The 56,037-nt window shown below is 75.1% G+C and carries 50 protein-coding genes and 1 pseudogene (1 of these 51 only partly in view); 24 read left to right on the top strand and 27 right to left on the bottom strand.

Annotated elements, in window-relative coordinates:
• Positions 1–1,016, top strand: the 3' portion of a protein-coding gene (locus tag GA0070613_RS21405) for a LacI family DNA-binding transcriptional regulator (RefSeq protein ID WP_089013922.1). Its footprint begins 40 nt before the window's first position; 1,016 of the gene's 1,056 nt are visible here — the last part of the coding sequence; the start codon falls outside the window, past its left edge; it ends in the stop codon at positions 1,014–1,016.
• Positions 1,017–1,459: 443 nt separating this feature from the next.
• Here GA0070613_RS21405 and GA0070613_RS21400 read toward each other — a convergent pair.
• Both GA0070613_RS21400 and GA0070613_RS21395 read right to left on the bottom strand, forming a co-directional pair.
• Positions 1,460–2,200, bottom strand: a pseudogene (locus tag GA0070613_RS21400) (IS701 family transposase); the annotation flags it as partial.
• 143 nt (positions 2,201–2,343) lie between these two features.
• Positions 2,344–2,922 (bottom strand): dihydrofolate reductase family protein, encoded by a 579-nt coding sequence (locus tag GA0070613_RS21395; RefSeq protein WP_089013920.1) that lies wholly within the window; start codon positions 2,920–2,922, stop codon positions 2,344–2,346.
• Between the two features lie 51 nt (positions 2,923–2,973).
• On the opposite strand from GA0070613_RS21395, the gene GA0070613_RS21390 reads away from it, so the two are divergent.
• Positions 2,974–3,453, top strand: coding sequence for a nucleotidyltransferase domain-containing protein (locus GA0070613_RS21390; protein ID WP_089013919.1), 480 nt, complete (start codon positions 2,974–2,976; stop codon positions 3,451–3,453).
• A gap of 2 nt (positions 3,454–3,455) precedes the next feature.
• Here GA0070613_RS21390 and GA0070613_RS21385 read toward each other — a convergent pair whose 3' ends face one another.
• A complete protein-coding gene (locus GA0070613_RS21385; RefSeq protein WP_089013918.1) occupies positions 3,456–3,767 on the bottom strand; it encodes a nucleoside triphosphate pyrophosphohydrolase family protein in 312 nt (103 codons plus the stop codon).
• Between the two features lie 52 nt (positions 3,768–3,819).
• Here GA0070613_RS21385 and GA0070613_RS21380 point away from each other — a divergent pair, with 52 nt between their 5' ends.
• Both GA0070613_RS21380 and GA0070613_RS21375 read left to right on the top strand, forming a co-directional pair.
• Positions 3,820–4,209 (top strand): MmcQ/YjbR family DNA-binding protein, encoded by a 390-nt coding sequence (locus GA0070613_RS21380; RefSeq protein WP_089013917.1) that lies wholly within the window; start codon positions 3,820–3,822, stop codon positions 4,207–4,209.
• Between the two features lie 54 nt (positions 4,210–4,263).
• The gene (locus tag GA0070613_RS21375) at positions 4,264–4,905 is read left to right on the top strand and encodes an HAD family hydrolase (RefSeq protein ID WP_089013916.1); all 642 of its coding nucleotides are present in this window, start codon (positions 4,264–4,266) and stop codon (positions 4,903–4,905) included.
• Between the two features lie 7 nt (positions 4,906–4,912).
• On the opposite strand, the gene GA0070613_RS21370 is transcribed toward GA0070613_RS21375, so the two are convergent.
• Positions 4,913–5,383, bottom strand: coding sequence for a TIGR00725 family protein (locus GA0070613_RS21370; protein ID WP_231929352.1), 471 nt, complete (start codon positions 5,381–5,383; stop codon positions 4,913–4,915).
• 204 nt (positions 5,384–5,587) lie between these two features.
• Between GA0070613_RS21370 and GA0070613_RS21365 the strand changes: the two genes are divergently transcribed.
• A complete protein-coding gene (locus GA0070613_RS21365; RefSeq protein WP_089013915.1) occupies positions 5,588–6,040 on the top strand; it encodes a hypothetical protein in 453 nt (150 codons plus the stop codon).
• Positions 6,041–6,133: 93 nt separating this feature from the next.
• On the opposite strand, the gene GA0070613_RS21360 is transcribed toward GA0070613_RS21365, so the two are convergent.
• Genes GA0070613_RS21360 through GA0070613_RS21325 form a run of 8 tightly spaced genes read right to left on the bottom strand, consistent with a single transcriptional unit; the run spans position 6,134 to position 13,793 of the window.
• On the bottom strand, positions 6,134–7,387 hold the full coding sequence (locus tag GA0070613_RS21360) for a beta-ketoacyl synthase N-terminal-like domain-containing protein (protein ID WP_089013914.1): 1,254 nt from the start codon (positions 7,385–7,387) through the stop codon (positions 6,134–6,136).
• A gap of 43 nt (positions 7,388–7,430) precedes the next feature.
• Entirely contained in the window at positions 7,431–8,699 is a 1,269-nt protein-coding gene (locus tag GA0070613_RS21355) for a beta-ketoacyl-[acyl-carrier-protein] synthase family protein (RefSeq protein WP_089013913.1), read from the bottom strand.
• Positions 8,696–9,100: a cupin domain-containing protein gene (locus GA0070613_RS21350; RefSeq protein WP_089013912.1), complete on the bottom strand. Its 405-nt coding sequence runs from the start codon at positions 9,098–9,100 to the stop codon at positions 8,696–8,698. The genes GA0070613_RS21355 and GA0070613_RS21350 overlap by 4 nt, the downstream gene beginning before the upstream one ends.
• Complete coding sequence (locus GA0070613_RS21345) at positions 9,097–9,804, bottom strand: SRPBCC family protein (protein ID WP_089013911.1); 708 nt, start codon at positions 9,802–9,804, stop codon at positions 9,097–9,099. The genes GA0070613_RS21350 and GA0070613_RS21345 overlap by 4 nt, the downstream gene beginning before the upstream one ends.
• The gene (locus tag GA0070613_RS21340) at positions 9,801–11,219 is read right to left on the bottom strand and encodes an acetyl-CoA carboxylase biotin carboxylase subunit (protein WP_089013910.1); all 1,419 of its coding nucleotides are present in this window, start codon (positions 11,217–11,219) and stop codon (positions 9,801–9,803) included. Before GA0070613_RS21340 ends, GA0070613_RS21345 begins: the two co-directional genes overlap by 4 nt.
• Positions 11,219–11,692 (bottom strand): acetyl-CoA carboxylase biotin carboxyl carrier protein, encoded by a 474-nt coding sequence (accB, locus tag GA0070613_RS21335; RefSeq protein ID WP_089013909.1) that lies wholly within the window; start codon positions 11,690–11,692, stop codon positions 11,219–11,221. Before accB ends, GA0070613_RS21340 begins: the two co-directional genes overlap by 1 nt.
• Entirely contained in the window at positions 11,689–13,464 is a 1,776-nt protein-coding gene (locus GA0070613_RS21330) for an acetyl-CoA carboxylase carboxyltransferase subunit alpha (RefSeq protein WP_089013908.1), read from the bottom strand. Before GA0070613_RS21330 ends, accB begins: the two co-directional genes overlap by 4 nt.
• On the bottom strand, positions 13,461–13,793 hold the full coding sequence (locus GA0070613_RS21325; RefSeq protein ID WP_089013907.1) for a TcmI family type II polyketide cyclase: 333 nt from the start codon (positions 13,791–13,793) through the stop codon (positions 13,461–13,463). The genes GA0070613_RS21330 and GA0070613_RS21325 overlap by 4 nt, the downstream gene beginning before the upstream one ends.
• A gap of 414 nt (positions 13,794–14,207) precedes the next feature.
• Between GA0070613_RS21325 and GA0070613_RS21320 the strand changes: the two genes are divergently transcribed.
• From GA0070613_RS21320 to GA0070613_RS21310, 3 genes are all read left to right on the top strand, one after another.
• Positions 14,208–15,008, top strand: a complete 801-nt coding sequence (locus tag GA0070613_RS21320; RefSeq protein WP_408630960.1) for an AfsR/SARP family transcriptional regulator — start codon at positions 14,208–14,210, stop codon at positions 15,006–15,008.
• Between the two features lie 80 nt (positions 15,009–15,088).
• Positions 15,089–15,436, top strand: a complete 348-nt coding sequence (locus GA0070613_RS21315; RefSeq protein ID WP_089013905.1) for a TcmI family type II polyketide cyclase — start codon at positions 15,089–15,091, stop codon at positions 15,434–15,436.
• 217 nt (positions 15,437–15,653) lie between these two features.
• Entirely contained in the window at positions 15,654–16,502 is an 849-nt protein-coding gene (locus GA0070613_RS21310) for a hypothetical protein (RefSeq protein ID WP_089013904.1), read from the top strand.
• Positions 16,503–16,553: 51 nt separating this feature from the next.
• Here the strand turns inward: GA0070613_RS21310 and GA0070613_RS21305 are convergent, their stop codons facing one another.
• Entirely contained in the window at positions 16,554–17,468 is a 915-nt protein-coding gene (locus tag GA0070613_RS21305; protein ID WP_089013903.1) for an aminoglycoside phosphotransferase family protein, read from the bottom strand.
• Between the two features lie 181 nt (positions 17,469–17,649).
• Between GA0070613_RS21305 and GA0070613_RS21300 the strand changes: the two genes are divergently transcribed.
• The 3 genes from GA0070613_RS21300 to GA0070613_RS21290 all read left to right on the top strand — a co-directional run bounded on the left by GA0070613_RS21300 (position 17,650) and on the right by GA0070613_RS21290 (position 19,674).
• On the top strand, positions 17,650–18,855 hold the full coding sequence (locus tag GA0070613_RS21300; protein WP_089013902.1) for a low temperature requirement protein A: 1,206 nt from the start codon (positions 17,650–17,652) through the stop codon (positions 18,853–18,855).
• A gap of 124 nt (positions 18,856–18,979) precedes the next feature.
• The gene (locus GA0070613_RS21295; protein ID WP_073836253.1) at positions 18,980–19,186 is read left to right on the top strand and encodes a hypothetical protein; all 207 of its coding nucleotides are present in this window, start codon (positions 18,980–18,982) and stop codon (positions 19,184–19,186) included.
• A 164-nt stretch (positions 19,187–19,350) separates the two neighbouring features.
• Complete coding sequence (locus tag GA0070613_RS21290; protein WP_231929349.1) at positions 19,351–19,674, top strand: LLM class oxidoreductase; 324 nt, start codon at positions 19,351–19,353, stop codon at positions 19,672–19,674.
• 29 nt (positions 19,675–19,703) lie between these two features.
• Here the strand turns inward: GA0070613_RS21290 and GA0070613_RS21285 are convergent, their stop codons facing one another.
• From GA0070613_RS21285 to GA0070613_RS21275, 3 genes are all read right to left on the bottom strand, one after another.
• A complete protein-coding gene (locus GA0070613_RS21285; RefSeq protein ID WP_231929347.1) occupies positions 19,704–21,788 on the bottom strand; it encodes an APC family permease in 2,085 nt (694 codons plus the stop codon).
• A 124-nt stretch (positions 21,789–21,912) separates the two neighbouring features.
• On the bottom strand, positions 21,913–22,359 hold the full coding sequence (locus tag GA0070613_RS21280) for a hypothetical protein (RefSeq protein ID WP_089013901.1): 447 nt from the start codon (positions 22,357–22,359) through the stop codon (positions 21,913–21,915).
• Positions 22,360–22,533: 174 nt separating this feature from the next.
• Positions 22,534–23,397: an alpha/beta hydrolase family protein gene (locus GA0070613_RS21275; protein WP_089013900.1), complete on the bottom strand. Its 864-nt coding sequence runs from the start codon at positions 23,395–23,397 to the stop codon at positions 22,534–22,536.
• A 124-nt stretch (positions 23,398–23,521) separates the two neighbouring features.
• On the opposite strand from GA0070613_RS21275, the gene GA0070613_RS21270 reads away from it, so the two are divergent.
• Positions 23,522–24,070 carry a CGNR zinc finger domain-containing protein gene (locus GA0070613_RS21270; protein WP_089013899.1) on the top strand — a complete coding sequence of 183 codons (549 nt, stop codon included), beginning with the start codon at positions 23,522–23,524 and terminating at the stop codon, positions 24,068–24,070.
• A 74-nt stretch (positions 24,071–24,144) separates the two neighbouring features.
• Here GA0070613_RS21270 and GA0070613_RS21265 read toward each other — a convergent pair whose 3' ends face one another.
• Positions 24,145–24,915: a DUF5995 family protein gene (locus tag GA0070613_RS21265; protein ID WP_089013898.1), complete on the bottom strand. Its 771-nt coding sequence runs from the start codon at positions 24,913–24,915 to the stop codon at positions 24,145–24,147.
• Positions 24,916–25,015: 100 nt separating this feature from the next.
• On the bottom strand, positions 25,016–27,991 hold the full coding sequence (locus GA0070613_RS21260) for a helix-turn-helix transcriptional regulator (RefSeq protein WP_089013897.1): 2,976 nt from the start codon (positions 27,989–27,991) through the stop codon (positions 25,016–25,018).
• A 246-nt stretch (positions 27,992–28,237) separates the two neighbouring features.
• On the opposite strand from GA0070613_RS21260, the gene GA0070613_RS21255 reads away from it, so the two are divergent.
• Positions 28,238–30,736 carry an adenylate/guanylate cyclase domain-containing protein gene (locus GA0070613_RS21255; protein WP_231929345.1) on the top strand — a complete coding sequence of 833 codons (2,499 nt, stop codon included), beginning with the start codon at positions 28,238–28,240 and terminating at the stop codon, positions 30,734–30,736.
• 163 nt (positions 30,737–30,899) lie between these two features.
• Here GA0070613_RS21255 and GA0070613_RS21250 read toward each other — a convergent pair whose 3' ends face one another.
• The 3 genes from GA0070613_RS21250 to paaK all read right to left on the bottom strand — a co-directional run bounded on the left by GA0070613_RS21250 (position 30,900) and on the right by paaK (position 33,371).
• Positions 30,900–31,466 carry a dienelactone hydrolase family protein gene (locus GA0070613_RS21250; RefSeq protein WP_089013896.1) on the bottom strand — a complete coding sequence of 189 codons (567 nt, stop codon included), beginning with the start codon at positions 31,464–31,466 and terminating at the stop codon, positions 30,900–30,902.
• Between the two features lie 86 nt (positions 31,467–31,552).
• On the bottom strand, positions 31,553–31,936 hold the full coding sequence (gene paaI, locus GA0070613_RS21245; protein ID WP_231929860.1) for a hydroxyphenylacetyl-CoA thioesterase PaaI: 384 nt from the start codon (positions 31,934–31,936) through the stop codon (positions 31,553–31,555).
• Positions 31,937–31,973: 37 nt separating this feature from the next.
• Positions 31,974–33,371, bottom strand: coding sequence for a phenylacetate--CoA ligase PaaK (gene paaK, locus GA0070613_RS21240; protein ID WP_231929343.1), 1,398 nt, complete (start codon positions 33,369–33,371; stop codon positions 31,974–31,976).
• A gap of 275 nt (positions 33,372–33,646) precedes the next feature.
• Between paaK and GA0070613_RS21235 the strand changes: the two genes are divergently transcribed.
• Positions 33,647–34,120 carry a FluC/FEX family fluoride channel gene (locus GA0070613_RS21235; protein ID WP_089013894.1) on the top strand — a complete coding sequence of 158 codons (474 nt, stop codon included), beginning with the start codon at positions 33,647–33,649 and terminating at the stop codon, positions 34,118–34,120.
• Positions 34,117–34,479 (top strand): fluoride efflux transporter CrcB, encoded by a 363-nt coding sequence (gene crcB, locus GA0070613_RS21230; RefSeq protein ID WP_089013893.1) that lies wholly within the window; start codon positions 34,117–34,119, stop codon positions 34,477–34,479. The genes GA0070613_RS21235 and crcB overlap by 4 nt, the downstream gene beginning before the upstream one ends.
• 307 nt (positions 34,480–34,786) lie before the next feature.
• On the opposite strand, the gene GA0070613_RS21225 is transcribed toward crcB, so the two are convergent.
• Entirely contained in the window at positions 34,787–35,125 is a 339-nt protein-coding gene (locus GA0070613_RS21225) for a hypothetical protein (RefSeq protein WP_089013892.1), read from the bottom strand.
• 196 nt (positions 35,126–35,321) lie between these two features.
• Positions 35,322–36,539, bottom strand: a complete 1,218-nt coding sequence (locus GA0070613_RS21220; RefSeq protein WP_089013891.1) for an MFS transporter — start codon at positions 36,537–36,539, stop codon at positions 35,322–35,324.
• A gap of 163 nt (positions 36,540–36,702) precedes the next feature.
• Here GA0070613_RS21220 and GA0070613_RS21215 point away from each other — a divergent pair, with 163 nt between their 5' ends.
• Complete coding sequence (locus GA0070613_RS21215; protein WP_089016100.1) at positions 36,703–37,692, top strand: LacI family DNA-binding transcriptional regulator; 990 nt, start codon at positions 36,703–36,705, stop codon at positions 37,690–37,692.
• Positions 37,693–37,765: 73 nt separating this feature from the next.
• Positions 37,766–38,458 carry an alpha/beta hydrolase gene (locus GA0070613_RS21210; RefSeq protein ID WP_089013890.1) on the top strand — a complete coding sequence of 231 codons (693 nt, stop codon included), beginning with the start codon at positions 37,766–37,768 and terminating at the stop codon, positions 38,456–38,458.
• Between the two features lie 6 nt (positions 38,459–38,464).
• Here GA0070613_RS21210 and GA0070613_RS21205 read toward each other — a convergent pair whose 3' ends face one another.
• Together GA0070613_RS21205 and GA0070613_RS21200 are read right to left on the bottom strand one after the other, a co-directional pair.
• Positions 38,465–39,586 (bottom strand): FUSC family protein, encoded by a 1,122-nt coding sequence (locus GA0070613_RS21205; RefSeq protein WP_089013889.1) that lies wholly within the window; start codon positions 39,584–39,586, stop codon positions 38,465–38,467.
• Between the two features lie 122 nt (positions 39,587–39,708).
• On the bottom strand, positions 39,709–40,131 hold the full coding sequence (locus GA0070613_RS21200; RefSeq protein ID WP_089013888.1) for an NUDIX domain-containing protein: 423 nt from the start codon (positions 40,129–40,131) through the stop codon (positions 39,709–39,711).
• Positions 40,132–40,527: 396 nt separating this feature from the next.
• On the opposite strand from GA0070613_RS21200, the gene GA0070613_RS21190 reads away from it, so the two are divergent.
• From GA0070613_RS21190 to GA0070613_RS21180, 3 genes are all read left to right on the top strand, one after another.
• Complete coding sequence (locus tag GA0070613_RS21190) at positions 40,528–41,133, top strand: glycine zipper family protein (RefSeq protein ID WP_089013887.1); 606 nt, start codon at positions 40,528–40,530, stop codon at positions 41,131–41,133.
• Positions 41,134–41,260: 127 nt separating this feature from the next.
• Complete coding sequence (locus GA0070613_RS21185; protein WP_089013886.1) at positions 41,261–42,493, top strand: DUF6745 domain-containing protein; 1,233 nt, start codon at positions 41,261–41,263, stop codon at positions 42,491–42,493.
• A gap of 10 nt (positions 42,494–42,503) precedes the next feature.
• Positions 42,504–42,947, top strand: a complete 444-nt coding sequence (locus tag GA0070613_RS21180; protein WP_089013885.1) for a hypothetical protein — start codon at positions 42,504–42,506, stop codon at positions 42,945–42,947.
• 80 nt (positions 42,948–43,027) lie between these two features.
• Here the strand turns inward: GA0070613_RS21180 and GA0070613_RS21175 are convergent, their stop codons facing one another.
• Positions 43,028–43,675 carry a DedA family protein gene (locus tag GA0070613_RS21175; protein WP_089013884.1) on the bottom strand — a complete coding sequence of 216 codons (648 nt, stop codon included), beginning with the start codon at positions 43,673–43,675 and terminating at the stop codon, positions 43,028–43,030.
• A gap of 196 nt (positions 43,676–43,871) precedes the next feature.
• Here GA0070613_RS21175 and GA0070613_RS34040 point away from each other — a divergent pair, with 196 nt between their 5' ends.
• A complete protein-coding gene (locus GA0070613_RS34040) occupies positions 43,872–48,005 on the top strand; it encodes a SpoIIE family protein phosphatase (protein ID WP_197698942.1) in 4,134 nt (1,377 codons plus the stop codon).
• 126 nt (positions 48,006–48,131) lie between these two features.
• The gene (locus GA0070613_RS21165; protein ID WP_089013883.1) at positions 48,132–48,851 is read left to right on the top strand and encodes an HD domain-containing protein; all 720 of its coding nucleotides are present in this window, start codon (positions 48,132–48,134) and stop codon (positions 48,849–48,851) included.
• A gap of 145 nt (positions 48,852–48,996) precedes the next feature.
• Here GA0070613_RS21165 and GA0070613_RS21160 read toward each other — a convergent pair whose 3' ends face one another.
• Complete coding sequence (locus tag GA0070613_RS21160) at positions 48,997–51,909, bottom strand: M36 family metallopeptidase (protein WP_231929341.1); 2,913 nt, start codon at positions 51,907–51,909, stop codon at positions 48,997–48,999.
• Between the two features lie 183 nt (positions 51,910–52,092).
• Between GA0070613_RS21160 and GA0070613_RS21155 the strand changes: the two genes are divergently transcribed.
• Both GA0070613_RS21155 and GA0070613_RS21150 read left to right on the top strand, forming a co-directional pair.
• Positions 52,093–53,055 carry a hypothetical protein gene (locus GA0070613_RS21155; protein WP_157746426.1) on the top strand — a complete coding sequence of 321 codons (963 nt, stop codon included), beginning with the start codon at positions 52,093–52,095 and terminating at the stop codon, positions 53,053–53,055.
• Between the two features lie 98 nt (positions 53,056–53,153).
• Positions 53,154–56,033: an AAA domain-containing protein gene (locus GA0070613_RS21150; protein WP_089013880.1), complete on the top strand. Its 2,880-nt coding sequence runs from the start codon at positions 53,154–53,156 to the stop codon at positions 56,031–56,033.
• Positions 56,034–56,037: the final 4 nt, after the last annotated feature.

The following is a 56,037-nucleotide window of genomic DNA, read 5'->3' as shown; positions in this document are numbered from 1 at the left end:
CCCGGCCGACGCTCCGAGACGTCGCACTACTCGCGGGCGTGAGCCCGAAGACCGTCTCCCGGGTGGTCAACGGCGAGGCAGGCGTCTCCGCCCCGAAGACCGCCGCCGTGCAGCGGGCGATCGCCCAGCTCGACTACCGGCCCAATTTCACCGCGAGCAGCCTCCGGCGGGCCAGCGGCCGGAGCGCCGCGATCGCGGCGGTCCTGGAGGACCTGGCCAACCCCTTCTCGGCCGCCCTGCACCGTGCCCTGGAGGACGCCGCGCGGGATCGGGGCGTGCTCATCTTCGCCGGCAGCGTGGACGAGAACCCGGAACGGGAACGGGACCTCATCCACGCCTTCACCATGCGGCAGGCCGACGCCCTGGTCGTCGTACCCGCCAGCGACGACCAGAGCTACCTGGCCGGCGAGGTCAACGCCGGCACCCCGGTGGTCTTCGTCGACCGGCCGCCGGTCGGGCTGCCGGTCGACGCCGTCCTCGCCGACAACCACGACGGGGCCGCGTCCGCCGTCCACCACCTCGTCGCCCAGGGCCACCGGAACATCGCCTACCTGGGCGATCTGCAGACGATCCCCACGGCCCGACAACGGTTCCAGGGCTTCCGGGAGGCCCTCGCCGATCACGGCATCCGACCGTCCGCCGCCACCGCCGTCCACGACCTGCACACCGAGCAGGAGTCGGAGGAGGCGGTACGCCGGCTGCTGTCCGCCGAGTCCCCGCCCACCGCGCTCTTCACCTCGCAGAACCTCGTCACCATCGGGGCGATCCGGGCCCTCCAGCAGCTCGGCCGGCAGCACGAGGTCGCCCTCGTCGGCTTCGACGACTTCCCCCTCGCCGACCTCCTCCAGCCGGCCGTCACCGTGGTCGCGCAGGACCCGTCCGAGATGGGCCGGCTCGCCGCGTCGCTGATCTTCCGGCGCCTGGACGGCGAGCAGTGGCGGCCGCGGACCCATCTGGTGGCGACCCGGCTGATCCCCCGCGGCTCGGGCGAGATCAGGGGACCGCACCGGGGCTGACGAGCGTGCCGGCGGCGCGGAGCTCGTCGGTGATCAGGGCGGCCAGCCGGTCCAGCCCCAGGTCGATCTGCTCCGGCGTCACCGCGGTGACCGACAGCCGCAGCGCGTCGACCGTTGCCCCGTCGCCTTAGAAGTGCGCCAGGTGTCCAGGTGCCGGGTGCAGCGCGGCGGAGTCGAAGAACTCCTCGTACGGCCGGTCGGCGGCGCGGGGTCGTCGCCCGCCTGACGGTCAGCGTTGACGTTCTCTCCGCCCTAATACTCCAACGTCACTTGACCTGTCTACTGGCGTGGTGGCTGAGTCTTCGCTGGTAGTGGGATCGGCGGGCTCGGGCTTGGGATGTTCGCCGCCAGGTTGACCAGTGCAGGGTGTGTGCTGGTGGTAGCGGCAGGGCGAGGACGAAGGCGTTGAGGAGTCGGCGGAGCTCCGCCACGGTCAACGCGATGATTTCCGGGTCGGAGTCGGCATGCTCAGCGGAGGCGGCGGTGAGGACGGTCAGCACGGCCAGGGCGAGCATGGCCAGGGTGATGAACCGGTGCCAGCCGGTCCAGCCGCGGACCTGGTAGTGGTCCAGGCCGACTTGGCCTTTGCCGGTTTGGAACAGCTCTTCGATGCTCCAGCGGGAGCCGGCGACGGTCACGAGGGTGTGCAGCGGCACTGGCTTCGGTGACCAGCACAGGTAGAAGGCCAGCTCGCCGGTGCTGTGGTTGCGGCGGATGAGCAGCCAGCGGTGCTCGCCATGCAGGCTGGTGGTGATCCAGGCCCACAGGTACAGCCGGCGGTCGATCAACGCCCGACCCAGGGGTGAGACGTAGGCCAGGAACACCCCGACCTGGGCGTTCTCGACACGACCGGCGGTGCCGGTGTACTGCCGCTGCACCCCCACCGAACCCAGGCCCTTCTTCAGGAACCCGGTCTCATCGGTGATCAGCACCCCCTCGGGGTGGCCAAGCTGCTGCACCAGCCAGGCACGAACATCGTCTCGGACGGCGTCGGCGTCCCACAACGCTGTGCGCAGCAGCCGCTGCATCGCCTGCGGATCCCCGTGTCCGGCCCGTTCCGCAAGCGACCAGCACGTCTTACGCTCCACGCTCGACAGCAGCCCCTCCACGAACGCTGCCGCCGTACGACGTGGCTCCGCGCGGGCGAACCGGTCAGCGACACGCGCCACCGCCTCGTCGAGGATGACCCGCCACCGAGCAGGGTTTACGCTGTGGCCCGCGGCCACCGCACGATCTTCGGTTGTCCTCACAAACCATCGATGATCACGCGGTGGCCGCCTTCATGCCTGCGCCACGCCCAACGCCGAAGCCAAGTGACGTTGGAGTACTAAAGGGCGGAGCACTGGCCCGCACCCCGGTAGCGCAGCAGCACGACCCCGTTGCCGAACGGCCGGGACTCGACCAGCCGCAGGTCGACCGGCGTGTCGGAGGGCGGGAAGAGCGGCTTGCCCCGGCCGATGGCGACCGGGTGGAGGTAGAGCCGGTACTCGTCGACCAGCCCGTGGCGGCAGAAGGCGGACGCCAGGTCCGCACCGCCGAGCACCAGGTCGCCGCCGGGCTGCGCCTTGAGGGACATGACCTCCTCGGGGACGACTTCCCGGACGACGGTGGCGTTCCAGTCGGCGCGTGCCAGCGTCCGGGAGTAGACGACCTTCGGCATGTCCCGCCAGATCCCGGCGAACTCGCGGGTCACCGCGCTGGCCGCCGGGTCCTGGTCGGCGGTCGGCCAGAAGGCGGCCATCAGCTCGTAGGTGCGGCGCCCGTCCAGGAAGGCCCCCTTGGTCCGCAGCTCGTCGTTGAAGTGCTGGTGCAGCTCCTCGTCGACCCGGTGCCAGTCGAGCTCCCGGTCCGGTCCCTCGATGAAGCCGTCGAGGGAGATGGACATCCAGACGATGATCCTGCGCATCACGGTCCTTCCCGCTGGCGGGGCAGACCGTCAGTCTGCCAAGATCCCGGGATGAACGGGGACCAGGTGACCGCGCTGCTGGCCGAGTTCGCCGCGTACGGGCTGCGGGTCTGGGTGGCCGGCGGCTGGGCGGTGGACGCGGTGGTGGGCCGGCAGACCCGGCCGCACGCCGACCTCGACCTGGCGATCGACGCGAGCCAGCAGGCGGAGCTGCTCGCGCTGCTCGGCCGGCTCGGCTTCGTGACCACGGTGGACTGGCTGCCAGTGCGCGCCGAGCTGACCGCGCCGGAGGGCCGGAAGGTCGACCTCCACCCGGTGGCGTTCCGACCGGACGGCAGCGGCGTCCAGTCCGGTCTGGACGGGGTGACCTTCGAGTACGCGTCGGACGGCTTCGCCGAGGGCGTCATCGCCGATCAGCGGGTGCCCTGCCTGTCGGTGGCCCAGCAGCTCCGGTTCCGGGAGGGGTACCCGCCGCGCGACGTGGACCGGCACGATGTCGCCCTGCTGCGCGAGACGCCCGCGCCGGCCTGACCTCAGCCCAGATGCCGGTCGATCCCGGCGGTCATCTTCTCGAACTCGGCCACCAGGTCGACGTCGTACCGGTCGGCGAGGACCAGCACCGACCAGAGGCAGTCCGCCAGCTCGTGGCCGAGCCGTTCCCGGGCGTCCGCAATCTCCCGCCGCCCGTCGACCGCCATCACCAGCTTCGCCAGGTCGCCGACGTCGCCGACGAAGCCCAGCGCCAGGTCGCCGGTGCTCCACGGCGCCCTGCCCGCGGCGACATGGTGGCGGTCGTACCGGTCGGCGACGGCCCGCGCCCGGGCCTGCAGTTCGGCGAGATCCATGCACGCAATCTAGTCGGGCCCGGCCGTCGGTAGGGCGGCGTATCGTCGGCGCATGGCGACCTGGGACGACGTACGCCGGATCGCGCTCGCCCTGCCCGAGACCACCGAGCGCGGCTCCCACGACGACCTGCCCGCCTGGCGGGTGCGGGACAGGCTCTTCGTCTGGGAACGACCGCTGCGCCGCGCTGACCTGGAGGCGCTGGGCGACGCCGCGCCGGACGGGCCGGTCCTCGGCGCCCGGGTGCCCGACCTGGGCGCCAAGGAGGCGCTGCTCGCCGACGATCCCGAGGTCTACTTCACCACCCCGCACTTCGACGGGTACCCGGCGGTGCTGGTCCGGCTCGACCGGATCGGTGTCGAGGAGCTGACCGAACTGGTCACCGAGGCCTGGTACGCCCGCGCCCCGAAACGCCTCGCCGCCCAGTTCAGGACGACGGGCTGAACCCCCGCCGTCGGGGTCCGACGGGGATCGGCCCGGCTGCCGTAGCCTCTGCCCATGCGGGCGGCACACGGGCGGGTGGACGCGATCGTCTTCGACATGGACGGCACGCTGATCGAATCCCACGCGGTGGTGCCCGCGGCCTACCGCGCCGCCATCGTGGACGGCGGCGGGCGGGTGCTCTCCGATGCCGAGATCATCGCCGGGTATCCGCTCGGGCCACCGGCCGTGCTGCTGACGCACCTGCTGGGACGGCCGGCCACCGACCGGGACCTCGCCCGCTACCACGCCCACCTGACCGCCCTCGCGACGCAGGTGACCGTCTATCCCGGGGTGGCCGACCTGCTCACCAGCGTCGCCGGACGGGGGACGGTCGGTCTCTTCACCGGCGCCAGCCACCGGGCGGCCGAGATCCTGCTCGACCGGGTCGGTCTGCTCGGGCACTTCCAGGTCGTCGTCGGCGGGGACGAGGCCGCGCGACCCAAACCCGAGCCCGACGGCGTCGAGCTGGCCTGCCGGCTGCTGGGCGTCCGTCCCACCCGAACCGCGTACGTCGGCGACTCGCCACTCGACCTGCGGGCGGCGCGACGCAGCGGCGCGCTGGCGGTGGCCGCCGGCTGGGGCCATCAGTACGACCCGGGTGAGCCGGCGGACCGTACCGCCAGCCATCCCCGCGATCTGCGGTCGCTGTTCGGCTGAGCGCGGGTCACGGCCCGGGCGGAAGCACCGCCTCCACGGCCTGCTCCGGGGTGTCGACGTGGCGCGGCCCGGGCACCGGCTCGCCGGTGGGACCGAGGATCCGCCAACCGCCGAGCAGCACCACCGGAATTCCGCCCCGCCGCATCGCCAGGGCCACCTCGCTGAGCGTTCCCCACGACCCGCCGACGGCGATGGCCGCGTCCGCGCTCCACACCAGGATCGCGTTGCGCGCCTGCCCCATGTTCGTCACCACGGACGCGGACACGTCGGCCGGACCGGGATCGGCGCCGTCGTCGGGGCGTACGCCGATGACCAGGCCGTCGCGGGAGCGGGCGCCGGCGGCGACCGCGGCCATCACCCCGCCCCCGCCTCCGCAGAGGACGGTGACCCCCCGCTCGGCCAGCAGCTCCCCCACCCGCCGCGCCCACTCCACCTCGGCCGCGCTCGCCTCCGCGGGCCCGCACACCGCCACCTGCACCCCGCACCACCCCCGCCCCCCATTCCCCCCGTTGACCATGAAGTTGTCGCCGCGACACGCCGCGCCCGGTGACAACCATTCGCACCCCGCCGGCTGCTGCGCCCTGCGCGCCCGCTCCCGGCCGGCGGCTGCGGGAATCGTCGGTGCCGGTCGGTACGGTCCGCGGGTCGGCCGGGGTCCCGCCGACGGCAGGAGGAGGTACCGGTGACCGGCGGCCCGCCAGCGCTCATCGCCATCGACCACGACGACTACCACGCCGAGCACGTCGGGCACACGCCCGACGGCCGACAGTTCTTCCTCACCACGCCGTTCGTGCCCGGCGACCCGGAGACCGGCACCGGCGCGGAGTTCGTCGCGTGCTTTCTCTTCGACCGCTCCGGCCGGCTGCTGGAGGCGCGGGTCGACGCGTTCGGTCCGCGGCATCTGATGGACCGCGACGCCCGGCGGCGGACGTACGAGGCCCGGCTGTCCCAGCTCGGTCCGGTCACCTTCGGCCGGATCGAGGTGGCGCCGTTCGCGGTGGACCGGTTCGGCACCACGTTCGGCCTGATCCCGCGGCCGCCCGACGAGCCGGGCGAGTCGTGGTGGGTCGAGCTGCATCCGGGCAACTACATGGCCTTCAGCGAGCCCTGGAACAGCGGCGAGTACGACACCTGACGGTCCGGCGCCGCCGTCGGGCCTGGCCGAGGAAGCGCCGTGGCACTTGCGCGTCGGCCGGAGCAGGAAGACCAGCCGCGCCCGTTTGCCCGGTCAGATGTCGTCATCCCTGGACGGTGGTGGCGCGGCGCCGCGCAGCACCAGCGCGCTGTTGAAACCGTCGAATCCGCGCGCGCCGACCAGCGCGATGCGGCTGCGCGGCCGGCGGGGGGCCCGCAGGAAGTTCAGCTCGCAGCCCTCCGCGGGCTGCTCCGGGCCGGCGGAGGCGGGCAGCAGGTCGTGCCGGAAGGCGAGCAGCGCGGTCGCCGCGTCCAGGGCCGACCCGCCCTGGTGGGCCCGGCCGGTCAGCGGCTTCTGGGTGGTCACCGACGGGGTCCGGGCGCCGAATACGGCGCGCAGCGCGGCCGCCTCGGCCCGGTCGTGCGCGGGCACGCCGAGCGCGTCCGGCCAGACCACGTCCACGTCGTGGGGGCGAACGCCGGCCCGGTCCAGGGCCAGCCGGAGCGCCCGCGCGTAGTGGGCCGGGTCGGGGCCGGCGTCCGGGTCGGTGGGGGCGGCATCGTGGGTGGCCGCCCAGCCGGTCACCTCGCCGTAGATCCGGGCGCCCCGGGCCAGCGCGTGCACCAGCTCCTCCACCACGAAGACCGCGCCGCCCTCCGCGGGGACGTACCCGGCGGCCGCGACGTCGAACGGCCGGTACGCCCGCTCCGGGTCGGCCACGTCGCTGAGCAGGCCGGACCGGAGCTGGCAGGCCAGCGCGTACGGGCTCAGCGGGCATTCGGTCGCCCCGGCGATCACCACCGGGGTGCCTCGACGGATGGTCCGGACGGCGTGGGCGAGGCTGTCCAGCCCGCCGGCGGACTCGGCGACCAGCACCCCGGACGGCCCCTTGAACTGGTGGTGGATGGAGAGCTGCCCGACGCTGGCCGCGTAGAACCAGGCGATCGACTGGTACGCCCCCACCGTCCGGGTCGGACCGCCCCAGAGCCGTTGCAGCTCCCGCTGCCCGAACAGGTTCCCGCCGGACGAGCTGGCCAGGGTCACCGCCCACCCGTACGGGTCGGGGGCCTGCTCGGGCAGGCCGGCGTCGGCCAGCGCCAGCCGGGTGGCGGCGAACCCGAGGTGCGTCCACCGGTCGGTCTGCACCCGCTGCCGGGCGTCGGCGTACCCGGCGGCGTCGAAGTCGGGCACCTCCCCGGCCACCCGGGTCGGGTAGCCGGTCGGGTCGAAGAGGCTGATCGGCCCGGTCCGCCGGGTGCCGGCGAGCACGGTCGACCAGTGCGCGTCGGCGCCGACGCCGCTCGGCGCCACCACCCCGATCCCGGTCACCACCGCCCGCGCGGTCACGGCGCCACCGCCGCGCTCCGACGCAGGCCGGCGCGGGCCGCGGTCACGGTGTCACCGCCCGGCGGCGGAAGAGCATCGCGGACTGGAAGCCGCCGAAGCCGCTGCCGACCGAGAGCGTTACGTCCACCGGCAGCTCGCGGGCCTCGTTGGGCACGTAGTCCAGGTCGCACTCCGGATCACGGGTGGTCCAGTTCGCCGTCGGCGGCACCACGCCGTACTCGATGGCGAGGGCGCAGGCGGCCATCTCGATCGAGCCGATGGCGCCGAGCGAGTGCCCCACCATCGACTTGATCGAGCTGATCGGCACCCGGTACGCGGCCGGCCCGAGCGCCCGCTTGAACGCCGCCGTCTCGTGCCGGTCGTTCTGCCGGGTGCCCGAGCCGTGTGCGCTGATGTAGGAGACGTCGCCCGGGGCGAGCCGTGCCTGCCGCAGCGCGTCGCCGATGGCGAGGGCCATCTCCACCCCGTCGGGGCGCAGCCCGGTCATGTGGAAACCGTTGCTGCGGCTGGCGTACCCGGCCACCTCGCAGTAGACGTGCGCGCCGCGACGGCGGGCGTGCTCCCACTCCTCCAGCACCAGCACCGCGGCGCCCTCGGCGAGGACGAAGCCGTGCCGGTCGGCGTCGAACGGGCGGGAGGCGTGCTCCGGGTCGTCGTTGTCCGGACTGGTCGCCCCGATGGCGTCGAACGAGGCGACGGTGACCGGCGAGATGGGCGAGTCGGCGGCCCCGGCGAGCACCACGTCGGCCTCGCCGTCGGCAATGAGCTGGTGGGCGTACCCGATGGCGTCGATGCCGGAGGTGCAGCCGGTGGAGACCACCTGGGCCGGGCCGTGCAGGCCGTGCCGGCAGGCCACGTCGGCGGCCAGGCTGCTCGGCACCAGCGCCTGGTAGAGGTACGGCCCGCCGAGGGTGTGGTCGACCAGCCAGCGCCGGCCGCTGTCGCTGACCCGGACGTACTCCTTCTCCAGCGCCATGGTGCCGCCGACGGCGCTGCCGAGCACCACTCCGGCGTGCTGCCGCTCGGCGTCGGTGAGGATCAGGCCGCTGTCGGCGAGCGCCTCCGCCGAGCAGGCCAGGGCGAACTGCACGTACCGGTCGGCGCGCTGCCGCTCGGCGAGGGTGATCCCGGCGGCGTCGGGGTCGAAGTCGCACTCGGCGGCGATCCGGGAGCGGAACGGCGCCGGGTCGAAGAAGGTGATCCGCCGGGTGGCTGTGCGCCCCTCGGTGATGGTCTTCCAGAACCGGTCCCGGGTGGCGCCGCCCGGGGCGACCACCCCGACGCCGGTGACGACGGTGCGCCGGCCGGTCACGACGGTCCCCGTTGCGGCGCGACCTCGGTGTCGACGTGGCCGAGTTCCGGGCGGGGCGCGAGGGGGCCGAGGTGGAACACCACCTCGGCCGGCTCGTCGCCGGTGTTGCGCAGCCGGTGCCGCACCAGCCGCGGCACGAACAGCGCCTCCCCGGCCGCCAGCGGCACCGGTTCGTCGTCGAGGTCCACAGTGATGGCGCCGCGCGCGACGTACAGGAACTCCTCGCTGTAGGGGTGGTAGTGCTCGGCGATCCGCTCCCCCGGCGCGAGCGCGGCCACCCCCATGAAGCCGGAGGTGCTGCCGACGCTCTTGGGCCCGAGCAGCACCCGCAGTTCCCCGCCGCGCCGCCGGTCGGCTGCGACGTCGCGGGCGGCGATGACCCCGGTGACGGTCTCACTCATTTGTCGCCTCCCTGGTGCAGCCGCTCGATGCGCTCCTTGATGACCGCCAGTTGGACCCGGCTGTTGGCGTTGATCCGTTCGGTCATCCCGGCGTTGTCGACCGGCGCGGTGGGCTTCATCGCGAAGTCCTGCACCCAGGTCATCCGGGTGCCGTCGGGCACCTCGTCGTAGCGCCAGTGGATGCGCATGTACTCGAACGGGCCGGTCTCCACCCGGTGCGCCCGCACCTGCCGGGTCGCCGGGTCGGCGGTGCGTTCGCTGACCCAGCTCCAGGAGACCCCGTTCTCGTCGGGGTGCATGGTGAGCCGGAACCGGACGGTGTCGCCGTCCTGTTCCAGGATCTCCGCCACGGCGTACTCGGTGAACAGCTCGGTCCACCGCGCGACGTCGTTGGTGACCCGCCAGACCAGCGGCAGCGGCGCGTCGATGACCACGCTGTTCTCGGTGTGCCCGGGCGGGTCGGCCCGGCGGGCCACCAGGTCGGCGACGCCCGCGATGCTGAGCTGACCGGCCTGTTCGGGGATGCGTACCCGCCACCGGTCGGCGACGACGGCGGAGAGTTCGAGCAGGGCCAGCGAGTCCATGCCCAGCTCCTCCAGGCTGGCGGCGGGGTTCCGGGCGGCGGTCTCGGCGTCCAGGCCGCAGTGCGTGACCAGGACGTCGGTGATCTCCGTGGTGAGCGGTCGGTCGGGGGCGACGGTCATCGGGTCCTCCTGACGGATGTGCCGGGCGGGTAGGCGGCGGGGGCGGCCGGGGTCGGTACGGGGGCGCGGTCGGCGAGCAGCCGGTCGACCAGCCCGGTGGTGTGGCGGGCCTTGCGGAAGGCGGCGTCGTCGAGCACCCGCCGGACGAAGGGGATCGTGGTCCGCACGCCCGCGCCGGCGATGTCGAACTCGCCGAGCGCGCGCTCCAGCCGGTCCAGGGCGCACGCCCGGTCCTGCGCCCAGACCGCCACCTTGGCCAGCAGGGAGTCGTAGTGCGGGCTGACCAGGTAGCCGGCGTGGCCGTGGGTGTCGACCCGGGTGAACGGCCCGCCCGGCGGCCGGAACCGGTCCAGCCGACCCGGAGTGGGGGCGAAGTCGCGGTCCGGGTCCTCCACGTTGACCCGGCACTCCACCGCCACCCCGTGCAGCCGGATCTCCTCCTGCCGCCAGCGCAGCGGCACCCCGGCGGCGATGTGCAGCTGCTCGTGGACCAGGTCGACGCCGGTGACCATCTCGGTGACCGGGTGCTCCACCTGGATCCGGCAGTTGATCTCCAGGAAGTGGCACCGTTCCGCCTCGTCGACGAGGAACTCCACGGTCCCCGCGCCGGTGAAGCCGACCGAGAGAACGCCGCGCAGCGCGGTCTCCGCGAGGGCGTCCAGGGTGGCCGCGGAGAGCGCCGGGGCGGGCGCCTCCTCGACCAGCTTCTGGTGCCGGCGCTGCACCGAGCAGTCCCGGGTGCCCAGGTGCACCCCGTTGCCGTGGCCGTCGCAGAGCACCTGCACCTCGACGTGCCGGGCGTCGGTCAGGTACCGCTCGACGTACACCCGGTCGTCGCCGAAGGCGACCTGGGCGGCGGCCCGGGTGCGGGCGTACGCCCGGGGCAGCGCGGCGGCGGAGCGGACCACGGTCATCCCCCGCCCGCCACCGCCGGCGGCGGCCTTCACGATCACGGGGTACCCCACCTCGGCGGCCACCTCGACGGCCTCGGCGACGGTCGGCAGGGTCCGGACGCTGCCCGGCGGCAGCGGCAACCCGGCCCGGCTCATCAGCGCCCGCGCGGTGGACTTGTCGGCCAGCGCGGACATCACCTGCGGCGGCGGCCCGATGAAGACGAGGCCGTTCTCCGCGCAGATTTCGGCGAAGTCGGCGTCCTCGGAGAGGAAGCCGTAGCCGGGGTGCACGGCCTGCGCGCCGGTCTGCCGGGCCGCCTCGACGATCGCCGCCGCGTTGAGGTAGCTCTGCCGGCTCGGCGCCGGTCCGATCCGGACGGTCTCGTCGGCCAGCCGCACCGGCAGCGAGTCGGCGTCGGCGCTGGAGTGCGCCACCACCGTGCGCACACCCAGTTCCCGGCAGGCCCGCAGCACCCGCAGCGCGATCTCGCCCCGGTTGGCGATCAGCACCTTCTCGAACATCATCGGCCCCGCTGCCCGGCCGGCTCCAGGGCGAGCAGCGGCTGGTCGTACTCGACCGGCCTGCCGTCGTCCACGAGCACCTCGACCACCCGCCCGGCCTGGTCGGCGGTCACCTCGTTCATCAGCTTCATCGCCTCCACGATGCCGACCACCTGACCGGGACGGATCAGGTCGCCGACGGCGACGAAGGGCGCCGCGCCGGGTTCCGGGGCCCGGTAGAAGGTGCCGACGACGGGTGCCCGCACGGTGAGCCGGCCGGGCTCGGGCGGCGGCGGGCCGGCGGCCACGACCGGGTCCGGCTCGGTGCGGGGCGCAGGCGGGGCTTCGGCCGCACCGTGCCACTCCACCTCGAGGACGGTCTCGCCGCTGCGCAGCCGGACCCGGCGCACCGGGCCGGCCAGCTCGGCGACGAGCCGGTGGGCGTGCCGCCGCAGGCCGTCGAGGGCCGCGTCGGGGCCCTGGTCGGCGCTCATCGCCGCACCGCCGGGACGGCGGCGCGGGCGGCGCCGAACCGGCGGAAGCGTTGCCGCCGGCGACGGACCAGGGTGGCCGGCGGCACGTCGAGCAGCGGGGCCAGGTTGGCCGTCACCGCCCGGGCCAGCAGCTCGGCGGCGGTGGCCGGGTCGTGCTGGGCGGCGGGCGCCGGCTCGGGCACCACCTCGTCGGCCACGCCGAGCCGGCACAGGTCCGGCGCGGTGAGCCGGAGCGCGCGGGCGGCCTGCGGGGCGGCGGAGCTGTCCGGCCACAGGATGGCGGCACAGCCCTCCGGGCTGATCACCGAGTAGACGGCGTGTTCGAGCATCAGCACCCGGTCGGCGACGGCCAGCGCCAGCGCGCCGCCGCTGCCGCCTTCGCCGGTGACCACCGCGACGACCGGGGTGGGCAGCATGCTGAGCGCCAGGATGTTCTCGGCGATCGCCGCCGCCTGGCCCTGCTCCTCCGCGCCCACCCCGGGGTCCGCCCCCGGGGTGTCCACCAGGGTCACCACGGGCAGGCCGAGCCGGGCGGCCAGTCGCATCAGCCGCAGCGCCTTGCGATGCCCGGCGGGGCTGGCCATGCCGAAGTTGCGGGCCACCAGCTCGGCGGTGGTGTGTCCCTTCTGGTGACCGATCACCATCACCGGCCGGCCGTCGAGCCGGGCCAGCCCGCCGACGATCGCCGGGCAGTCCGCGCCGAGCCGGTCGCCGTGCAGCTCGACGAAGCCGTCGAAGGCGCTCTCCAGGTAGTCCATTGTGGTGGGCCGGCCCGGGTGGCGGGCCGCGCGGACCGTCTCCCAGGCGTCCCGCCCGGCGGCGTCCGCCGCCGCCGGGGACGACGCGGAAGCGTCCGCCGGCGTCGGGAGCGACGCGGGGCCGGCCGCCGACGCCGGGAGCGACGCGTCGGCCGCCCGTCGCGGCGCCGGCTGCTGCCGGGGCACGGGCGGGCGCCGGCGGGCCCGGCGGCCGTAGCGGGCGGCGGCGAGCAGCGCGGTCAGCCGCCCACGCAGCGCGTGCCGGGGCACCACCATGTCGACCTGCCCGTGCCGCAACAGGAACTCGGCCGTCTGGAAGCCCTCCGGCAGCGCGGTGCCGGTGACCTGCCGGATCACCCGCGGGCCGGCGAAGCCCATCCGCGCGCCGCTCTCCGCGAGCACCACGTCGGTGTTCGTCGCGAACGAGGCCGCCACCCCGCCGTACGTCGGATCGGTGATCACACTGACCGTGAGCAGTCCCGCCTCGCGCAGCTCGGCGACGGCCTGGCTGACCGTGGCCATCTGCATCAGCGACAGCGCCCCCTCCTGCATCCGGGCCCCGCCGGAGGCGGTGACCAGCACCAGGGGAACCTCCTCCGCGAGGGCCCGCTCGGCGGTCCGGGTGATCAGCTCGCCGACCGCGCAGCCGAGGCTGCCGCCGAGGAACCGGAAGTCCATCACCGCCAGCGCGACCCGGTGCCCACCGACGGCGGCGCTGCCGCAGACCACCGCCTCGTCCAGCCCGGTGCCGGCCCGCGCCGCGGTCAGCCGGTGCGGGTACGGCAGCGCGTCGACGAAGCCGATCGGGTCGACCTCCACCGCCCGGTCGGGCAGCGCGCTGAACGAGTCCGGGTCGACCAGCTGCGCCACCCGTGCCGGGGCGTCCAGTCGGGAGTGCGTGCCGCACTCGGGGCAGACGTCGAGGTTGCGGCGCAGCCGCTTGCGGTACAGCAGCGAGGCGCAGCCGGCGCAGCGGGACCAGAGCTGCTCGTCGCGGGGCGCGGTGGTGGTCACGGCCGCCGTCCGGGCGCGTCGTACCGGTAGAAGCAGTGGGCCATGGCGTCCCGGGGCGACCGCCAGTCCGGCAGGTACGGCGAGATGAACGGCCGCAACCGCGCGCTGACCCGGACGAACTCCGGATGCCCGCGGGCGTCCCCCACCGCGCCCTCGCCCGGCAGCTCCGTCTCGAGCAGGTGGACGTAGAGGTCGTGCAGCCGGTACAGCGAACGGTGCCGGACGCCGACCAGGTGCGGCAGCTCCGTCGCGTCGGACTCGGCGAAGATCTCGGCGACCTGGTCCTCGGCGGTGGGCACCACCTTCGCGACGATGAGCGAGCGGTCCATGAAGAGTCTCCCCCTCGGGCAGGTTCCGGTCCGGCCGGACGGCTGCCGACACGATGCCCGCGGGGACGTCAACGCAGCGTCACCCGATGCCACCGCCATACGCAGAGAGGCCGTGACGCTGCGTTGACGCAACCTGTGCCCGGGCTATGCGCCCGCTTGCCGCGCCCATCGGGTTGCGACACTTTTTCGCAGTTCAGAGCCGCTGTTTCCGGCCGTACTGGATGGTCACAATGGCGACGAATGCGTTGACTGAGTGTAACCATCGTTGATAATCTCCGTCTTGGTCAGCCCGGACGGCGCCGGCATCCGACACCGCCGCCGCAGCGGAGCCGTTCCGACACCGGCGTCGCGGGCAGCCGCGCACCGGGGCAACGAGGACGGTCGGAACGAGGATTCCGGGGCGGGGGTGCGCCTGTGACCGGTCATTCCACAATGCCGACGGCCGGCGCCGAGCGCGCGCCGCGGGTGTCGTTGCAGCTGCTCGGCGGTTTCCGGCTGCTGCACGACGACGTGCCGGTGATCGTGCCGCGGGGACTGCAACGGGTCATCGCGCTGATCGGCCTGCGGCCCGCCGCGACCCGCAGCCACCTGGCCGGACTGCTCTGGCCGGAGACGTCCGAGGAGCGGGCGCTGTCGTCGCTGCGTACCGCGCTGTGGCGGCTGCGCCAGGACCCGTGCTGTCCGCTGCTGACCGACGGGGACACCGTCCGGCTCGACCCGACCGTCCACCTTGACACCGACGAGCTGGTCGGACTCGCGGCCCGGGTCCGCGACGGGGAGGTTCCGGACGCCGTCGGCGGCGCCGGCCGCCACGACCTGCTCCCCGGCTGGTACGACGACTGGGTCCTGCTGGAACGCGAACGGCTCCGCCAGCTCCGGCTGCACATGCTCGAACAGCTCGCCGGCAACCATCTCGCGGCGGGCCGGCACGGCGAGGCGCTGGAGGCGGCGCTGGAGGCGATGGCCGCCGAGCCGCTCCGCGAGACGCCGCACCGCCTGGTCGTCCGGATCCACCTGGCGGAGGGGAACGCCTTCGAGGCGGTGCACGCCTTCTACGTCTACCGCGAGCTGCTCCTGCGGGAGCTGCGCCTGGAGCCGTCCCCGGCCATGTGCGCGCTGCTCGACGACACCCTCGCCCCGATCCGGCACGCCAGCCGCCCGGCCCCGCCCCGCCCCCGCGTCACCGGCCGGTCTCCCCGCGTGACGGAGAGGTGACAGCGGCCGGGCATGGTGGCCGACACGGTGTCCGACGTCCGCGGACTGGATCAGGGGCACCACCGGCGAGAGGGGTCCCGATGAGCCGTCTGTTGATCGTAAGCCGCATCGTCCCGGGAGCGGAAGGACGAGTCGCGCAGATCTTCGCCGAGTCCGACGCGACGGAACTGCCCGCCCTCACCGGTGTCCGGCACCGGTCGCTGTACTGCCTGCACGACCTGTGCGTACACCTGATGGAGACGGTGGACGTCGACCCGGACGCGGTGGCCGGGATGCGCGACCACCCGCTCTACCGGCAGACCAACGAGCGACTCTCCGCGCACACGTCGCCGTACCTGCCGACCTGGGGCTCCCCCCGGGACGCCATCGCCGGCTGCTTCTACACCTGGGACGCAGCCGACGCGGCGGCGTCCGGCCCGATGCGCTGATAACGCCGTCCCGCACCAGCACGGCACCGCGGTCCGGGACGCCCCCTCCGCCGGTCCGACGGGCACACGCTCGGTCATCCCGTCACCACCCGCCGGCACGGCGCGTCCCAGCAGGGACGCAAGCCGGCGACCTCTCTGTCCTCCACGACGTACGTGTGCGAAGCTGCCCCCGGTTTTCTCGAGACTGTCGTTCACGTACATAAGAGGGAGGTTTGCCGTGCCGTCGACTTTCGGGCAATGGCTGATCCTGATCCTGGCCCTGCTGGTGGGCTTCGCGGGCGGGTGGGTGTGGCGCGGCCGCCAGGCGGCCGCCGGCCCGACGGCGCCCATCGTGGAGGGTGACCCGGTGGCCGGAGCCGCCGAGGTCAGCGCCCCGACCACCGCCACCGTCCACCACGAGCGGCCGACCGCCGTCGTGGACGAGGTTCCCCCGCCCGCCGCGGTCACCGAGGAGCCGGCCCCGGCCGAGTACGACGCTCCCCCGGCCACCGCCACCCTGGCCGCCAACGCCACCACCCTGCCGGCGGCCGACGCCGACACTGGGCGGGCGGACCACACCGAGGCCGCGCCGGCCGAGGCGGAGGTGGGACCCGTCGCGGACGCCGAGCCGGCCGCCCCGGCCGAGCAGCCGACGCCGGAGGCCGAGGAGGCCACCACGCCGGTCGTCGTCCCCGCCCCCCGGGCCGCTGCGGAGGACGGCTTCACGTCGGACGCCGCGACCAGCCCGACCCAGCCGGAGACGGTCCCCGCCGCTACCACCCCCACCGAGCCGCAGACGGTCGCCGCCGTGGCGACGAACGGCAGCGGCCCGGCGCAGACCGCGGACGACTTCCGGCGGATCCAGGGCATCGGGCCGAAGCTGGCCGCCGCCCTCCAGGCCGCCGGGATCCGCACGTACGGCCAGCTCGGCGACCTGGACGAGGCGGCGCTGCGGGAGACCATCCGCGCCGCCGGCCTGCGCGCCGCGCCCAGCCTGGCCACCTGGCCGCAGCAGGCCAGGGTGCTGGCCGGCGCCGGCACCGAGGCCGACCGGGTGCTCCCGGCGGGAGCCGGCGAGGACGCCTGAGTCCCATACCCGGGCCGGTGGTGACGATGCGATCGTCGCCACCGCCCGGGGTCACCGGGCGACGGACTCCGCGTACTCGGTGAGCACCGCGTCGAGCATGTGGCGGGCCTCCGGCGCGCGCACCGGGTCCGGGTTGTCGAGCATGATCAGGGCCTTCCACAGCACCCAGCCCCGCCCCCGTGCCCACGTCCCGCCGTCGACGTCGAGCGCGGCGCGGAACGCCGACCGGCTCGCGCCGGACAGCAGCGTCCAGGCGACCGCCAGGTCGCAGGCCGGGTCGCCCATCCCGCAGCAGCCGAAGTCGATGACGGCCGCCAGCCGGCCCTCCCGCACCAGCAGGTTGCCCCACGCGACGTCACCGTGGAACCAGACCTGCGCACCGGACCAGGTGGAGCGCAGGGCCGTCGCCCAGATCTCCGTGACCGTACCGACCGGGATCCGGTCGCCGAGCGCCTCGACCGCCCGCCGGGTCTCCGCGTCGTACGTCGTCAGCGACGCACCCCGGAAGCAGCTGTGCGCCCCGGCCGGCGGGCCGCCCGCGGGCTCGGGCCGGTGCAGGGCGGCCAGGAAGCCGGCGAGCGTGCGGGCGAAGGCGGTCAGGTCAGCGATCCGGTCGGCGCGCGCGGTCTCCCCGTCGATCCACCGGTGGACCGACCAGGGGAACGGATAGCCCTCGCCGGGCTCACCCCGGGCCAGCGGCGTCGGCACGGCCAGCGGCAGCCGCGGCGCGAGGACCGGCAGCCAGCGGTGCTCCTTGTCGACCTGCGGCACGTACCCCGCGGCGCTGGGCAGCCGCACGGTCATCGCGTCGCCCAGGTGGAAGGTGCGGTTGTCCCAGCCACCGACCGCGACCGGTCGGACCGGAAGGTCGACCCAACGCGGGAACTGCGTGGCGACCAGCCGGCGCACCAGCGCCACGTCGATCGGCGGGACCCGGGGTGGCGGGGTGTCATCCTGCGGCGTCATCCCGGCCAGCGTTCGCCGGCGCGTGCCCCCTCGCAATTGGATTCCGGCGGCGACGGTCCCTGGGCCGAGCCGGACCGAACCGGACCGATAGCCCGAAACCGGACACACTTCCCAGCGGTCGTGGCTACCGTCGGTGAGGACCACGGCCCGCCGCGCCGATCCCGCACCGCAGGAGCAGCCCGTGCCCTTCGCCTCGCCGGAGCAGCCCGCGAAGCGGGACCGGCCTCCGGTGCGCGACCCGGAGTCACCCCGCCGGGTGACCCTGCTGGAGCTCTTCTTCGACCTGGTCTACGTGGTCGCGCTGGCGCTCGTCTCGCGCGGCATGGTCGTCGATCTCAACTGGGAACGCGCCCTGCAGGCCCTGCTCATCCTGATGGCGCTCTGGTGGACCTGGGCGATCACCACGCTGGTCACCGACATGTACGACCCCGAGCGCACCGAGATCAAGCTGTTGATCGCGGCGGTGATGTTCGGGGCGCTGCTGATGACCACCGCCATCCCGGAGGCGTTCGCCAGCCGAGGGCTGGTCTTCGCCGCGACGTACGTGGCGATCCATCTCGGTCGTGGCCTGTTCCTGATCCCGACGGTCCGGCACCACCGGCAGACCCAGCGCCGGGCGGCCCGGATCTTCACCTGGTTCGCAGTCTCCGCCGTGCCGTGGATCGCGGGTGGGTTCGTCCACGGCCACGCCCGGGAGGCGCTGTGGGCGCTGGCGCTCGCCCTCGACTACGTCGGCTTCCGGCTCATGTACCCGGTGCCTGGCCTCGGCGTGGTGCCGGAGGCCCAGCGCAACGTCACGGCTGAACATCTGTCCGAGCGGTACCAGCAGTTCTTCATCATCGCGCTGGGCGACGCCATCCTGACCACCGGCACGATGTTCAGCATCTACCACTCAGAGGCGGAGAGCATCGGCGCCTTCACGGTCGCCTTCGTCACGACCCTGCTGCTGTGGCGGATCTACGTGCACAAGTCCGGGGAGCTGCTGCCGCACGCCATCTCCAGCTCGAAGCAGCCGAGCCGGTTCCTGAACACCGCCCCGTACACCCACCTGCTGATCGTGGCCGGGGTGGTGACCACCGCGGCCGGTTTCGACCTGGTGCTGCACGAGCCGACCGGGCACACGCCGCCGGCCTGGGTGGCGGTGATCCTGGGCGGGCCGGCGCTCTTCCTGGTCGGCCGGTCCTTCTTCGAGTACGAGGTGTTCAGCCGGGTTTCGCTGTCCCGCCCCGGCGGGCTGCTGGCGCTGCTCACCATCGCCCCGTTCGTGCTCTTCCTGCCCCCGTTGGTCGCCGCGACCGGGGCCATGCTGGTGCTCGCCGGGGTGGCGATCGCCGACTACCGGCGCAGCCGGGGCCGGCCGCCGGAGAGCCCGCACCCGCCGCACTGAGCTGAATCTCCCGAGCATGGTCGTAAACGGCCGTCCGCCCGGTCCCCGCCTCCGTTAGCCGAAAGCGCGGATTGGGTACAGGGGTGGCACCTCGAAATCCACCACACACCCCTGGAGGCAACCCATGCGCGGCACCTCGATACTCGGCGTCCTGGTCGTGATCTGGCTGATCATCGGCGCGATCGCGGCCGGTCAGCGCGGCTACTACAGCAACGACGACAAGAACTGCGCGGAGGCGGGCACCATCCTGGTCACGATCGTGGCCGGCCCGCTGAACTACATCGGCGCCAACCCCAAGGTGGACTGCACGCTCCCCGAGCCGTCCAAGTAACCTCCCGCTGCCCCGGCCCGCGCCCGCTCCCCCGAGGCGCGGGCCGCTCTGTGCGCCGGCCCGGTCGGGTCACCACCCGTAGTGCGTCCTAGGAGGCTGGGTCTCTGGCTTCGGTCGTCGACCACTACCGGGAGGCCGGCGGGCGGGGCCCGCGCTACGCGGAGGTGCCGATCGCCTGGGCGACCGACGAGGAGCAGGCGGTCCGCGCGGCCCGGGAGACCAGCCGCTGGGCGATCACCGGGTGGAAGGTGATGAGCGAGCTGCCCAACCCGGTCAACTTCGACGCGGCCACCTCCTGGGTGGAGGACCACCACGTCCGCCAGCAGTTCTCGGTCGGCCCGGACCCGGAGGTCCACGTCGCCAAGGCGCGCGCCTACGTCGAGGCGGGCTACGACCACATCGTCATGCAGAACGCCGGCCCCGACCCGGACGGCTTTCTCGACTTCTTCGCCGGCGACCTCAACGCCCGGCTGCGCGCGCTCGGTTGAGCGGCGGACCCGGCGGCGCGGCGCGGGCCTCAGCCGCCGACGTGGATGCCGGGGCGGCGGGTGGGGTCGGGCTCGGACTTGCGGATGATCTCCCGGACCACCGGCGGGGTGTCGCCGCGACCGAGGATCAGGTAACGCAGCAGGTGCGCGATCGGGTTCCCCTCGGACCACTCGAAGTGGGCGTGCGGGCGGACCCCGGTGCCGTCGCGCAGCGCGAGCAGGATCGCCGCGATCGCGTTCGGCACGGCCGGACTGCCGGCCCGCAGCACCCGGTACCCGTCGACCTCCACCCCGTGCACCCGCAGCACCTGGCTGAACTCGGACGGGTCGACCACGTCGATCTCCAGGAAGAGGATGTCGGCGGCGCCGGGCACCGGGTTTATCGCGCGCTGCGCCTTCTCCTTGGCCCGGTACTCCTTCACCGTGCCGCTCTGCCGCTTGTTCGCGATGAGGTGCAGCCGGCCGTCGTGGGCCAGCGAGTCGGCGATGAACCGCCGGGCCGCCTCGTCGAACTCGATCCGCTCGGCCCGCAGCTCGGTGGTCCGGGTGACCCGGGAGATCAGTGAGACGGCGATGAACAGGCCGGAGATGGCGATGCCGTCCGGCTTCTCGATCACGTTCTCGGTCAGGGCGTAGAGCAGCACCATTGTCAGCACCGTGAAGCCGGCCCCGGCGAACGGGTGCCGCGACCGGTACGCGGCGATGGTCACCGCGATCGCGCCGGAGACCATCATCGCCAGGATCCCGGTCGCGTATGCGCCGGCCTGGGCGTTGACGTCGGCCCGGAAGGCGACGGTGATGGCGATGCTGATCAGCGTGTAGACGATGACCACCGGCCGGACCGCGCGGGCCCACTCCGGCGCCATGCCGTAGGACGGCAGGTATCGCGGCACGATGTTGATCAGGCCGGCCATCGCCGAGGCGCCGGCGAACCACAGGATCAGCACGCTGCTGATGTCGTAGACCGTGCCGAACGCCTCGCCCAGGTGCTCGTGGGCCAGGAACGCCAGCGCCCGTCCGTTGGCCGCCCCGCCGGGCTGGAACTCCTTCGCGGGGATCAGCACGGTGGTGACGAAGGTGGTGGCGATCAGGTACACCGACATGATCAGCGCGGCGGTGGTGAGCAGCTTGCGGGTGTTCCGGATCCGGGCCTCCAGCCGCTGCCGCGGGTCGGCGCCCTCGCCCTGGACCAGCGGCATCATGCTGACCCCGGTCTCGAACCCGGAGAGCCCCAGCACCAGCAGCGGGAACGCCAGCACCGCCGGCCCGAGCAGGTCGCCGACGCCGGCGCCCCGGGCGGTGAGGGCCTCGGTCCACCCGGTCAGCACCGCCGGGTCGGCGGCCACCTCGGCCAGCCCGGCGACCACGATCACCGCGTTCAGCCCGAGGAAGACCGCCACCAGCGGGATGGCGACCTGCACCGCCTCGCTGAAGCCCATCAGGAACACGCCGCCGAGGATCAGCAGCAGCACCACCGTCACCGCGACCGCCGCCCCGGTCCCGTGCGGGAAGGACGCCGGCAGGATCGGGTTCTCCAGCAGGTGCACGCTGGCGTCGGCGGCGGACAGGGTGATCGTGATGATCCACGAGGTGGCCACGAAGCCGAGCAGCACCAGCACGAAGAGCTTGCCCCGCCAGAACGGCAGCAGCCGCTCCAGCATGGCCACCGAGCCCTGCCCGTGCGGACTCTCCCGGGCCACCCGCCGGTACATCGGCAGCATCCCGAGCAGGGTCAGCGCCACGATCAGCAGGGTGGCCAGCGGGGAGAGCGCCCCGGCCGCCAACGCGGCGATGCCGGGCAGGTAGGAGAGGGTGGAGAAGTAGTCCACGCCGGTCAGGCACATCACCTGCCACCAGGGGTGCGCCTTCGACTCCGGCTCCCGGGCCTCCGGGCCGACCGGCTGCACCCGGTGCTGGAACAGCCACCGGCCCAGTCGGCTGGCCGGCTCGGCCGGCCGGACGGGGGTGTCCACGCACTCCGGGACGGCCAGCCCGCCCCGACCGTTGCGCCCGCCGTGCTCCGGGTCGCCGGCCGCGCGCAGCGCCCGCCCCGGAGCGGACTGCGCCTGCCCTCGCCCACGCCGGGGCTGCGCCCCGTCCCGCCCATCCGACATGTGCACCCCTTCAAGCCCTGGCCCGACCGTAGGCGGTACCCACGGCGGCACCTGTCGGAACGCGACAAGCCGGGAGATCATCAGGGCGCGGGGATCGTACCGCCGGGGGCGGCGTCCCGCCCGATCAGCCCGGGGCCGGGGCGCGCAGGGCGCGGACCAGCTCGTCCGGATCGGTGACGGTCACCGTGAGCCCGGGGTGGCGCAGCCAGCGGCCGGGCAACAGGGCCGGTACCGGGGTGGCGAAGTGGACACAGACGCCCGCCGCGGTGCTGGTGCCGAAGGTCACCCCGCGGTCGACCTGCGAGATGTGCGGCCCGATCACCCGCCACCACCGGTACGGCCCGGCGCGCTCGGCCCCGGTGATGTTGCTCCGGGCGGTCCGCAGCCGCCACGGGCCGAACCGCACCGTCAGCGCGTCGGCGTCCAGCTCGACCACGGTCGCCGCCGGCCGGACCCCGAGCAGCGCCAGCGGCAGCCGGAACACCGGGTCGAAACGGAATCCGTACCGGCGGGGGGTTCCGCCGGTCGTCGGGTGGGCCGGCACGGGCCGGTCCGGTTCGCTGGTCGTCATGCGCCGGGCGTACCCGGTGCTGGCGGGGCGACACCCGTCCAGCCCGCACCGGCCGGCCGCCGCGCTCCCCGCGATCGCGGACCGGCCGACACCCCCCGGGCCGGCCGGTCCGCTCCCCCCGCGAACCCCGGACCGGCCGGCACCCCCCGGGCCGGCCGGTCCCGCACTTCCGGCTCAGCCGGCCAGCGCGAGGCGGTCGGCGAGCCAGGCGACCCGGTCGTCGCGGACCCGCGTACCGCCCAGGTCGTGCTCCTCGCCGGGGTAGAGCGACACCCGGGCCTCGGGCGCGGCGGCGGCGAAGGCCGCCCGGGTGGCCGGCCCGACGAACCGGTCCTCGGCCGCGAACTGGAGGTACGCCCCGGCGCCCAGCCGCCCCACCACGTCCACCGGGTCGAGCCCGGCGAAGACCGCCCGGTAGGCGGCCCGCTCCCCTGCCGGCAGCTGCAGCCAGTAGAGGTCGAACCAGTTGGCCCAGGTGGCGTCCGGCGCGAGCAGCACCGCGGTCCGGACGCCCGGCTCCCGGGCGGCGAGGTCGGCGGCGTACATGGCGCCGTAGTCGTGTCCGACCACCGCGGTGCGGGCCGGGTCCACGCCGGGCTCGGCGAGCAGCCGGCGCCAGGCCTGTCCGACGGCGTCGAGCTGGGCGCTCACCGCGGCCCGGTCCCGGGCGTCGCCGACCGGGTCGGCGGCCCACGGGAAGCTCAGCTGGGGCAGCACCGAGACCACCCCGCGCCCCGCGAGGGCGGTCGCCTCGGCCAGGAACTCGGTGCGGTCCTGGTTGGCTCGCCCCGGCTCGAACCAGTGCAGGGCCAGCACGCCGGCGAGCCGGTCCGGCCGGCCGGGGTGCGCCGGCCGGACCAGGTACGCCCGGACGGCCGGCTGCCCCGGCACCGGGATCTCGATGTCCCGGACCAGGACCGCGTCCCGGCGGGTCGACGCGGGGCCGGCGGGCACCTCGGCGCGTGCCCCGCCCGCGCCGGCGAGCGCGCCGGTCACCAGGAGCAGTGCCGTGGACAGCAGTGCGGGCAGACGTCGCACGAGCCACCTCCATCAGTTTCTAAGGCTGTTTTATAACTGATGACGCTAGGATGACGGAGGGCGATCGGTCAAGGGCGGAAGGACGGCGGGACGTGTCGACAACCGGACTGCGGGACGGGCGGCGATGAGCGCCGTGCCGCCCCTGGAGCCCGCGCTGCGGCTGGCCGTCGCGCTGCTGCACAGCTACTGGGTGCTCCAGGATCCGGTCGACCAACTCACCATCACCCGGCTCCACGCCGCCGGCCGCGAGCTGGGGCTGGCCGAGGTCACCGGAACCCTCACCGAGGCCGACCTGCCCCGGCTGCGGGAGCTGCGCGAGGGGCTCTACCGGGTCTTCGCCGCGCCCGACCCGGCCGCCCGGATCGCCACCCTCAACGAGGTGCTGGCCGAGGTCAGCGACGGCACGGCGGTCGAGACGGCGCCCGACGGCACGCTGCGGCTGACGCCGCTGCCGCACGCCTGCCCGGTCGGACCGTTCGCCGCCGAGGTCACCGGGGCGCTCGCCCGGGCCGCGGTGGCCGGTGGCACCGACCGGTTCGGGGTCTGCGCGGCCGATCCGTGCCGGGCCCCCTACCTCGACCGGACCCGGGCCGGACGGCAACGCTTCTGCTGCGAGCTGTGCAACAACCGGGCCGCCGCGGCGGCGTACCGGAGCCGGACCCGACGGTCCTGACCCGCACCAGGCGTCGGCACGACGATGTCCCCGCGTTCCGCCGACCGACGGAACGCGGGGACCCCCCGTCGCGGCTACTGCAGGAACGCCCCGAGGGGCGAGAGCAGCAGCCGACCGAGCAGCGCGGCGTTGTCGTCCAACCGCGTCCGCTCACACTCGCGGGCCTCCGGATCGTGCCGGCAGCGCCAGATCTTCTGCGCGTTGCGCCAGGCCACGTTCCGGGTGTACTCCACCAGCTCGCCCTGGTACCAGTCGTCGATGTCGCCGTTCACCATGTCGATCATGAGCTGCCAGTGGTCCAGGTAGCCCCGGCGCAGCTCGGGGATCCGCTCGGCGAAGATCTTGTTGATCTCCAGGTAGTCGCGGTGCTGGTCGCTGTCGTCGACCGGCTCGGACTCCAGGCTTTCCAGGGTGGTCACCAGCGCGAACGGCAGATCGAAGTTGATGTGCGCGTTCACCCCGGCGGCGGCCGACGGCAGCGGCCTGGTGTCCGGGCCGCGCATCCGCTGGAACAGGCAGGCCCAGGCCTTCGGCGTGCTCGGGCTGGACTCCGTCCAGAACCGCAGCGCGTCGAAGTACCGGGCGGCGAACTCGACGTCCAGCCGGGCCAGAAAGGCCGGGTCGGCGAAGCGGTCGTCGTAGAGGCCGTCCAGCACGCTGGTGGTGATGGTCAGGTAGAGCTTGTTGAAGTCCGCGAGGGGACAGCTCGCCTCCAGCGGCGGCAGCCGGACCAGCAGATCCTGCAGCTTTGTCAGGTGGTCGACGACCGCCGGCACGTCGGCCGGGTGGTCGGCGAGCAGCCCGACGATGTCCTGGTGCACTGGACCCCAGACCGGTTCGGTCATCTCTCCTCCACTGTGGCCGGCCACCCCCGTGCCGCCGGTGACGTGGGACAGCCTTCCAGCCGCGGCGGGCGGCCGGATCAGTAGAACGACGTATGTCGGCTCACCGGTCCGACGGCTGTTCGGCACGGTTGCGCAGGAAGATCGCGCTCGCCTGCACCCGGGTACGCACCTGGAGCTTGTCGAAGATGTGCGAGACGTGCACCCCGATGGTCCGCTCGCTGATGAACAGCCGCTGGCCGATCTCCTTGTTGGTCAACCCCTCGGCGACCGCGGCCAGCACCTCCCGTTCCCGGGCGGTCAGCACGGCCAACTCGTCGACGGCCGGCTCGGCGGGCGGCGCTTCGGCGGGACGGCGGGGGGCCGGCACCGGTGGCGCGCCGGCGGCCACCGGCCGCTCCTGCAGCGTCACCCGGGCCCGGCCGGCCAGGGTGCGGATCTCCGAGCTCAACGGCACCGCGCCGAGGCCCTGCGCCATCTGGTACGCCTGGCGCAGCAGCTTGCCGGCGGTCGCCACCCGGCTGCGCCGGGCGAGCAGCGCCTCGGCCTGCCGCAGCCGCGAGTACGCCGCCGGGTACGGGTGGTTCCGGTGGTCCCACTCGGCCGCCGACCGGGCCCACAGCTCCGGATCGCCCCGGCCGTCGAGCCGGCTCAGCTCGGCCGCGCAGAGCGCGAGGAAGCCGTCGACGATGTAGCGCACGGGGCGACCGGCGTGCTCGCTCTTGCGGGCCACCCGGTCGACCACCTCGCGCAGCCGGCGCACCGCCGTCTCGTCCACCTCGATGGTGCGGCTGGCGTGCGCCTCCGCCTCCGCCCGCAGGCCGTGCCAGGCCAGCGTGGCCAGCACGATGACGTCATCGGAGCGGCTCTCGGTCAGGCCACGTTGGACGGCCTGCCGGGCCAGGTCGTGCCGCCCCTCCCACATGGCCAGCCCGGCGCGCAGGATCAGCATCGGCAGCACGTGCCGGGCGCCGCCGCCGGCCAGCACGGTGGCCACCGCCTCCAGGTCCCGGTCGGAGGCCTCGATGTCGCCGTAGCCGACGGAGAGCCGGCAGCGGGCCAGCAGCAGCTCGACCGCGTCCGCGCCGGACGGGCGGTGCCGCAGGGCCGCCGCGACTACCTTCTCCGCCTCCGACCACTGCCCCACCCGGAACAGGCCGTTGGTGGCGATGGCCAGCAGCCGGGTCTCCCAGGTGCGGCCCAACCCCAGCTCGGCGACCCGCTCCGCGCCCCGGCGGGCCACCACCACACCCTCCTCGAGGATGTTCAGTGGGCCGGTCAGCAGCTCGGCCAGGTGCAGGTACGCGCAGGCCACGTCCTCCGGACGGCCGGACCGTTCGGCGACCCTCACCGCCTCCCGCATGACCGCCAGCCCCGCGTCCGGGTCCTCCAGGAACGCGTCGCTGAAGCCGAGCGCGGCGCTGGCCAGCACCACCTCCGAGGTGGAACCCTCGACCGCCTCGGCGAGCTGCAACGCCTCCCTGGCCTGCGCGCCGGCCTCCGCGTACCGGCCGAGGTGCAGCAGCAGCTCGGCCAGGTGGGCCGCGGCGGTGGCCCGCTCCCGCGGCGTGCAGTCGGCGGCTTCGAGGGCCCGGCGGTACTCCGCCTCGGCGGGCGCGGACCGCCCGGCGGCGGCCAGGTAGCGGGCCCGCCGGATGTGCAGGGCGCAGGCGGGCGGGCCGGCCGGATGCCGGGCCAGCTCCTCCAGCAGGGCCAGCGCGCGGGCGTGCTCGCCGCAGTGGTGCGCCGCCTCGGCGGCATGTTCCAGCAGCTCGGCGCGGTCCACCTCGACCGGGGTGAACCGGTCCTGGTCCGGCGGGATCACGGCCGGGGCGTCGGCCAGCTGCAGCGCCGCCGACCAGTGCCGGTGCGCCTCGGCGTAGCCGTGCAACCGTTCGGCCTCCCGGGCGGCGGCCATCGCGGCGGGCAGCGCGCGGGCCGGCTCGCCGGCCAGCCGCCAGTGGTGGGCCAGCCGGGCCTGGTGCAGCTCCGCGGTGGGCGAGGTCAGCGCCTGGGCGTAGCGCCGGTGCAGGGCGGACCGCTCGGCGGGCAGCAGTTCGTGCGCCAGCACCTCGGCGACCAGCCGGTGGCGCAGCCGGTAGCCGTCGTCGGCGCCGACCAGCAGCCGGTGCGCCACCGCGGCCCGGACCGCGTCGATCAGCTCCTCCTCCGGCAGCCGGACGATCTGGGCCAGCAGCCAGTGCTCGACCGGCTCGACGCCGGCAGCGACCGCGTGCACCACCGCGTGGGCGTGCTGCGGCAGGGCGTCGACCCGGGCCAGGAAGATCTCCCGGAGGGTGTCGGAGAGGCCGTCGCTGCCCTCGCGCAGGTCCCGGGCGAGTTCCTCGGCAACGAACGGGTTGCCACCGCTGCGCTGCCAGACCAGCTCAGCCGCCTCGGGGGTCAGCGGCCGGCCGACGACGGCCGCGGCCAGCCGGTCGGTGTCCGCTCGGTCCAGCGGCGCCAGGTCGACCACCCGGACCGAGCGCAGCCGGCGCAGCTCGGTGAGGACGCGGCGCAGCGGGTGGGCGCCCTGCAGGGCCTCCGCCCGGATCGCGGCGAGCACCGACAGTTGCAGGTCACCGAGGCCGGCGAGCAGGTAGAGCAGCAGCTGGCGGGTGCTCCGGTCGACCCACTGGAGGTCGTCCAGCACGACCACCAGCGGGCGACCGCCGGCGACCAGGTGCAGGCCGCGGGAGACCCGCTCGAGCAGCGCGCCGGCGCCGTCGGGCCCCGGGGTCTCGTCGTCGAACATCTGCAGCAGGCCGCGCACCGCCGAGGAGGTGCGGGCCTGCGCTCCCGTCAGCTCTGCGTCGAACCGGCGCAGCGCCTGCCGCAGCGGATGCAGCGGGGAGGCGTCCCCGATGTCCAGGCAGGTGCCGGTCAGCACCAGCGCGCCCGCGTCCCGCAGCCGCGCACTGACCTCACCCAGCAGCCGGGTCTTGCCCACCCCGCTCTCGCCGGTGAGGAAGACCGCCGCGGTGTGCCCCTGCGGAACGTCGTCGAGCAGCGCCGACCGCAGCGCCGCGAGCTGGTCGGCACGGCCGACGAGCGGTGCAGTGTCCACATCGGTGGCCATGGCTCGCAGCCTAATCACAGACTCCCCGACCGTTCTACGGGCTCAGGGCGCTTGTGGTACTCCTCGCGTCGACATTGCGACTAAAGGTTGCGGGTGGCCGACATACGTCGTTCTGCCGATCCCCCGAGAACCCGGTGGTGCAACTCTCCGAAGGTCGTCAGGCACCGGAGCGGGGGAAGGGTGGGTGCGATAGCAATGTCCACGACGCTGGGAGGTCGCGATGTCGTCAGTTCACCACGATGGCCGGTGCCGGAGGAGAGACGCACGGTCAGCGTGCTCTTCGCCGACATCGTCGGGTCGACCGGCCTGATCGAGCGGCTCGATCCGGAGGACGTGCGGGCCCTGCAGCGCGCGTACTTCGACACCGTCGCCGGGGTGCTGCGCCGGTGGAACGGCGTGGTGGAGAAGTACATCGGCGACGCGGTCATGGCGCTCTTCGGCGCGCACGCCTCCGACGGCTTCGACGCGTACCGGGCGGTGCGGGCCGGGCTGGAGATCCAGCGGGCCGTCGACCGGCGGATGCCGGCCGGCACCCGGCTGCGGGTCCGGGTCGGGGTGGCCACCGGCGAGGTCCTGGTGGACCTGGCCGCCACCCGCGACGGCGGTCACGGCACGGCCAGCGGCGCGGTCATCACCACCGCGGCCCGCCTGCAGGAGTACGCCCCGCCCGGCGCCGTGGTGGTCTGCGCCGCCACCCAGCGGGCCACCGCCGGCCTCGTGGAGCAGCGGCCGCTGGCGTCCATGACGGTCGCCGGCAAGGCGTTGCCGCTGGACGTCTGGCGGGTGACCGGGACGGGCCGACCGCATCCCACCCGGCACCACGGCCCCCTGGTCGGACGGCGCCGGGAGCTGGCCACCGCGGGCGACGAGATCGCCCGGGCGGTCCGGGACCGCCGGCCCCGGTGGCTCTCGCTGACCGGCCCGGCCGGCAGCGGGCGCAGCCGGCTGCTGCACGAGCTGGCCCGGGCGGTGTCGACGGTGGACGGAACGCCGGTGCGCTGGTGCGTCGCGCACTGCCCGCCGTACGCCCAGGGCGGTCTGGCGCCGCTGGCCGACATGGTCCGCGGGTTCGCCGGGGTCCGCGACACCGACCTGCCGCCGACCGTACGCCGGCGGCTGGCCGCGGCGCTCGACGGGCTGCTCCCGCCGGCCCGTCGCGGTCCCGTGGCGGACGCGCTGGCGGAGCTGCTCGCCGCGCCGGAGGACGCCGGCGCCGCGGACCGGGGGGCCGACGCCTGGCGGCGGGTCCTGCTGGAACTGGCCGCCGGTCAGCCGGTGGTGGTCGCGGTCGACGACCTGGACCGGGCGACGCCGGCGCTGAACCGCTTCCTGCACCAGCTCTTCGCCGCGGCGACCGAGCGGCGCCTGCCGCTGGCGGTGGTCGCCACCCACGGTTCCGGCTGGGCCGACGTGCTGCCCGGCGCCGGCGACCGGCGTCGCCGGGTGCCGCTGCCCCCGCTCGGCACCGTCGACACCGGACGGCTGCTGCGGCACCTGCTCGGCCGGGCCAACCGACCCGCCGCGCTGGCTCGGGACCTGCTGCCGCTGGTCGGGGGCAACCCGGCCGTCGCCGAGGCGTACGTGCGGGCGCTCGACGAGGAGTGCGGCGCCCCGGCCGGGCAGGTGCCCGACCCGGTGCGCCGGATCGTCGACGCCCGGCTGGACCGGCTGGACGGCGACCACCGGGCGGCCCTGATGGCCGGCGCGGCGCTCGGCGCCCGCTTCGCCGCCACCAGGGTCGAGCGGCTGCTCGGCTGGACGCCGGGCCGGGCCGAGCGGGTGCTGCGTGACCTGGTCGCGGGCGGCCTGCTGCGGCGGCCGGCCCGCGGTGGGTACGCGGTGGCCGAGCCGGCGGTGGCCCAGGTGGCGCGGTACCGGCTGCCCCGCGCGGTCCGGGCCGAGTTCGCCCGCCGGGCCGGGACGGCGTGCGACGGTCAGGCCGAAGCCGCCGCTGCCGTTCGGGCCGATGCCCACCTCAGCCTCGACGCCGGTGCCGGGTCGCACCCGGACCGCACACCCGGACCCGCCCGCCCAGCCGGCGTCCCCGCCGCCGCTCGATCGGCCGGCGCCGCCGTCGCCCCGCGTGCGGCCGACATGCCGGGCGCCGCACACCCCGTCGCGGGGCCCGCCGGTGCGCGACCGGCCACTTTGGCCGCCGGCAGGGTCGGCGCCACGGTGGCCGCCGGTTCGACCGACCTCCCGGCCGCCGTACACCTGACCGGTTCCTCCGGTGCCGGGCACCGGGTCGGGAGCGCGCGCGGTCGGCGGCGTCCGGCCGAGGCCGGCGCACAGCGCACCGCGACCGTCGGCGCCCGGCCCACCCCGGGCCACGGGTCCCCGCGCCCCGGGTCCGGCACGCCGACGTGGCCCGGACCGGACCGGGTGGGGGTAGGGCCGGCGCGCGTGGCCGGGGAACGGGAGAGCCATACCCTGCCCGTGCCGATCCACCAGCCCGGGCGGTCCCCGTCCCGGCTCCCGGCGCCGGGCGACGTGAGCCGGCGCGGCCTCGCGACCGTCGGGCCGCCGACGACCGCGCGGCGCGAGCAGGACGTCCCATCGGCCGGATCACCGCGCTCGACACCGTGGGCCGACCGACCGCGGTATCCCGCCCCACCCGCGGCGCTCGCCACGACGCGATCCACCCCGGGCGACGCCGCGACACCGCGCAGGCTGGCCGCCGCCGCGCCCCTCCCCCGCCGGACCAGACCCGCCGAGGCCGCAGCGGCCCGGCTCGCCGCCGCCTGACACCCGGCCAGGCGTGAGCGCTCCCGGGCCGGAGCCCGGCCCGGGCCCGGACGCACGCCCGGCACGACGGCCCGGGCGTCGCCGTGGCGACTTCCGGCAACAGCTCGACCTGCGCCGGGACGGTCAGCGGCAGGGCCGGTCGGAGGTGGGGTCAGCGGTCCGGTCAGAGGCGGGCGAGGAACGCCAGCGCGCGTTCCCAGGTCTGCTCGGCGGCCACCGGGTCGTGGTCGGGCAGGTCCGGGTCGGTGAAGAGGTGCCCGGGCCCCGGGTAGCGGTACACCGACAGGTCGGCGCCGGCGGCGGTCATCCCCCGCTGCCACTCGTCCACCTCGTCCTGCGGGTCGTACTCGTCGGGGTCGGCGAGGTGCAGCTGTACCGGCAGCCCCGGACGGACCGCGTCCGGCGCGCCCCCGGTGCCGTGCAGCAGGAGCAGGCCCGCGGCGGCGGGCCGCTCGGCGAGCAGCGCCCCGGCCACCCCCGCCCCCATCGAGAAGCCGGCCAGCACGGTCTCGGCCGGCAGGTCCCGCGCCGCGGCGCGGGCCCGGTCGAGCACCGTGTCCTGGCCGATCTTGTTGAGCAGGGCGAAGCCCTCCTCGACGGTGTCCACGGCCGGCAGGCCGTACAGGTCGGGGGTGACCACCTGATGCCCGGCCGCACGCAACCGGTCGGCGGCGGCCAGCACGGCGGGGCGCACCCCGTAGACGGAATGGAAGAGCAGAATCTGTCCCATCCGGCCATGCTGCCGCAGACCTCCGACATCGCGGCCACGCCGGGCCGCGTCGCGGGCCGCCACCCCACGCCGGATCCGCCGAGCGCTCAGCCCGGCTCGGCGCGGGACGCCAGCGTCCGGCTGCGGCCCCGGAACTCGGCGACCACCTCGTCGTCCCGCCAGACCGTGACGTCGTAGATGCCGCTGCGGCCGTACCGGGTGCGCTCGGTGGCCCGGGCCTCCAGCAGGTCGCCCTCGCGCACCGGGCGGAGGAAGCTGATCTCCCCGCCGGCGGCGACCGTGACCGGGCCGTGGCTGTTGCAGGCGAGCGCGAACGCGGTGTCGGCGAGCAGGAAGACGAACCCGCCGTGGCCGATCGCGTGGCCGTTGAGCATGGCCGCGGTCACCCGCATCCGGGCCACCGCCGCGCCGTCGGCGGCGGAGACCAGCTCGATGCCGAGCCCCTTGGAGGCCACGTCGGCGTCGAACATGTCGTGCGCCGCGGTACGGCCGCCGCTCTCCCCCACGTCAGCGCCCCCGCCGCTGGTCCACGATCCGGCGCATCTTGCCCATCGACCGCTCCACCCCGTCCGGCTCGACCACCTGCACCGCGACGCTGACCCCGATGGTGTTCTTGACCTGCTCCACCAGCGCCGCGCCGGCCCGCGCGGCCTCGTCGGCGGCCACCCCGACCCGACGCTCCACCTTGACGGTGAGGGTGTCCATCCGGCCCTGCCGGTCCAGCACGCACTGGAAATGCGGCGACAACGCCGGGGTACGCAGGATCAGCTCCTCGATCTGGGTGGGGAAGACGTTCACCCCGCGCACGATCATCATGTCGTCCGTCCGGCCGGTGATCTTCTCGATCCGGCGCATCGTCCGGGCGGTGCCCGGCAGCAGCCGGGTGAGATCCCGGGTGCGGTAGCGGACCACCGGCATGGCCTCCTTGGTCAGCGAGGTGAGCACCAGCTCGCCCTGCTCGCCGTCCGGCATCACCGCCCCGGTGACCGGGTCGATGACCTCCGGATAGAAGTGGTCCTCCCACAGGTGCAGGCCGTCCTTGGTCTCCACGCACTCGACGGCCACCCCGGGGCCCATCACCTCGGACAGCCCGTAGATGTCCACCGCGTGCATGTCGAGCCGCTGCTCCATCTCGCGGCGCATGTCCTCGGTCCACGGCTCGGCGCCGAAGATGCCGACCTTCAGCGAGGTGGACTTCGGGTCGACGCCCTGGCGTTCCATCTCGTCCACGATGGCGAGCATGTAGCTGGGGGTGACCATGATGACGTCTGGCTCGAAGTCGCGGATCAGCATCACCTGCCGCTCGGTCATGCCCCCGGAGACCGGGATGACGGTGCAGCCCAGCTCCTCGGCGCCGTAGTGCGCGCCCAGCCCGCCGGTGAACAGGCCGTAGCCGTACGCCACGTGCACCCGGTCGCCGGGGCGGCCGCCGGAGGCGCGGATCGAGCGGGCCATCAACCGGGCCCAGGTGGTGAGGTCGTCCTTCGTGTAGCCGACCACGGTGGGGCGGCCGGTGGTGCCGGAGGAGGCGTGCAGCCGGGCGACCCGCTCCCGGGGCACCGCGAACATGCCGAACGGGTAGTTCTGCCGCAGCTCCGCCTTGCCGGTGAACGGGAAGCGGGCCAGGTCGGCGAGCTCCCGGCAGTCGTCGGGGTGGACGCCCGCCGCCTCGAAGGCGCGGCGGTAGTGCGGCACGTTGTCGTACGCGTGCCGCAGCGACCAGCGCAGCCGGTCCAGTTGCAGCGCCCGCAGCTCGTCGACGCCGGCCCGTTCCACGGGCTCCAGCTCTTCCGGACGAGGGATGCGGTCCTGCACGGCTGCCTCCTGCGCGACGGTGCCCGACACGGGGCGACGCCGGGCGATGCTGCGTACCGTACGCCCGTACCGGCTGTCGTGCCAGGTCACGGCCCCGGCATCGCCCAGCGCCGATGGCCGCCCGGCGAGGCGGCGCAGTGGCGCGGGTCAGCGGGCGGCGGGCAGCCGGTGCAGCGCGTCCACCAGCGGCGCCAGCTCCGGGGTCCGCACCCCGTCGGCCAGGGCGTCGGCCAGCGGCCCACAGCGAGGGCTAAGCTCGGCCGGAGACCGGCGGTGGGGCCCGCCGTCCCGGGGTACGCCGGGAGAACCGCGACACGCTCGCCAACGGTCCCTGCCAGTGATGCCCGTCCTGGTGGGGAGGCACCGTGACACCACCACCCGAGTTCCGCGTCGACCCGGACGTCGACCTGCGCATACCCGCCGACCGGGCGGAGTTGACCGCGCACCCCGCGGCGGTGCTCGGCGCCATCGCCGCCGGCGGAGTGCTCGGGGGGCTGGCCCGGGCCGGCGTCCAAGCCGCGTTCCCGTACGCCCCGACCGGCTTCCCGTGGGCCACCTTCGGCATCAACCTGACCGGCTGCCTGCTGATCGGCGTGCTGATGGCGGTCATCGGGGCGCGCCCGGTCCACCCGTTGGTCCGGCCGTTCCTCGGCGTGGGGGTGCTCGGCGGCTTCACCACCTTCTCCGCGTACGCGGTCGACGCGCAGCGGGCGGTGGTGGCGGGCGCGGCCGGCACCGCGCTGGCGTACCTGGCGGCGACGCTGGTCGGCGCGCTGCTGGCCGTCTGGGCCGGGGACGCGATGACCGCCCGGCTGCTGGCCCGGCGGGAGGCGCGGTGACCGTCCTGCTGATCGCGCTCGGGGCGGCGCTCGGCGCACCGCTGCGCTACCTGACCGACCGGGCCGTGCAGGCCCGGCACGACTCGCCGTTCCCGTGGGGGACGCTGACCGTCAACGTGGCCGGGTCGCTGCTGCTCGGCGCGGTGGCCGCGGTGCCGGCCGCCTCGGCGGTGACCGCGCTGGTCGGCACCGGGTTCTGCGGCGCGCTCACCACCTGGTCCACGCTCAGCTACGAGACGCTGCGGCTGGCCCGGGAGGGCGCCCGCTTCCACGCCATGGCCAACGTGCTGGCCAGCGTGGTCGCCGGGCTGGGCGCGGCCTCGCTCGGCTGCGCCGTCGCCCACGCCCTCACCGCCTGACCCTGGTCACCTTCGGCACGGCGGTCGAGAAGACCAAGGTGCGGGTCAACGGCGTGGTTTCCCCGCGGGTGCGCCCGGTTCGAGTACTACTCCGCCCCGGGCGGCGCGCCTCGGGCCATTCCCCTGCTCGCCGCCTACCCCGGGTCCCGGACCTTCTCGTTCCGGTCGGCGACGATGGCGCACGGGCGGCTCGTGGCACACGCGGCCGACGGCCGACCGCTCGCCACGTACGACGACGAGCTCGCCGTCGCGTTCCGCGCGCCCCAGGGACCGTCCCGAGCCGGTCCGCCGGCAGGAGGTGAGAGGGTCAGCGGGCGCGGCGCTCCGGATGGGCCCGGTTCCAGGCCCGCATCCGCTCCGGGTAGCCGGTGCGGGCCGCCTCGTACAGCGGGACGGCGTGCTTCTGGGCGATCTTCGCGGCGGCGCGCGGCGAGCCGGTCCGGCGGCGGATCCACTCGCCGTCGTGGGCGATCGCGACCACGGTGGTGTCGGTCGCCGTGGTCTCCGGCTCCAGGTAGAACTCCACGCCCTGGCGGCTGGTCACGAACGCCTCCAGCGCGGCCAGGTCCTCCCCGGTCGCCTCGCGGTCGAGCTTCGTCGGGGTCGTCTGGTCGGCGGCCCGGGGCCGCCGGCTGAACCAGCCCATGTCGGCTCCTCTCCTCGGCGTCCCTCCCAGTGCAGCACCCCTGCCTGAAAATCGGCTGCGAGCCGGATGGGCGTGCGATGACCGCCGCCGACCTTGATCCACTCCGGATACCGGACATCGCGGTGTCCGATGATCCGGTCACCCCGATGTCCCGCCCGTGCAGTCGATCATGGCGGCGCCGCCCGGCCGCCGAGGGTCAGCGGGCCGGTGGGCGCAGCACCGGGACCAGGGCGAGGGTGGGCAGCAGCAGGATCGGCACGACCAGCAGCGCGCGCAGCGTGCCGACCTGGTCGCCGAGCAGGCCGAGCAGCGGTGGCCCGCCCAGGAACGCGGTGTAGCCGATCACCGCGACCACGCTGACCCGGGCCGGCGCCCGGTCCTCGTCGTCCGCGGCGGCGCTCATCCCGACCGGGAAGCCGAGCGATGCGCCGAGCCCCCAGAGCGCGACGCCGGCGACCGCCAGCGGCCCGGAGCCGGCCAGCACCGCCAGTGCGGCACCGGCGGAGGCGAGACCGATGGTGCCGAGCAGCACCGGCACCCGTCCCCAGCGGTCGATGGCCACGGTGCCGGCGGTCCGGCCGAGCGTCATGCCGACCACGAAGACGCCGAAGACGGCCGCGCCGACCGCCTCGCTGACCCCGTACCCGTCGACGAAGGCGACCGCCAGCCAGTCGTTCGCGCTGCCCTCGGTGAACGCCATCACCAGCACCAGCAGGCCGACGAGCAGGGTGCGCGGCTCCCGCCAGGCGGCCAGCAGCGCCCGCCGCCGGGCCGCCGGCTCCGCCGGGCCGTCGGCCTCCGCGGCGGCCGGCAGGAAGGACCGGGCGCCGAGCAGCGTGCCGACCAGCACCACCGTCGCCAGCGCGGTCAGGTGCACCCCGACCGGTACGCCCACCCGGGCCGCCCCGGCGCCGATCCCCGCCCCGGCCACCGAGCCGAGGCTCCAGGCAGCGTGGAACCGGGGCAGGATGGTCCGGCCCAGCCGCTTCTCGACGGCCGCGCCCTCGATGTTCATCGCCACGTCGCAGGCGCCGGACCCGTAGCCGAGGGCGAACAGCCCGACGGCGACGCCGGCCAGCGAGCCGGCGAGCCCGGCGGAGAGCCCCACCACCGTCATGCCCACGGCGACAAGCAGGGTCGACGTGGCCACCGTCCGGGCCGGCCCGAGGCGCTGGGTGACCAGGCCGGCGGTCGGCATCGCCAGCAGCGCGCCGACGGACATCGCGAGCAGCAGCAGGCCCAGCCGGCCCGCGCTCAGTTCGAGGGACTCCTTCACCGCGGGGACCCGGGAGAACCAGGTGGCCACCGCCAGCCCGTTGAGGGCGAACACGACCGCCACCCCGGTACGGGCGGCCAGGACCGGCCGAGGTACGGCGCGCGGCGCGGCGGTCGGTGTGTCGGTGGTGCTGCTCACAGCGCTGTGGCCCTCTCCCCGGTGAACTGTCTCGACGACGATCGCACACCTGAGAGCGCTACCACCACAAGCCGGAGCCGCCCCTTACCGGCTACCGCCGCGACGCGGCATGATGCCGGAGTGGGCCGGGCGCGGGGGCGCGACCGGACGGCTGGAGGACGACATGAGCACGCCGACGACACGCCCGGCGACCCTCGACGACGTCGCCCGGGCGGCCGGGGTGTCCCGGTCGACCGCGTCGCGGGTGATCGCCCGCACCGGGTTCGCCTCGCCGGCCGCCCGGGACCGGGTGGCCGCCGCCGTCGACCGGCTCGGGTACGTGCCGAACCCGGCGGCCCGCGCCCTCGTCCGCGGTGCCGGGGTGCGGCTGGTGATCGCCGTTTCCGGGACCGATGCCACCGTCCTGGACGACCCGTACGTCGACCGGGTGGCGGGGACCGCCGCCCGGGTCTGTGCCCCGCACGGTCTCGGGGTGGCCCTGGAGTGGCTGCCGCTGCGCGGCCCGACCGGCCTGCGGCGGCTCGGCGAGGACCGGGGCGTCTGCGGGGTGGTGCTGGTCAACACCACCCAACCCGTGCTGGACGCGATGCCGGCCGGCCTGCGCGGCCGGGTCGCCTCGATCGGCATCGGCTCGGTGGCCGTGCCCTCCTTCGACGTGGACAACGGCGCGGGCGCCGACGCGGTGGTGCGGCACCTGTGCGACACGGGCCGCCGCCGGATCGCCATGGTCACCGGCCCCCGCTGGCTCACCTGCGCCGGGCGGTCGGTGGCCGCGTACCGGGCGCTGATGCGGGCAGCCGGGCTGCCGGTGCGGCTGGTGGCCGGCGACTTCACCGCCGCGCGGGGCGGCCGGGCGGCGCTGGAGGTGCTCAGCCGGTGGCCGGACACCGACGCGATCTTCGCGGCCAGCGACGCCACCGCGCTGGGCGCGATCTCCGCGCTGCGCGGGCGCGGGATCCGGGTGCCCGGCGACGTGGCGGTGGCGGGCTTCGACGACATCCCGTACGCGGCGGTCAGCACCCCCGCGCTCACCACCGCCACCCACCCGGTGCGGCGGATCGCCGAGGCGGCGGCCACCGCGGTGCTGGACGGCCGCCGGGTGCCGCCGGTCACCGCGTTCCCGTCGACGCTGGTCGCCCGCGACAGCGCCTGACCGGGCGGGTGGTTGACCGGCGGGAAGCGGGGTAACCGCCCGGGGATCCGCCGACGGGAGGGGGCGAGACGAGGTGACCGAGCCCGCGCCGCCGCACCGGCAACCCGAGGAGGGCCCGCGGCACGGCCGGCTGAGCGCCCGCCCCGCCCCGCCGACGGGACACGGGGCGAGCGGCCTGGTCCCCGTGCCGGCCCCGGACGGCGGGCCGCCGGCGCTGGCGTACGCGCCGCCCGGCGACGGGCCGTATCGGCTGGTGGTGCTGCTGCACGGGGCGGGCGGGACCGCCCGGCAGGGACTCGACCTGCTGCTCCCGCTGGCCGACGCGCACCGGCTGCTGCTGCTCGCCCCGCAGGCCACCGCGAGCAGTTGGGACCTGGTCGGCGAGGGGTACGGCCCCGACGTGCGTCGGATCGACGAGCTGCTCGGCGTCGTCTTCGGGGCGTACCCGGTGGCGGGCGTGGCGCTGGGCGGCTTCTCCGACGGGGCGTCGTACGCGCTCTCCCTGGGCCTGACCAACGGCGACCTGGTCGACGCGGTGCTGGCCTTCTCCCCCGGCTTCGCCGCGCCGCTGGTGACCCACGGCCGGCCACGCGCCTTCGTCTCGCACGGCAGCGACGACCGGGTGCTGCCGGTGGACGTGTGCAGCCGGCGGCTGGTGCCCCGGCTGCACAGCCTCGGCTACCCGGTGGAGTACGCCGAGTTCGCCGGCGGCCACGAGGTGCCGGCGGAGATCCGGCAGCGGGCGGTGGCCTGGCTCGCCGGCTGACGCCGGTCAGGCGGGTCCGGTGACCGCGGCGTCCACCCGGCCCAGCACGGTGGCGTCGTCGTCGACGCCGACCCCGCGGAGCAGGTCGATCGCGGTGGCCCGGAGCTGCCCGATGATCATGGCGAGCGGGAGGGTCTGGCCGGGGGTGAATAGCCGCCCGGCGACCCGGACCGCCGCCAGCGCCGCCTCGTCGGCCCGCTCGGCGTGCCGGTCGGCGACGTCGTCCTGCCCGCCCAGGTCGGCGGCGAGCGCGTCGCCGGCCGCGCGGACCGCTTCGGCCAGGGTGCGGACGGCCGCGCCCAGGTCCGGCGGCGCGGGCGCCGGTCCCCGGACCAGGGTGACCGCGGCCCGGGCGAGCACCCGCACGTTGCGGACCGCGTAGTCGATCTGCCGGATCGAGCCCTCCACCGAGCGGAGCCGCCCGATGTGGCGGCGTCGGCGCAGGTTGAGCCGCAGCGCCTCACCGGCGGCGAGCACCGCGCCGCGCAGCCGCTCCACCCCGGCGTCCGCCTGCCGGGCCCGCTCCAGCGCGGCCAGGGCGGCCGCCTCGTCGCCCCGGTCGAGGGCCACCGCGATCTCGTCGAGCAGCCCGGCCAGTTCCTGGAAGGTGTTCCGGAACTCGGCGACCAGCGGCGCGAGCGGGCGCCGGGCGTCGATGAGCTGGCTCGCCACGACGGCCACCGCGCCGCCGATCAGCGCGTCGACGAACCGGAACGGGATCAGCGACCCGGTCGGCGGCGCGACCACCACCAGGTAGAGCGCCGAAACGGCGGCCTGCACGACGGAGACCGAGCTGGCGCCGAGCGCCACCGCCAGGGCGACGGTCAGCAGGATGACGGTGAAGACCGTCCAGGTGGTACGCGGACCGAGCGCCTGGACGACCAGGTCGGCGACGAGCACCCCGGCGGCCACCCCGAGCAGCACCTCCACGGCCCGGCGAATCCGCTGGCCCCGGGCCTGGCCGAGCACGATCAGCGCGGCGGCCGGGGCGAAGAACGGCTGCGGGTGGCCGACCAGCCGGGTGGCCAGGACCCAGGCGAGGGTCGCCGCGAGGGTGGCCTCCACCACCGGCAGCCAGCCCCGCCGCAGCCGCCCTGCGGCCTCCGGGAACCAGCCCCTGCGTGCCATCGCCGCCTCCTCCGCCGCCGGACCAACCCACCCATGGTGCGCCGGCCGGCCCGGACGGCAGCGCTCGGGTGGCCTGAGCCGGCCGGCTCAGCCGCCGGCGCGGTCCGGGCGGGCGATCGGCGTCAGTCGGCGGCGGCGAGGCGGGCGTACTCCGGGGAGGTCAGGAAGCGGGTGAGCAGGTCCGCAGTGCCCGGGGTGTACGGCCGGCCGTCCAAAAGCTCGTCCGGGGTGGTGAAGACGATCGCCGCGCCCTCGCCGAGCACCACGTCCCGCTGCGCGGCCCGGGTCGCGCCGCAGAAGTAGTGCTTGACCCGGTCGAGCTCGGGCAGCTCCTGGGTGGCGAAGTGGCGCAGCTCCCCGTCGGGGCGCAGTCCGGTCTCCTCCCACAGCTCCCGGAGGGCGGTCTCGTCGATGGTCTCCCCCGGCTCCCAGTGCCCGCCGGGCAGGCCCCAGACGTTCGGATGGTGCGGGGCGTGCGCGTCGCGGAGCTGGAGCAGCAGCCGCCCGGCGCGGTCGACCAGCAGGACACAGGCGATCGGGTGCATCCGGCCAACCTACTGCCCGGCGCCCGCCGCCGCGGTCCCGGCCGGTCAGCCCCGGGCACGCCAGACGGGGCTGTCGACATAGTGGTTGTCGAAGCGTTCGCCGCTCGCCGCGATCTCCGCCGGGTCGGCCTCGCCCCGATGCACCCGCGTCTCTCGGACTCGTCGGAAAGGGACGTCGGGTCCGTAAGATCGGCGACAGCACGGTCACGCTGCCGATCGCCGGCGGCGTGCTCCTGCCGCTGCTGGTCGCCGTGGTCGTCGTACACCTGCTCCGCCGCCCGCGACCTGGCCACCACGGCCCCGACCGCCGCCGTCCCGCGACCGCGCCCCCGGCCGACCATCCGAGGCCGGGTCTGACCCGGCCGTCCGCTCGTGGGTCTGAAGGAAGGTGAGCTCATGGTCTTCGGCATCGTCAGCGCCGCCGTCCACATCGTCCTCGGCGCCCTGTTCGGCCAGTGGGTCGGCGGCACCCTCGGCCTGGTGATCGGCGCCGCCGTCGGGCTGCTCGTCGGCGCGCCCTTCGGCTGGGCGATCAGCTCCGCCGGCACATACGGCCCGGACGCGAAGGGGATCCTCCTCTTCGTCGTCGACCACACCTGGAGCCTGCTCAACACCGCCGTCGGGGCGATCCACCTCGCCCTGCACCTCGTCTTCGGGCACCAGCTCGACCGGGTGGTCCCGGCCAGCGGTCGGGTCAACGTGGTCGAGGGGGTGTCGCCCCGATACGCCACCACCATCGGCACGGTCTGCGCCGGATCCAGTCCCGGCATCCAGCGGCACGAGGACGTGCACATCCTCCAGGCCCGGCTGCTCGGCCCGCTCTACCTGCCGCTGGTCATGCTGAACTACGCGCTGTTCACCATCGCCCCGGTCTGGCTGCTCTGGCACGACCACACGAACGCGCCGATCAACCGCTTCACCCGCTACTTCGAGATCGGCGTCTACCCGCACGTCTGGAACGAGGCCGTCGCGTACCGGATCCAGGGGACCCCGCCGCGATGACCGGAGCGACCGAGAAGGGCGTCGCGGACCTCCGGAGGCTCCGCCCCGATACCGCCTTGCGGGACGGGCGCGGCTCTGCCAGCATCGGGTCCATGATCGAGAGAAAGGGCGTGCGCGCCCTCGCGCGATGAGCGCGCGTAACCGGCAGCGGGCCAGGCGCCGCGCCGGAATCGGCCCGGACCAGGCGGCGCACCTCGACCGCTGGCACCGGGCGGCGGAGATCCGCGACGAGTGGTTGCGGATCGCCCTGCACACCGAACCCGCCGACCGGGAGACCGCGGAACGGGCCATCACCGGCCTGTACGCCCTGCTCGGCCGGCGCCGCCCCCGTTTCCACTGGGCGGCGAGCCCCCGGCAGGCCGTCGACCTGTTGGACGAACCCCCGATCCGGCTCGGCGGGCCGGTCGACCCCACCGCCGGCTGGTACGTGGCCCACCAGCTCGCCGTCGCGGCGCACCAGCTCGGCGGCCGGCTCGACGAGCGGGCGGGCCCGGCCGGAGCGTTCTGGTGGACGACCGAGCAGATCGTCCGCACCCGGCCGCCGGCCGACGCGCTGGCCGCCGGCGTCAGCCTGGCGGAGCTGCTCGTCGTCGGGGTGCGCGACTCGCTGAACCGGTCGGTGCACGACGGGCTCCGGACGCCGCTGCGGGCCGCCCTCGCCGAGGCGGTCGGCGAACCGCCCGGCCTGCGCTGGCACGGGCAGCACGACGCGCCCTGGGTGGCGTACCACGACGTGCGGCGGCGGCTGCGGCCCGGGCTGTTCCACCCGGACGACGACCGGCAGCTCGACCTCTGGGCCGACGTCGCCCGCTCCTGCGGCTGGTGGTGGCCGCGGGAGGACGTCTGCGTGGTGACCGAGCGGACCAGCGTGGCGCACACCGAGCCGCTCCCGGGGGCGCTGCACGGCGAGGTCCGCACGCACAACCGGCACGGGCCGGCGGTCGGGTACGCCGACGGTTGGGGTGGCCACGCCTGGCACGGCACCGCCGTACCGGCGTGGGTGATCGACGAGCCGACCGCGGAGCGGATCGGGGCGGAACGCAACGTCGAGGTGCGCCGCTGCGCGATCGAACGCCTCGGCTGGGACGCGTACCTCGACCAGGCCCGGTTGGCGCTGGTCGCCGAGGCGCCTGACCCCGGCAACCCCGGCTGCCGGCTCCAGCTCTACGACCTGCCCCAGCGCGTCTGGGGCGCACCGGCCCGGGTCCTGCTGGCGGTCAACGGCTCCGTCGAACGCGACGGCCACCGCCGCCGGTACGGCCTCAGCGTCCCCGCCGACCTCGACGACCCGGTGGCCGCCGCCGGCTGGTCGTACGGCCTCTCCGGCGAGCAGTACGCCCGACTCCTCAGACGAACCTGAAGGTGATCACATGGACCTGACCCTTGAAGAGCTGACCGACCGCACCGGACTGACCGTTCTCGACCACCTGGAGCAGCAGGTGCGCATCCCCGTCCTCGACGGGCTCCAGGCCCAGGGCGACCTGATCGTCATCCCCCTCGACGTGCTCGACGACGTCGAGGTGCCGGCGCGGGCGCGCTGGCGTCCGGTGCCGCCGGCCGGGGTGGAGCTGCTGCGCGGGGCGGCCGGCGGCAACCCGCACACGCTGGTCGCCGAGTCGGGCGCCGCCGAGTGGACCACCGAGGTCCACGACCGGCAGCGGCTCGCCGTCGGGGTGCTGCGGGCGACCCGGCCCGCGTACCTGATCCATCCTGAGCACGGCGGCTCCGGTATCGCGCCGGGGACGTACCTGGTCCGCCGGCAGCGTGAGCGCAGCACCCAGCGCGGCCAGGCCGACTTCCTGGTCGCCGACTGACGGCGGGGTCGGGCCGCCGCCGCGACGGCGAGCGTGGCGGCGGCCCGACCGATTCCGCCCACATCCTGCGCCGACCGCCGTCACTCCGTCCGGACCCCGTCGGCGCGCTCCCCGGTTCGCTCCCGGCGCGCCGCCCGCCGGCCCCACCAGATCCGTACCGCGATCGCCAGCAGGACCACCGCGAACAGCGCCTCCCCGCCCAGGCCGAGTCGCCGCTCCAGCAGCCGGTACGAGGCGCCGGCCAGGTAGCCGAGGACGGCCACGGTCACCGCCCAGAGGGCGCCGCCGGTGACGTTGGCCAGGGTGAAGGTGCGCTGCGGTATCCCGCTCATGCCCGCGAGTCCCGGCACCAGCGCCCGCAGCGCGGCCGCCCAGCGGCCGAGCACCACCGCCAGGGCGCCCCGCCGCCGGATCAGCGCGAGCGCCCGCTCCACCTGCCCGGAGCGGACGAACCGGCGCGGGGTCCGCTCCAGCAGCCGGCGACCGTAGCGGCGACCGACCAGGTAGCCGATCTGGTCGCCGAGGGCCGCCCCGACCACGGCCGTGACCACCACCGCCCAGAGCGGCAGTCGCCCCTCGTGGGCGAGGACCCCGCCGACCAGCACGGCCACCTCCCCCGGCACGAGCAGGCCGAGGAAGGTCGACGCCTCCAGCGCCGGGAGCAGGAAGACCAGGGCCAGCACCAGGGCCGGCGGCAGCGCCACCAGCAGGTTCAGCACCCGGTCCATCGGGCGATTGTCACCTGGGCGCGTAGGGTCCGCACCTGCATCGCTGGCACTCGTGGGCAGATGATCGTGCTGATCCGGAACCGGCCGGGTCGGGGAATGAATCGCGCGACTGCCGGGGACAATAGGCGGGGACGGGACGGTGACAGCGCGAACGAGCGCCCAGGCCCGAGGACGTGAACGGGACGGGGGGCCGGGCGTGAAGGATGGGACAGCCGCCGACGAGCTGTTTCCCGGCGACGACCCGACCAGCGCCGCGCACCGGGCGACGGACTGGGCGGCGACCCCGCTGGGGCCGCCCGGCAGCTGGCCGGAGGAGCTGCGGTCCGCGGTGCGCACCCTCATGCCTTCCCGGATCCCGATGCTGCTCTGGTGGAGCCACGAGCTGGTGCAGATCTTCAACGACCCGTACACAAGCGTGCTCGGGGACAAGTTCCCGACGGCCGTCGGACAGCGGGCGGCGGACTGCTGGGCCGAGATCTGGGACATCGTCGGTCCCCTGACCGAGCGGGCGCTGGGCGGAGAATCCACCTACTCCCACGATCAGTTGCTCTTCCTGCTCCGACACGGCTTCCTGGAGGAGACCTACTGGACCTTCTCCTACAGCCCGATCGAGGACCCCGCAGGGCGGGTCGGCGGCGTCTTCGTGGCCACCAGCGAGGTGACCGGCCAGGTCGTCGGCGACCGTCGACTGGCCCTGCTGCGGCGACTCGGTGAGCTGTCGATCGCCGAGGCGGACAGCGCGACGGACGCCGTCCGGGCGGCCGCCCGGATCCTCGGCGGCGGGCCCGCCGATCTCCCGGTCGGCATGGTGTACCTGCGGGAAGACCAACTGGACAGCGCCGACGGCCCGGCGCGGGAGGGCGATGACGTGCGCCTGGTGGCGTCGTTCGGCCTCGTTGAGCCGGCCGAACCGTCCGCCGTCGCCGGCACGCCGCCCGAGGTCGCGGAGGCAGTCAAAACGGGACGGCCGGTGCGGATCACGGGCCTCACCGGGACGACCTGGCCGACGGTGCGCACGGACCGCGTCGGGGAGCCGGCCGCGGTCGACGAGGCGGTGGCGCTGCCGCTGCTGGCCATCGGGCACCGCCGGCCGGTCGGGGTGCTGGTCCTCGGCGTGAGCCCCTACCTGGCGCTCGACGAGCCGTACCGGCACTTCCTCGACCTGGTGGCCAGCCGGGTCTCCACCGCGCTGACCGACGTGCTGGCGTACGAGGCGCAGCGGCGACGGGTCGCCGCGCTGGCCGAGCTGGACGCGGCCAAGACCGAGTTCTTCACCGACGTCAGCCACGAGCTGCGCACCCCGCTGACGCTGATCATAGGGCCTGTGCAGGAGAGCCTCGCCGACGAGCGGGAGCCGCTGCCGCCAGCCCAGCGGGAGCGGCTTGAGCTGGTGCACCGCAACGCCGGCCGGCTGCACAAGCTGGTCAACGACATGCTCGACTTCGCCCGGGTCGAGGGCGGCCGGCTGGAGGCGGAGCGGGTGCCCACCGACCTGGCGGCCCTCACCCGGGGCATCGCCGAGTCCTTCGGGTACGCGATGGAGCGGGGCGGCCTGGCCTTCGAGGTGGACGTACGGCCGCTGCCCCGCACCGGGTACGTGGACCGGGACATGTGGGAGAAGGTCGTGGTCAACCTGCTCTCCAACGCGCTGAAATACACCCTCGCCGGCACCGTCCGGCTCCGGCTGGCGGGCGACCACGACACGGTGACCCTCTCGGTCAGCGACACCGGCGTCGGCATCCCGGCCGACCAGCAGCCGCTGCTGTTCCGCCGCTTCCACCGGGTACGCGGCAGCGGCGGGCGGTCCCACGAGGGCGCCGGCATCGGGCTGGCCCTGGTCCAGGAGCTGGTCCGGCTGCACGGCGGTGAGGTCGGCCTGCGCTCGATCGAGGGCGAGGGCTCGACGTTCACGGTACGGATCCCGTACGGCCGGCCCACCGCCGAGCGACCCGGCGGACCCGTCCCGGCGCCCGGGTCGTACGGCGACCAGGCCCTGCGCTGGATGCCGGAGGCGCTGCCGGGCCCGGCGGCGACCGACCGGGCCGGCGGCCAGGCCCCGCCGGCGGGCGCGCCGACGGTGCTGGTGGTGGAGGACAACCGGGACCTGCGCGGGTTCCTGGTCAGCCTGCTCGGGCCCTCCTACCGGGTGCTCGCCGCCGAGGACGGCCGGGCGGCGCTCGACCTGGTCGCGACGGAGCTGCCGGACCTGGTCCTCACCGACGTGATGATGCCGCGGATGGACGGCTTCGCCCTGCTGACGGCGCTGCGCGGCGACCGGCGCACGGCCGGCGTGCCGGTCATCCTGCTCTCCGCCCGGGCCGGCGAGGAGGCGGTGGTGGAGGGGCTGCGGGCCGGCGCGGACGACTACCTGCCCAAGCCGTTCTCCTCCCTCGAACTGCTCGCCCGGGTCCGGGCGCACCTGGAGCTGGCCCGGCTGCGCAACCGGGAGGCGACCTGGCGCACCGCCCTGATCGACTCGTTGCAGGACGCCTTCGTGGTCTACGACGCCAGCTTCACCCTGGTCGAGGCCAACCACGCCTTCTGCCGGCTGCTCGGCCTCGACCGGCTGGAGCTGCCGGCACCGGCCCCGCACCCGTGGTGGCCGGACCCGGACACCGAGCCGGCGGACCGGCGCGAGGTCGAGGCGGCGATTCGGGAGATGCGGACGGCCGACGGCGGGCGGGTGACCGCGCCGCTGCGGCACGCGGACGGGCATCGCATCTGGGTGGAGGCGGTCTACAACGCGCTGGGGGAGCCCGTCACCGGCCAGCGGCTGCACGTGGCCACCCTGCGCGACGTCACCGCCGAGATCCGCGCCACCGCCCGGCAGGCCGCGGTGACCGCGCTCGCCACCCGGTTGGCCAGCGCCAGCGACATCACCGAGGTGCTCGAGGGCGGCCTCGCCGAGCTGGGCGAGCTGCTCGGCGGCGCGCGCGGGGTCGCGGTCAGCCCCGACCCGGCCGGGACGCCCGTGGTGGTCGGCGCCGGGCTGGAGCTGACCCCGCAGATCCGGCGGATCCTCGACCCGACCGGGCCCGCGGACGACCCGTACCTGGCCCGCGACGACGCCGGGCGGGTGACCGGGGTCGGGGCGCGCGTCGATACGGGCATCGGCGTCGCCGGGATCTGGCTGGAGCCGGACGCGCCCCGGCCGATGTCGGCGGTGGACGCGCCGCTGATCCGCCAGCTCTGCGCGGCGCTGGCCCAGGCGCTGGTCCGGGCCCACGCCTACGAGACGCAGCGTGGCGTGGCGTTGGCCATGCAGCGGGCGATGCTGGGGCCGACCGACCTGCCGGCCGGCTTCGCGGTCCGCTACGAACCGGCGGTACTCCCGCTGGAGGTGGGCGGCGACTGGTACGACGTGGTGCCGATGCCGGGCGACCTGTTCGGCGTGGTGGTCGGCGACTGCGTCGGGCGGGGGCTCTCGGCGGCCACCGTGATGGGCCAGCTGCGCAGCGCCTGCCGGGCGCTGCTGCTCCAGGCCAAGAGCCCGGCCGAGGTGCTCTCCGCGCTGGACGGCTTCGCCCGGCTGACCCCCGGCGGGGCCTGCACCACGGTGTTCTGCGCGATCATCGACTGCGCCGGCGGCGAGCTGCGCTACTCCTCCGCCGGCCACCCGCCGGGCATCCTGATGCACCCTGACGGCGCGACCGAGCTGCTGGACGGGGCCGGTTCGGTACCGCTGGCCAGCGTGGCGGTCGACCGGCGCCCGGAGGCGGTCGCCGCGGTGGTGCCTGGTTCGACCCTGCTGCTCTACACCGACGGCCTGGTCGAGCGGCGCCGGGAACTGATCGACGCGGGCATTGCCCGGGCGGTGAAGGTGCTCACCGACGGCCGGGGGCTGCCGGAGGGGGCGCTGGTCGACCGGCTGGTGCGCGATCTGCTGCCGGCCTCCGGCAGCGACGACGCCGCAGTGCTGGTCTACCGGCACCGGGCGCCGACGGTCTTCACCGCCTCGGTACCGGCCGACCCGGCCGAGCTCGCCCCCACCCGGGAGCGGCTCCGGGCCTGGCTGCACGACCTCGGTGTGGACGAGTGGGACGTCCAGACGGTGCTCATCGCCACCGGTGAGGCGTGCGCGAACGCGATCGAGCACGGCTACCGGTTCGCCCCCGGCGCGATCACCACCCTCCGCGCCGAGCTGCGCGAGGACCGGCTGGAGATCGAGGTCCGCGACCACGGCGGCTGGCGGGAGGGCGACCCCGACGACGGCGCCGACCGGGGCCGGGGACGGTTGATCATGGCGCGGGTGATGGACGAGGTGACGATCGTCGGCGCGCCCGAGGGGACGACGGTCCGGATGGTGAAACGACTCTCCGGCGGGTCCTGAGCGCCGCCCACCTGCGCTATCGCCGACCCGGCCACCGCCGGGCCAGCCGGCCGGGCCGTGTCCAGCTCCCGTCGCAAGGCCGACGCCGGAGGCCGGCGGATGGTGAAGATCAGTTATAAGTGACGCATGGACTTCCCGGCGTACCTGGCCACCATGCCGATGCACGCGATCACCGAGATCCACGGTGAACCGGGCCTGCTGGAGCGGTTCCGGCTGGAGATCCGGGCGTTCGACGCCGCCGCCCGGGAGCGGCTCTCCGAGGCGCTCGACCTCGCCGCCGAGCTGCACCGCGACGACCGACGGGTGCGCGAGCCCTACCTCAACCACCTGCTGCGGGTGGCGATCCGGATGATGCACCACTACCAGGTGCGCGATGTCGACGTGATCGTCGCCGGCCTGCTGCACGACGCCGTGGAGGACCACCCGGCGGAGCTGGCCGGCCCCGACGCGGCCGGTGACCCGACGGAGGCTGCGCTGGCCGCGCTGGCTGCGCGGTTCGGCCCGCGCGTCGCCCGCCTGGTCGGTGCGGTCACCAACCCGGCGTACGACCCGGAGCGGGACAAGCACGTCCAGTACCGGGAGCACGTGGCGGCCAGCCTGGACCGGGAGCCCTGGGCCCGGGTGATCAAGATGTCCGACTTCACCGACAACGGCGTTGGCGTGATCCACACCGTCGGGCCGAAGGTCGCCCGCTCCGCCGCCAAGTACCGCCCCCTGGTGCCGGTCTTCCGGGATCTCATCGCCCGGCCGGACACGCCGCTGTCCGCGCCGGTGAAGCGGCACATCTTCGCCCAGCTCGACCTCGCCGAGGAGCGGTTCAGCGCCATCCTCGACCGGCCGAACTGACCGGCGAGTCTGGTCGTGATCCTCGCCGACTACAGCCTCCACACGGAAACTGATTCACAAACCCCGATGAACGGCGGATGATCAGCCGTGGATGGGGCGTGCGGGTGGACGAGGATCCGTCCACCCGCACGCCCGGCTCAGGCGGTCACTGAGCGAACGCCTGGAACTCCGCGATCCGCACGTTGTTCGCCTGCGGGCTGGCGGTCGCGCAGTCGGTCGCCGCCCGCGGGTCGGCGTCCTGCTCGCCGGCGTAGTCCGGCGCGCCGGTGCACTGGTTGGTCACCACCTCGACGCGCAGGTGGGTCGCCCTCGTCCGAGGGATGTCGAACGACCGGATGATCAGCTCCGGCGCCCGGGGCCGCGGCGCCACCGACGGGAAGGCGTCCGTCGGGCTGGTCCAGACGGCGTGGAAGTCGGTCGCGTCGGCACAGGTGATCGTGCCCGTCGCCGTGCACGCCAGGACCCGGAACTGCCGCAGCGCCGAGAACCGGCTCTGCGTGCCCGCGTCCGGGTCGCCGGTGACCGGCGGCCGGAGCATGGCGCTGACCTGCACCCGGCGCACCTGTTGGGTGCCGCCGGCCAGGTCGACCGTGACCTGCCGCCCGGCGACCGGGCTGCCGAGCGAGGCCCAGTTGGTGGCCTCGTCGTCGTCGGCGATCCGGGCCAGGTTGATCCCGTCGCCGCTGACCGTCGCCCCGGCGGTGGTGGAGGCCAGGTTGGTGCGTGCCTGGACCGGCAGGTCTCGGACCTGACCGGCGTTGACGGTGACCGGGCCGACCCGGACGAGCCCGTGACCCGGCGCGCGGACCACGAACTCGTACGTGCCGGGGACCAGGCGCACCTGGTCGGTGAGCGGGGTGGCCGGATCGGTGTCGGCGACCGGCACCGCCCGCGCCTGGTAGCGGCCCACGTACAGCTGCGCCCCCGAGACGACCGCGTCGTCGTCGACCGGCTTGAACGTCAGGGTCGCCTCATCCGCGTACGGGGAGGTGAAACCCGGCGTGGGGTTGACGTCGCCGTTGCCGACGCTGGCTGCGGACTCGCCGAGGCCGCGCGCCGCGAAGGCATTCCAGAGCAGGTCCTGGTTCGCCCCGCCGAAGCGGATCCGGTCGGCGGCGAGCATCGCGTCCCGGGCGTCGACCATGCTCACCTGGCTGACCGCCATCAGCAGGAACGAGTCGAACACCAGCTGGATCCAGCGCCGGTTGCCCGGGCAGGCGGTCACCGGCGTCGCGCCGTTCGCGCAGGACTTCTGCAACGCGGCGTCGCCGGCGCCGTACCGCCGCATCATCGCCGCCCGGATGTCGGCGTTGGTGGCACTCCAGACCTCGCCGGAGGCGTGCACCTGCAGGCCGACGAAGTCGTAGTCGATCGCGCTGTAGTTGAGCGGGCTGGCGCTCATGTTGTAGTTGCGGATGCCGGCGTCCGGGTCGCCGGTGGTGTACTCGCCGATGGTGAACCCGCGCCGGCCGGGCGCGGCGTAGCCGTGCTCGTAGAGGTATTCCATCGCCAGCTGGTCCGACCAGCTCTCGCTCATCCCCTGCGGAGAGCTGACCCCGGCGTTCGGCCCGGCGATCATGCGGTTGCTGATCGCGTGGCCGTACTCGTGGGCGATGACCGACATGTCGAAGTCGCCGTCCACGCAGGGCGCGTAGAACGAGCCGGCGATCGGCTGCCACAGGTACATGTTGGTGATCGGGGCGACCCCGTCCGCCGGGGTGATCTGGTTGGCGTTGTCCCGGGCGGCGAAGTTCGGCGGGCCGCCGCTGATCCCGCCGGCCTGCGCGTTGCCCTGCTCGGCGTCGGTGCCGAGCCCGCTGCGGCCGAGGTTGTCCTGCTGCAGGTTCCAGGTCGCCTCGGTGAAGCCCAGGTGGTACGACCAGTCGTGCATCCGGTTGTGCATCCCGAACAGGTTGGCCCGGGCGGCGTCGATGTCGTTGGCCTGCGGCGAGGTGAAGGTGTCCGGGCTGCACTTCTGCTCGTACCACTGGTTCGTCCAGGGGTAGGCGTAGTTGCGGTCCGGCCGCGGCGTGGCCGTCTCGGTGCCCACGCTGAACGGGTCGTTGCTGTTCCAGTTCTGCACCGCGATCGAGTTGTTGCCCTTGGTCGTCTGCGTGGACGCCCCGGTGGCCGGGTCGACGTCCCAGGGCAGCGGCGACGCGGCGGTGCCGACGGCCTCGTCGCAGCCGGCCGCCGGCTGGAAGCACCAGCGGACCCGGGTGTCGGCCGACGAGTGGTCGACGGACGGCGAGTTCGGGAAGACCTCCCACTGCGGGTTGTCCGCCTCGTGGTCGACCAGGTCCTCGCGGACCAGCACGGTGCCGTCCCGGGCGTCCACGTAGGTGGAGAAGGCGGCCGGGTCGGCCCCGCTGAGGTCCGCGCCGAGGATCACCTCGTACGCCGCCCGCGCGCCCCGGTCGGCGGTCGGCACCGCGACCAGGGAGGTACGCAGGATCCTCGGGTCGGTGAGACCGGCGTCGGCGGCCGCCGCCCGCTGCGCCTGCTCGGCGGTCAGCGTGGCCGGTGCCGGCGCGGCGCCGTCCCGGGCGAGGGAAGCGCTGACGTACCAGACCGCGCCGTCGCGTACGCCGACCGCGAGGACGCCGTCCACGGCGGCCGGCAGGTCACCGAAGCGCTGGCGGAACAGGACGGTGGCGCCGTCACCCATCGGGGCGACGGTCAACTGCTCCAGCGCGTCGGCGCCGCTGGCGGTCAGCCCCAGCAGGTCCCGGTTGGCGGCGACGTAGGCCCGGGCCGCGGCGGCCGGGTCGGCGGCCAGCCCGGTGGCGAGCGGCTTGCCCGTGGAGGCGAGGGTGGCGGGGGTGCCGAAGGTGCTCCAGCGGGCCCGGGCGCCTAGCGCGGCGGCCCGGTCGCGCTGGCGGTCGGTCGGGGCGATCCGCCCCTGTCGGTTGTCTCTGGTCTTGCTGTCCTGGCGGTCGCCCGGCAGGTCACCGGGTCGGGCCTGGGTGGGGGTCTGTTCCCGGGGTGCCGCCTGGCCGCCAGCTCCTGCGGTCAGGACCAGCCCGGCCGCGAGCAGCAGCGCGGTGGTCCCCGTCAACGCACGGGATGGTGTGCGCACGGTCCCTCCTGTCGTCGAACGTCGATGTCCGTCCTGCCATCCGACCAGCTCACAGTGGATCTCGGCATGGGCCGAACATCCACACATGCCTCAGTGTCGATAGCCGCCCGGAACGGCGAAAGGTCATTTGTCCGAATATTCGGACGCCACGCGGCAGCGCCGATGGCGGTGGCCGATAAATCGGTCATGCCGTGGTTACCGTGGTACATGGACGGCGGACTGGCAGCGCCCACCGAGGACGGGGAGTCCCCCGGCCGCGATTCGGCCCCGCCCTCCGCGGAAGCGGGAAAGCCGAGCGGCCGAAGTGGACCGGAGCCGCAAGGAGAGTCGAGCGACACCACCGACGCCTCGGCCACCATCGCAAGCTCCGATGATCGTTGGCGACGCCTGGCTGACCGCTCGCTGAAGCTCTGGCACCGGACTCGCCCGCTCCGGCGGTGGATCGTGGAGTTCTGGCGGCGGTTGGTCCGCACCCTCCAGGAGACGACGCCCATCTCGGCCGCCGAGCCGGCGGCCCCGCCCGGTCCGGTGACGGAAAGCGTGGACACACCGGTGGCGATCCGGGTGTCGGGTCACGGCCGGCGGTTCAACTTCCACATCCATGCCCGGTGCGTCTGGTCGTCGGAGAACCTCCGCCGGGAGGTGTTGCTCAGCTACGCGCACCACTACATGCCGGACGCCGTCCGGCGGCTGACGCACCTCGCGGCCGAGCACGCCGTCAACTTCACGGCGCACCGCGCGCCCGAACTGGAGGCCGAGCTGCAACGCGCGCTGTCGAACCGGGGCCCCTGGTCTTATCAGCGGGGCGACACGGTGGTCACGTGCCAAGCCCATGTCTGGGTGGGCGTCGACCAGCGCGTGCGAAACGTCGTCCTGCCGTACTGGGAGGAGCTGGTCAAGCTCGACTGCGAAGTCGACCTGGAGCAGACACGGGCCAGCTACGGCGACTGGGTCCGTACCCCAAGGGCGACCAGCGCCGACAACGTCGCCGACGCCGAAGCCGCCCCGACCACCAGCGAGAACCTGGCCGGCGAACTGGGGCCCGTGGTGGCGGAGCTGAGGGCCACGGCGCAGCGGCTCGAAGACCTGATCCGCCGGACGCCGCCTGCCGGAGACACCACCTAGCGGCAGGGGCAGGTCTTTCGTCCCGTACCCCGCGGCGCAGCTGTCGGCGCACCGCGCTTCCGGCGGCCGCTGCCGGGGTACGGCAGAATCGGCGGGCGATGGAGGCGGCGACGATCCTCACCGCGCTCGCCGACCTGGCCCCGGCCGGCGCCGAGCGCGTCTTCGACGTGTCCGGCACCGGACGCCCGCTGGTTTGGCTGCCCGAGCCGGACCGGGGTCCGCGCGGCGCCCGGTTGGACCGCCTGGCGGCACTGGACGCGCTGCACCGCGACGAGCGGATCCTCCGCCGCGGCCTGGCCTTCGTGGTGGGCGCGGCCGACCTGGACGGTGGGCGACGCCGGGTGCGGCTGCCGCTGCTGGCCCAGCCGGTCCGGCTGGCACGTTCCCGGCGCGGCTACCGGGTCGTCCCCGCCGGGGACCTGGAACTCACCGCCCTGATCGAGGACCGGGAGCTGGCCGCCCGGCTGGAGGCCGCTCCCGGGCTGGCCGGGCCGGGCTGGCTGGCGGCGGCCGGCACGTCGGCGTGGATCACGGCGGCGGCCGAGGCGGCCGGGCTGAAGCTGGACCGGGTGGTGGCGAAGCCGCCCCGCAGCGTCGACGACACGGTGCTCACCGGAGTGGCCGCCGCCGCGCTCTTCGTGACCCGCGACGTGCTCGCCGGCCGGCTGCGGGACACCCTGCTGAGCTGGGCCGGCCGTCCGGGATTGGCGGCGACCGCCCTGGCCCGGCTCTACACCGACGACGCGGGCCCGACCGCCGGGCCGCCCACGGGGGTCGACCAGCCGGGCGGGGCGGTTCCCGACCGCGGCCCGGGCGGCTCGAGCTGGGCTGCCGGGGTGTCCGCGGTGGCGGCCGGCCCGGTCGACGGGCGCCGCCACGAGGGTCCGGGAGCGGAGGAGGAGGTGCTCTCGCCGCTGCCGCTGAACGCGGCGCAGCGGGACGTGGTGCGGCGGACCCGGGCGGAACCGGTGGTGGTGGTCTCCGGCGCGCCGGGCAACGGCAAGAGCCACACCCTGGTCGCCGCCGCGCTGGACACCGTGGACCGGGGCGGGTCGGTGCTGGTGGCGACGCAGTCGGTGCACGCGGCGGACGTGCTCGGCGACCTGTTGCGGCGCCACCCCGGGCCGGTCCCGGTGCTCTTCGGCGACGCGGAGCGCCGCGAGGCGATCGCCGCCGACCTGGCCGGCGGCGCGGCGGCCGGGGCCGACGACGCACTCCTACGGTCCGACGCCGCCGGCGTGGACGCCGCCCGGAGCCGGGTCACCGCCGTCCGGGCCGGGATCGTCGCCGCCCTCGACCAGGAGCGTCTGGCCGCCGCGCTGCCCGCCTGGCAACCGCTGCTGCCCGCGCTGAGCCAGGACGCGCCGGGCGCGTTCGACCCGGACGCCGACCTGACGGCGATCCGTACCGCGCTGGCCGACGCCACCCGGGCCGGTGCCGGCTGGTGGCGGCGCTGGCGGCAGGCCCGCGCCGCCGGTCGGCTGCGGCGGCTGGCGGGCGTCGCCGCGGACGTACCGGAGGACCGGTTGCGGGCCGCGGTGGAGGCGGCGACGGCGGTACGGGCGGCGGCGCGGCTGGCCGCGACCGGCGGCACCGACCTGACGCCGGCCTGGCAGGCGCTCACCGAGGCGGACGACGCGCTCGCCGCCGCCGTCGGCACGGCGATGCGGCACCGGTCGACCAGCGCCCGCCGGTGGAGCGCCGACGCGCGGCGGGCCGCCAGCGGACTCGGCGCGGCCCTGCGGGCCGGCCGCAACCGCCGCCGCGAGCTGCTCGCCGGGCTGGACGCCGGGGCGCTGGTCCGGGCGCTGCCGCTGTGGGTGGGCACGGTCGCCGACGTGGAGGACCTGCTGCCGCCGGTGGCCGGCATGTTCGACCTGGTGGTGCTCGACGAGGCGGCGCACATCGATCAGCTCCGGGCCGCCCCGGTACTGGCCCGGGCCCGGCACGCGCTGGTCGCGGGCGACCCGCGGCAGCTCCGCTTCGTGTCGTTCGTGGCCGACGTGGACGTGACCACGACGCTGCGCCGGCACGGCCTGGACCGGTTCGCCGACCGGCTCGACGTGCGCCGGTCGAGCGCGTTCGACGTGGCGACCGGCGCCGCGCCGGCCACCTGGCTCGGCGAGCACCACCGCTCGGTGCCGCACCTGATCGGCTTCTCGGCTCGCCGGTTCTACGACGGCCGGCTGGAACTGGTGACCCGGCACCCGCGCAACGAGCGCGCCGACGTCATCGACGTGCTGACCGTCGCGGACGTAGCCGTGGTGGACGGCGTCAACCAGGCGGAGGTGGCCGCCGCGCTCGCCCTGGTCCGCAACCTCGCGGCCGACCCGCCCACGGGCGGGATCGCGGTGGTCAGCCCGTTCCGGGCGCAGGCCGACGCGCTGGAGGCGGCGCTGCTGGCCGCGTACGACGTCGACGAGATCGAACGCCTCGGGCTGCGCACCGGCACGGTGCACGCGTTCCAGGGCAGCGAGGCGGACGTGGTGATCGCCTCGTTGGGGCTGGTCGACGGCGACCCGCCGGCCCGGCACCGGTTCGTGGCCGAGCCGAACCTGTTCAACGTGCTGGTCACCCGCGCCCGGAAGCGGCTCACCGTGGTCACCTCGCTGCGGTCGCCCGAGGGCCTGGTGGGTGACTACCTCGCGTACGCCGGGAAGCCGCCGTCCCCCGCCGCGGAAGCCGAGCCGGCGGAGGGCTGGACCGCCGCCCTGGCCGAGGAGCTGCGCCGGCTCGGGCTGCCGGTCCGGCCCGGCTATCCGGTCGGCCGTTGGCGGATCGACCTTTGCGTGGGCGACGACGCCGACGCGGTCGGGGTGATCTGCGCGGTGCACCCGGACGGGGTCGCCGCGCACCTGGACCGGCAGCGGACGCTGCTACGGGCGGGATGGCGGGTGTACGACGTGTTCGCCAGCCGCTGGTCCGACGACCCGATCCGGGGGGCCCTCGATCTCGCGTCGCGGATCAACCGCCCGTGACCCG

Source organism: Micromonospora inositola, assembly GCF_900090285.1.
In the GTDB taxonomy this organism is placed as follows: domain Bacteria; phylum Actinomycetota; class Actinomycetes; order Mycobacteriales; family Micromonosporaceae; genus Micromonospora; species Micromonospora inositola.
The sequence above is the reverse complement of the archived record's forward strand: the minus strand, read 5'-3'. Positions and strand labels throughout refer to the sequence as shown.

What these genes read in the sequence shown, in the direction of transcription:
- GA0070613_RS21250 (WP_089013896.1), bottom strand. Translation starts at nt 31,466, where the DNA reads ATGGGACAGATTCTGCTCTTCCATTCCGTCTACGGGGTGCGCCCCGCC.
- GA0070613_RS21175 (WP_089013884.1), bottom strand. Translation starts at nt 43,675, where the DNA reads ATGGACCGGGTGCTGAACCTGCTGGTGGCGCTGCCGCCGGCCCTGGTG.
- accB (WP_089013909.1), bottom strand. Translation starts at nt 11,692, where the DNA reads ATGAGCGCCGACCAGGGCCCCGACGCGGCCCTCGACGGCCTGCGGCGG.
- paaI (WP_231929860.1), bottom strand. Translation starts at nt 31,936, where the DNA reads ATGTTCGACGCCGACGTGGCCTCCAAGGGGCTCGGCATCGAGCTGGTC.
- GA0070613_RS21340 (WP_089013910.1), bottom strand. Translation starts at nt 11,219, where the DNA reads ATGTTCGAGAAGGTGCTGATCGCCAACCGGGGCGAGATCGCGCTGCGG.
- GA0070613_RS21155 (WP_157746426.1), top strand. Translation starts at nt 52,093, where the DNA reads ATGGCGGTGGCCGATAAATCGGTCATGCCGTGGTTACCGTGGTACATG.
- GA0070613_RS21180 (WP_089013885.1), top strand. Translation starts at nt 42,504, where the DNA reads ATGGACCTGACCCTTGAAGAGCTGACCGACCGCACCGGACTGACCGTT.
- GA0070613_RS21225 (WP_089013892.1), bottom strand. Translation starts at nt 35,125, where the DNA reads ATGGGCTGGTTCAGCCGGCGGCCCCGGGCCGCCGACCAGACGACCCCG.
- GA0070613_RS21385 (WP_089013918.1), bottom strand. Translation starts at nt 3,767, where the DNA reads ATGGATCTCGCCGAACTGCAGGCCCGGGCGCGGGCCGTCGCCGACCGG.
- GA0070613_RS21350 (WP_089013912.1), bottom strand. Translation starts at nt 9,100, where the DNA reads ATGAGTGAGACCGTCACCGGGGTCATCGCCGCCCGCGACGTCGCAGCC.
- GA0070613_RS21215 (WP_089016100.1), top strand. Translation starts at nt 36,703, where the DNA reads ATGAGCACGCCGACGACACGCCCGGCGACCCTCGACGACGTCGCCCGG.
- GA0070613_RS21345 (WP_089013911.1), bottom strand. Translation starts at nt 9,804, where the DNA reads ATGACCGTCGCCCCCGACCGACCGCTCACCACGGAGATCACCGACGTC.
- GA0070613_RS21295 (WP_073836253.1), top strand. Translation starts at nt 18,980, where the DNA reads ATGCGCGGCACCTCGATACTCGGCGTCCTGGTCGTGATCTGGCTGATC.
- GA0070613_RS21165 (WP_089013883.1), top strand. Translation starts at nt 48,132, where the DNA reads ATGGACTTCCCGGCGTACCTGGCCACCATGCCGATGCACGCGATCACC.
- GA0070613_RS21150 (WP_089013880.1), top strand. Translation starts at nt 53,154, where the DNA reads ATGGAGGCGGCGACGATCCTCACCGCGCTCGCCGACCTGGCCCCGGCC.
- GA0070613_RS21205 (WP_089013889.1), bottom strand. Translation starts at nt 39,586, where the DNA reads ATGGCACGCAGGGGCTGGTTCCCGGAGGCCGCAGGGCGGCTGCGGCGG.
- GA0070613_RS21190 (WP_089013887.1), top strand. Translation starts at nt 40,528, where the DNA reads ATGGTCTTCGGCATCGTCAGCGCCGCCGTCCACATCGTCCTCGGCGCC.
- GA0070613_RS21280 (WP_089013901.1), bottom strand. Translation starts at nt 22,359, where the DNA reads ATGACGACCAGCGAACCGGACCGGCCCGTGCCGGCCCACCCGACGACC.
- GA0070613_RS21185 (WP_089013886.1), top strand. Translation starts at nt 41,261, where the DNA reads ATGAGCGCGCGTAACCGGCAGCGGGCCAGGCGCCGCGCCGGAATCGGC.
- GA0070613_RS21200 (WP_089013888.1), bottom strand. Translation starts at nt 40,131, where the DNA reads ATGCACCCGATCGCCTGTGTCCTGCTGGTCGACCGCGCCGGGCGGCTG.
- GA0070613_RS21390 (WP_089013919.1), top strand. Translation starts at nt 2,974, where the DNA reads ATGAACGGGGACCAGGTGACCGCGCTGCTGGCCGAGTTCGCCGCGTAC.
- GA0070613_RS21305 (WP_089013903.1), bottom strand. Translation starts at nt 17,468, where the DNA reads ATGACGCCGCAGGATGACACCCCGCCACCCCGGGTCCCGCCGATCGAC.
- GA0070613_RS21270 (WP_089013899.1), top strand. Translation starts at nt 23,522, where the DNA reads ATGAGCGCCGTGCCGCCCCTGGAGCCCGCGCTGCGGCTGGCCGTCGCG.
- GA0070613_RS21375 (WP_089013916.1), top strand. Translation starts at nt 4,264, where the DNA reads ATGCGGGCGGCACACGGGCGGGTGGACGCGATCGTCTTCGACATGGAC.
- GA0070613_RS21315 (WP_089013905.1), top strand. Translation starts at nt 15,089, where the DNA reads ATGAGCCGTCTGTTGATCGTAAGCCGCATCGTCCCGGGAGCGGAAGGA.
- GA0070613_RS21380 (WP_089013917.1), top strand. Translation starts at nt 3,820, where the DNA reads ATGGCGACCTGGGACGACGTACGCCGGATCGCGCTCGCCCTGCCCGAG.
- GA0070613_RS21395 (WP_089013920.1), bottom strand. Translation starts at nt 2,922, where the DNA reads ATGCGCAGGATCATCGTCTGGATGTCCATCTCCCTCGACGGCTTCATC.
- GA0070613_RS21285 (WP_231929347.1), bottom strand. Translation starts at nt 21,788, where the DNA reads ATGTCGGATGGGCGGGACGGGGCGCAGCCCCGGCGTGGGCGAGGGCAG.
- GA0070613_RS21265 (WP_089013898.1), bottom strand. Translation starts at nt 24,915, where the DNA reads ATGACCGAACCGGTCTGGGGTCCAGTGCACCAGGACATCGTCGGGCTG.
- GA0070613_RS21260 (WP_089013897.1), bottom strand. Translation starts at nt 27,991, where the DNA reads ATGGCCACCGATGTGGACACTGCACCGCTCGTCGGCCGTGCCGACCAG.
- GA0070613_RS21325 (WP_089013907.1), bottom strand. Translation starts at nt 13,793, where the DNA reads ATGGACCGCTCGCTCATCGTCGCGAAGGTGGTGCCCACCGCCGAGGAC.